40 protein-coding genes are annotated in these 44,158 nt (G+C 49.9%); 9 read left to right on the top strand and 31 right to left on the bottom strand.

All coding sequences use genetic code 11. The features are described 5' to 3' along the window. Window positions 1–190: 190 nt before the first annotated feature. Window positions 191–2,068 carry a sigma 54-interacting transcriptional regulator gene (locus AB7C91_RS10925; RefSeq protein ID WP_332446151.1) on the bottom strand — a complete coding sequence of 626 codons (1,878 nt, stop codon included), beginning with the start codon at window positions 2,066–2,068 and terminating at the stop codon, window positions 191–193. Window positions 2,069–2,326: 258 nt separating this feature from the next. Here AB7C91_RS10925 and AB7C91_RS10920 point away from each other — a divergent pair, with 258 nt between their 5' ends. The 7 genes from AB7C91_RS10920 (at window position 2,327) to AB7C91_RS10890 (ending at window position 10,009) form a co-directional block, all read left to right on the top strand. Then, the gene (locus AB7C91_RS10920) at window positions 2,327–3,724 is read left to right on the top strand and encodes an NAD(P)H-dependent oxidoreductase (RefSeq protein ID WP_428591358.1); all 1,398 of its coding nucleotides are present in this window, start codon (window positions 2,327–2,329) and stop codon (window positions 3,722–3,724) included. Window positions 3,725–3,732: 8 nt separating this feature from the next. Further along, complete coding sequence (gene otnK / locus AB7C91_RS10915) at window positions 3,733–4,995, top strand: 3-oxo-tetronate kinase (protein WP_428591355.1); 1,263 nt, start codon at window positions 3,733–3,735, stop codon at window positions 4,993–4,995. Beyond that, window positions 4,992–5,618 carry an aldolase gene (locus AB7C91_RS10910; RefSeq protein ID WP_332446154.1) on the top strand — a complete coding sequence of 209 codons (627 nt, stop codon included), beginning with the start codon at window positions 4,992–4,994 and terminating at the stop codon, window positions 5,616–5,618. Before otnK ends, AB7C91_RS10910 begins: the two co-directional genes overlap by 4 nt. Before the next feature lie 19 nt (window positions 5,619–5,637). Next, window positions 5,638–6,624, top strand: a complete 987-nt coding sequence (locus tag AB7C91_RS10905) for a zinc-dependent alcohol dehydrogenase (protein WP_428591352.1) — start codon at window positions 5,638–5,640, stop codon at window positions 6,622–6,624. A 365-nt stretch (window positions 6,625–6,989) separates the two neighbouring features. Continuing rightward, window positions 6,990–7,967 carry a tripartite tricarboxylate transporter substrate binding protein gene (locus AB7C91_RS10900; RefSeq protein ID WP_428591349.1) on the top strand — a complete coding sequence of 326 codons (978 nt, stop codon included), beginning with the start codon at window positions 6,990–6,992 and terminating at the stop codon, window positions 7,965–7,967. Between the two features lie 83 nt (window positions 7,968–8,050). Next, window positions 8,051–8,491 (top strand): tripartite tricarboxylate transporter TctB family protein, encoded by a 441-nt coding sequence (locus AB7C91_RS10895; protein ID WP_332446157.1) that lies wholly within the window; start codon window positions 8,051–8,053, stop codon window positions 8,489–8,491. A 12-nt stretch (window positions 8,492–8,503) separates the two neighbouring features. After that, window positions 8,504–10,009: a tripartite tricarboxylate transporter permease gene (locus AB7C91_RS10890; protein WP_332446158.1), complete on the top strand. Its 1,506-nt coding sequence runs from the start codon at window positions 8,504–8,506 to the stop codon at window positions 10,007–10,009. A gap of 109 nt (window positions 10,010–10,118) precedes the next feature. Here the strand turns inward: AB7C91_RS10890 and AB7C91_RS10885 are convergent, their stop codons facing one another. The 10 genes from AB7C91_RS10885 to AB7C91_RS10840 all read right to left on the bottom strand — a co-directional run bounded on the left by AB7C91_RS10885 (window position 10,119) and on the right by AB7C91_RS10840 (window position 20,932). After that, window positions 10,119–11,477: a sedoheptulokinase gene (locus tag AB7C91_RS10885; protein WP_332446159.1), complete on the bottom strand. Its 1,359-nt coding sequence runs from the start codon at window positions 11,475–11,477 to the stop codon at window positions 10,119–10,121. A gap of 184 nt (window positions 11,478–11,661) precedes the next feature. Continuing rightward, complete coding sequence (locus tag AB7C91_RS10880; RefSeq protein ID WP_332446160.1) at window positions 11,662–12,771, bottom strand: ABC transporter permease; 1,110 nt, start codon at window positions 12,769–12,771, stop codon at window positions 11,662–11,664. 2 nt (window positions 12,772–12,773) lie between these two features. Beyond that, on the bottom strand, window positions 12,774–13,880 hold the full coding sequence (locus AB7C91_RS10875; protein ID WP_332446161.1) for an ABC transporter permease: 1,107 nt from the start codon (window positions 13,878–13,880) through the stop codon (window positions 12,774–12,776). Then, window positions 13,880–14,617: an ABC transporter ATP-binding protein gene (locus tag AB7C91_RS10870; RefSeq protein ID WP_428591343.1), complete on the bottom strand. Its 738-nt coding sequence runs from the start codon at window positions 14,615–14,617 to the stop codon at window positions 13,880–13,882. The genes AB7C91_RS10875 and AB7C91_RS10870 overlap by 1 nt, the downstream gene beginning before the upstream one ends. Continuing rightward, window positions 14,614–15,540, bottom strand: coding sequence for an ABC transporter ATP-binding protein (locus tag AB7C91_RS10865; RefSeq protein WP_428591340.1), 927 nt, complete (start codon window positions 15,538–15,540; stop codon window positions 14,614–14,616). Before AB7C91_RS10865 ends, AB7C91_RS10870 begins: the two co-directional genes overlap by 4 nt. 2 nt (window positions 15,541–15,542) lie before the next feature. Then, window positions 15,543–16,439: an HlyD family secretion protein gene (locus AB7C91_RS10860; RefSeq protein WP_428591337.1), complete on the bottom strand. Its 897-nt coding sequence runs from the start codon at window positions 16,437–16,439 to the stop codon at window positions 15,543–15,545. Next, window positions 16,436–17,725 (bottom strand): TolC family protein, encoded by a 1,290-nt coding sequence (locus tag AB7C91_RS10855; RefSeq protein ID WP_428591333.1) that lies wholly within the window; start codon window positions 17,723–17,725, stop codon window positions 16,436–16,438. Before AB7C91_RS10855 ends, AB7C91_RS10860 begins: the two co-directional genes overlap by 4 nt. A gap of 10 nt (window positions 17,726–17,735) precedes the next feature. Beyond that, window positions 17,736–18,347, bottom strand: a complete 612-nt coding sequence (locus AB7C91_RS10850; RefSeq protein ID WP_332446410.1) for a TetR/AcrR family transcriptional regulator — start codon at window positions 18,345–18,347, stop codon at window positions 17,736–17,738. A gap of 134 nt (window positions 18,348–18,481) precedes the next feature. Beyond that, a complete protein-coding gene (locus tag AB7C91_RS10845) occupies window positions 18,482–20,431 on the bottom strand; it encodes a DNA/RNA helicase domain-containing protein (protein WP_428591329.1) in 1,950 nt (649 codons plus the stop codon). Between the two features lie 15 nt (window positions 20,432–20,446). Continuing rightward, on the bottom strand, window positions 20,447–20,932 hold the full coding sequence (locus AB7C91_RS10840) for a nucleotide pyrophosphohydrolase (protein ID WP_428591326.1): 486 nt from the start codon (window positions 20,930–20,932) through the stop codon (window positions 20,447–20,449). Window positions 20,933–21,487: 555 nt separating this feature from the next. Between AB7C91_RS10840 and AB7C91_RS10835 the strand changes: the two genes are divergently transcribed. Further along, the gene (locus AB7C91_RS10835) at window positions 21,488–22,090 is read left to right on the top strand and encodes an HAD family hydrolase (protein ID WP_428591323.1); all 603 of its coding nucleotides are present in this window, start codon (window positions 21,488–21,490) and stop codon (window positions 22,088–22,090) included. 1 nt (window position 22,091) lies between these two features. Here AB7C91_RS10835 and AB7C91_RS10830 read toward each other — a convergent pair whose 3' ends face one another. From AB7C91_RS10830 to AB7C91_RS10735, 20 genes are all read right to left on the bottom strand, one after another. Next, window positions 22,092–22,721 carry a CatA-like O-acetyltransferase gene (locus AB7C91_RS10830; protein ID WP_428591320.1) on the bottom strand — a complete coding sequence of 210 codons (630 nt, stop codon included), beginning with the start codon at window positions 22,719–22,721 and terminating at the stop codon, window positions 22,092–22,094. Window positions 22,722–22,779: 58 nt separating this feature from the next. After that, window positions 22,780–23,976, bottom strand: coding sequence for an ROK family protein (locus tag AB7C91_RS10825; protein ID WP_428591317.1), 1,197 nt, complete (start codon window positions 23,974–23,976; stop codon window positions 22,780–22,782). Window positions 23,977–24,025: 49 nt separating this feature from the next. Continuing rightward, window positions 24,026–24,943, bottom strand: a complete 918-nt coding sequence (locus tag AB7C91_RS10820; protein ID WP_332446404.1) for an amidohydrolase family protein — start codon at window positions 24,941–24,943, stop codon at window positions 24,026–24,028. A 12-nt stretch (window positions 24,944–24,955) separates the two neighbouring features. Next, window positions 24,956–25,780, bottom strand: coding sequence for a carbohydrate ABC transporter permease (locus AB7C91_RS10815; protein ID WP_332446403.1), 825 nt, complete (start codon window positions 25,778–25,780; stop codon window positions 24,956–24,958). Further along, window positions 25,770–26,660, bottom strand: coding sequence for a sugar ABC transporter permease (locus AB7C91_RS10810; RefSeq protein ID WP_332446402.1), 891 nt, complete (start codon window positions 26,658–26,660; stop codon window positions 25,770–25,772). The genes AB7C91_RS10815 and AB7C91_RS10810 overlap by 11 nt, the downstream gene beginning before the upstream one ends. An 89-nt stretch (window positions 26,661–26,749) precedes the next feature. Then, window positions 26,750–28,045: an extracellular solute-binding protein gene (locus tag AB7C91_RS10805; RefSeq protein WP_428591312.1), complete on the bottom strand. Its 1,296-nt coding sequence runs from the start codon at window positions 28,043–28,045 to the stop codon at window positions 26,750–26,752. Window positions 28,046–28,081: 36 nt separating this feature from the next. Beyond that, window positions 28,082–29,851 (bottom strand): hypothetical protein, encoded by a 1,770-nt coding sequence (locus AB7C91_RS10800; RefSeq protein WP_428591309.1) that lies wholly within the window; start codon window positions 29,849–29,851, stop codon window positions 28,082–28,084. Between the two features lie 11 nt (window positions 29,852–29,862). Then, window positions 29,863–30,984 carry a polysaccharide deacetylase family protein gene (locus AB7C91_RS10795; RefSeq protein ID WP_332446398.1) on the bottom strand — a complete coding sequence of 374 codons (1,122 nt, stop codon included), beginning with the start codon at window positions 30,982–30,984 and terminating at the stop codon, window positions 29,863–29,865. 253 nt (window positions 30,985–31,237) lie between these two features. Continuing rightward, complete coding sequence (locus AB7C91_RS10790) at window positions 31,238–32,743, bottom strand: FGGY-family carbohydrate kinase (protein ID WP_428591364.1); 1,506 nt, start codon at window positions 32,741–32,743, stop codon at window positions 31,238–31,240. 20 nt (window positions 32,744–32,763) lie between these two features. Continuing rightward, window positions 32,764–33,600 (bottom strand): class II fructose-bisphosphate aldolase, encoded by an 837-nt coding sequence (locus AB7C91_RS10785; protein ID WP_428591306.1) that lies wholly within the window; start codon window positions 33,598–33,600, stop codon window positions 32,764–32,766. Further along, window positions 33,597–34,694: a 2-hydroxyacid dehydrogenase gene (locus tag AB7C91_RS10780; RefSeq protein ID WP_332446396.1), complete on the bottom strand. Its 1,098-nt coding sequence runs from the start codon at window positions 34,692–34,694 to the stop codon at window positions 33,597–33,599. The genes AB7C91_RS10785 and AB7C91_RS10780 overlap by 4 nt, the downstream gene beginning before the upstream one ends. A 32-nt stretch (window positions 34,695–34,726) precedes the next feature. After that, window positions 34,727–35,992: a lactate racemase domain-containing protein gene (locus AB7C91_RS10775; protein WP_428591303.1), complete on the bottom strand. Its 1,266-nt coding sequence runs from the start codon at window positions 35,990–35,992 to the stop codon at window positions 34,727–34,729. 18 nt (window positions 35,993–36,010) lie between these two features. Next, window positions 36,011–37,279: a TRAP transporter large permease gene (locus AB7C91_RS10770; protein WP_332448287.1), complete on the bottom strand. Its 1,269-nt coding sequence runs from the start codon at window positions 37,277–37,279 to the stop codon at window positions 36,011–36,013. After that, on the bottom strand, window positions 37,279–37,686 hold the full coding sequence (locus tag AB7C91_RS10765; RefSeq protein WP_428591361.1) for a TRAP transporter small permease: 408 nt from the start codon (window positions 37,684–37,686) through the stop codon (window positions 37,279–37,281). The genes AB7C91_RS10770 and AB7C91_RS10765 overlap by 1 nt, the downstream gene beginning before the upstream one ends. A 161-nt stretch (window positions 37,687–37,847) precedes the next feature. Continuing rightward, window positions 37,848–38,843, bottom strand: coding sequence for a TRAP transporter substrate-binding protein (locus tag AB7C91_RS10760; protein ID WP_332448289.1), 996 nt, complete (start codon window positions 38,841–38,843; stop codon window positions 37,848–37,850). Window positions 38,844–38,996: 153 nt separating this feature from the next. Then, a complete protein-coding gene (locus tag AB7C91_RS10755) occupies window positions 38,997–39,878 on the bottom strand; it encodes a MurR/RpiR family transcriptional regulator (RefSeq protein ID WP_332448290.1) in 882 nt (293 codons plus the stop codon). Window positions 39,879–40,052: 174 nt separating this feature from the next. After that, entirely contained in the window at window positions 40,053–41,357 is a 1,305-nt protein-coding gene (locus AB7C91_RS10750) for an amidohydrolase family protein (RefSeq protein ID WP_428591299.1), read from the bottom strand. 16 nt (window positions 41,358–41,373) lie between these two features. Continuing rightward, the gene (locus AB7C91_RS10745) at window positions 41,374–42,138 is read right to left on the bottom strand and encodes a sulfite exporter TauE/SafE family protein (RefSeq protein WP_332448292.1); all 765 of its coding nucleotides are present in this window, start codon (window positions 42,136–42,138) and stop codon (window positions 41,374–41,376) included. Then, window positions 42,138–42,584, bottom strand: coding sequence for a hypothetical protein (locus AB7C91_RS10740; protein WP_428591296.1), 447 nt, complete (start codon window positions 42,582–42,584; stop codon window positions 42,138–42,140). Before AB7C91_RS10740 ends, AB7C91_RS10745 begins: the two co-directional genes overlap by 1 nt. After that, the gene (locus AB7C91_RS10735; protein WP_332448294.1) at window positions 42,585–43,436 is read right to left on the bottom strand and encodes a DUF3100 domain-containing protein; all 852 of its coding nucleotides are present in this window, start codon (window positions 43,434–43,436) and stop codon (window positions 42,585–42,587) included. A gap of 127 nt (window positions 43,437–43,563) precedes the next feature. On the opposite strand from AB7C91_RS10735, the gene AB7C91_RS10730 reads away from it, so the two are divergent. Continuing rightward, window positions 43,564–44,158 (top strand): Crp/Fnr family transcriptional regulator (locus AB7C91_RS10730; RefSeq protein WP_428591293.1); only part of this gene is annotated, 595 nt, incomplete at its 3' end.

Here is a 44,158-nt window from a genome sequence, read left to right as displayed (position 1 = left end):
CTTCTATCATAGGTTCAAAGAACACTATCGAATGACCCCGGCAGACTTCAGAAAAGACAAGAAAAACCCGAATGCAAAGATCTATCTCATGGGCGATCTCTCAGTCAAAGCTGAGATACCGACGGCGATCCCGATCAATGCAAAGAAGAAGTCAACACCTCAATAGCGCAAGGAAGCTTCATCACAGCCCCTACTCCAACCCATGCTTCTTCATCTTCCTCCAAAGGGTGGAGGGATCTATGCCCAGTTTCTGCGCCGCCTCTCGCTTGTTTCTGCTTGCCTCAAGGGTCTGGATGAGAATTTCCTTTTCGCTGACGAAAGCCGCCGAACTCAGGTTGTTCGGAACCACCGGCCCTTCATCAAGCCGTACCGATTCCTCCAAACACAACCGGACATCCTGTACGTCTGCAATCCCATCATCAAGCAGGACGCACAGCCGCTCGCAAAAATTCTCAAGTTCCCGCACATTGCCGGGCCAAGGATAGCTCTTGATCAGCGCCTTGGATTCCTCGGTAAGCGAAATCGATTCGGTTCCGAACTTCTTCCGGTTCACCTTGATGAAAAATTCGGCAAGTTCGACGATATCATTCGGACGTTCGCGCAGGGGAGGAAGCTTGAGTTTCAGCACATTCAGCCGATAAAACAGGTCCTCCCTGAATTCCCCTCGGTCAACCAGGTCGCGCAGGTTCTTGTTGGATGCACTGATGATCTTGATATCGATCGGAATCACCTGGTCATGGCCAAGGCGCATGATCTCCCGTTCCTGCAGAACGCGCAGCAGTTTGCTCTGCAACGACGGCGAGATGTCGCCGATCTCATCAAGAAAGACCGTACCCCGATGGGCAAGCTCGAACAACCCCGGCTTGCCGCCTTTGGAGGCGCCGGTGAACGCCCCGTCGACATACCCGAACAGCTCACTCTCCAGAAGGTTGTCCGCCAAAGCGGCGCAGTTGATGGCGACAAACGGCTGTTCACGTCGAACACTCGCATTATGGATACTCTGGGCAAACAGTTCCTTCCCAGTCCCTGTCTCACCATAGATGAAGATGTTCGACTCAACCCGGCTGAATTTCTTCGCCATCTTGACCGTCTCAACCAGCCGACTCTCGCCTCCGATGATATCCTTGAACTGATACTTCGCCACCAAGCCTTTCTTGTGCAACTTGGTCCTGATCTGTCCTTCCAGTTCCTGGATCTTGGAAATATTGGTGAAGGTCACCACCGCCCCGGTGTCGCCGGCACACACACAGTTGAATGTGTACAGGTTCTTCTGGATCTGCACCAATTCGCCCAGGATTTTACTCCTGCCCTCGAGCACCGACTGGATGTCAAGCTGGGGAAGCACATCCTTCAGCCGAACCTCCTCTGGTTCATCCTCCAAGCCGTCGAGTACCTTTCTTGCATAATTGTTCGCCGTCGTGATGACGCCTTGGGTATTCACTGAAAGGATCCCCTCGAACGAATAGTCCATGATTCCCTTGAACCGATCGGTCCGTTCCCGCTCCTGACGCATCAGGCGCACCGTACGGATTGCCTCATCGATCGACTGCAACACCGTCTTGCGACCGCTGAGAATCATGGTGGAGTCGATACCCAGACGAGAAGCGATTGAGGTCCCGCTCTTGCCGGCAATGATCGCCGTCGAGCCCTCGCGCTGTGCCTTGAGAATGGTCTCTTCAAGGTCCAGCGGATCGGAAACCTGATAGCTTTGGATCTCGCAGGGGAACACACTCTCGATTTCCTCGATGCCATAGACCGTATTCAGTGGCCCGATGACTGCGATCTTCTTGGGATTGAACTTCTGGATGCACGCATTCAATGCCACCGTGATATCGAAACCCGTCACGGAAATAGGCAATACCGGAACATTGGTCGCCCTCACCCGGTTGGCCGAGTATCCTCGTGCAATCACAATATCGGCATTCTCCAGATCTTCCTTCTTGATCTCCTCGACCGTCTTGGTAAGGATGTTCGCCTGGATTTCCGCCCGATCGGGGTGTTCCCTGAAAATGTCCTCGACAACGTATTTCATCGATTCATAGGGGACGATGAACGAAATGTCAATCATACGGATCCTTCTTTTTCAGCTTGCATAATCGCAATATAGTTTGCATGCGTACAATTGGATTTGCAAGCGAAAAGATGCAGAATCCCCGCCCCCGAGCCAACCAAGCTCGACCACCCTGCTTGGAAAAGGAAACGTACATTCAACCACGCGAAAGAATTAGAAAAAAAATCCGATTGAAGGTGAACCAGCCTGTACCTTGGCACTCTTTTTGCATTGAGGTGAAGGTATCACCAGCATTGCACGTAAGGAGCATCGTCCATGAATTATGACCTGCTGTTTCCCAAATCCGAACAACCCCTGGAACTGGCTATCATCGGAGTGGGAGGATTCAATCATTCCTTGTTCACCTACGGGGTGAGAAACAAGAAGCTCTCCATCCGGGTTTTGTGTGGAAGGAACATCCAACGCTGTATCGATGCCTATCGCTCGGTAGGAGTTGACAGCCGGGACATCATCCACTGTACGGACAAACAGACCGGACTCGAGGCATTCGCAGCAGGAAAATCACTCATATTCGACGACATAGACCTTGCCATGGAAATGCCGTTCGACGTAGTCGTCGAAGGTACGGGAAACCCCGAAGCCTCGGCTTCCTATGCCCTATGCGCCATCCAACACCGCAAACATGTCATTGCCGTAACCAAGGAGTCTGATTCCGTAGTCGGGCCGCTCTTGTCCAAAAAAGCCAGGGAAAACGGGGTCATCTACTCGCTTGCCGAAGGGGACCAGCCTTCGCTACTCATCGGATTGGTTACCTGGGTGCGGAATGCAGGGCTTACCATCCTGGGCATCGGCAAGGCAAGCGAGTATGACTTCATCTACGACAGTGCGGAATCGAGTATCGAGGTACTGGGCAGGAAAGAACACATCCCGCATTTTGCCGAGGTGTGGGACCTCGGGGACGACTATGAGAAAACCGTACAAAAACGCAGCGAGATGCTGGATATGTTCGGCCAACGGGCGATTCCCGACCTTGCGGAAATGTCGATCGTCTGCAATCACCTTCCTGAGTTCGACCCCGACATCGAAGCATTCCACTACCCGATCGCCCGGACCTTGGAAGTAGCGGACCTCATGTGTCCAAAAGACAGGGGAGGGTTGTTCAGCGGGAAATGCAAAATCGATGTCTTCAACTGCCTGCGCCGTACCGACGAACAGAGCATGGAAGGCGGTGAATTTGTCGTCGTCGCCTGTGATGACGAACAAACCTGGCAGGTACTCAAGGGGAAAGGGGTGCCGGTAAGCAGGAACGGCAAGACTGCGATGATCTATTACCCGGCACACTACCTTGGCTTCGAGGCACTGTACAGCGTCTTCTCCGTCGGAATGCTCGGCCTGCCCACAGGAGCGGAGGCCCCGACTCCCCGATACGATCTGGTTGCAAGAGCGAACAGAGACATGCAGCGGGGAACCCAGCTCAAGGCGGTCGGCCATCATCATGTGATCGAAGGATTCGATGGAATCCTCCGCCCGGCAGCGCGAATCGATGCACAGGGGCAACTCCCCTACTACCTGGCTGACGGCATGACGTTGAAAAAGGATGTGAAGGCAGGAGAACTGCTTACTGCGGACATGCTTGAAAAACCGGTGAAGGATTCAATCCTCTGGTCCCTCCGGAGAGAGCAGGATACCGCGTTCCTTTCACCGAAGCCATAGGATGCACCATGAGAAAACTCGGCATACTAGCAGATGATTTTACCGGAGCCACCGATATTGCGGGATTTCTGGCATCCAACGGGATGATGACGATTCAGACCAATGGGGTCCCTTCCCCTGATTTCCACGCAGAAGCCGATTCGTACGTGGTCAGCCTCAAATCGCGTTCGTCGTTGAAAACCGAGGCGGTCAGGGATTCGCTTGCAGCCCTGCAATGGTTGCAGGACCAAGGGTGCAACCAGTTCTACTTCAAATACTGCTCGACCTTCGATTCCACCGAGCAGGGCAACATCGGCCCGGTCACCGATGCCCTGATGCAAGCCCTCGGCACCGACTTGACCGTCATCTGCCCTGCTCTTCCCGTGAATGGAAGGACGGTCTATCGCGGATACCTGTTCGTGTACAACCAACTCTTGCATGAATCGGGTATGCGCAACCACCCGGTCACCCCGATGAAGGACTCAAAACTCTCCCGACTCATGGAAAGCCAATCGAGTGGAAAAGCAGAAACACTGAGCATCGACATCCTGCACCAAGGGGTGGATTCGGTACGCCGATTCCTCACCCAGGCGAAGGAATCGGGGTACCGGTACGTCGTCCTTGATGCAATCCAACAGGATGATCTGGACATCGCAGCACAAGCCTTGCTTGAAATGCCCCTGCTCACCGGTGCATCAGGCCTTGCCGTTTCCCTGGCAAAACACTTTCAAGCTTCTCCCAAACGAAAAACCAAGACGGTTGGAATCGGACGGCCGAAGGTCGCCAAGACGATCGTATTCGCCGGTTCCTGCTCGGAGGCGACCAACAGGCAAGTCAGCGTCTACCTCAACAGTGCCGATGCATTCAAGATCGAGGTGGAGACCCTGCTCAAAGACCGGTCGCATTACCTCGCTAGAGTGGTTGCGTACCTGATTCCCCGCCTTGACGATCCATTCGCACCACTTGTCTATGCCACGGTTCCTCCCGAACAACTGGCACGTACCAAGGAAACATATCCTTCCGGTTTGGTTGAACATGCCATCGAGGAATTCTTCGGAAACCTTGCCGTCGAACTGAAACAGCTGGGAGTGAGGAATTTCATCATTGCAGGAGGAGAAACCTCCGGCAACGTGGTACAGCGGTTGGGTATCAGTGCATTCTCCATCGGACCGCAGATTGATCCTGGGATTCCTTGGGTGAAGGCGGTCGACCAGGAAGTGTATCTGGCCCTCAAGTCAGGAAACTTCGGAGCGGACGATTTCTTCCTCAAGGCACAAAAGGAGATGGTATGAGCGAATCGGAACTGCGAACGAACATGGTCGATCTTTGCCGCTCCCTCTACGACCGGGGATTTACCGTCGGTGGGGCCGGCAACGTCTCGGCCAGAGTGGACGAGCAAACCTTCCTGGCCACCCCAACCGGTGCATGCCTGGGAAGGCTCAAAGCCGAGGAACTGTCCCTGATCGATTCCCAAGGCTGCCTGCTGAGCGGGAAGAAACCCTCCAAGGAGGTGAAGTTCCACCTTGCCCTCTACCAGGATCCGAAGGTGCAGGCGGTGGTCCATCTCCATTCCACTTGGACGACCCGTCTTTCCTGCATCAAGGATTTGGACGAAGAGAACAGTATTCGACCCTTCACCCCCTACTTCGTCATGAAGATCGGCAAGGTTGCCTTGATCCCCTACTGCAAGCCGGGAGATGAGAACCTTGCTCGGGAACTAGGCAAATGGGCTGGCAAACGGAATGCATTCCTGCTGCAGAATCACGGCCCGGTGACCACCGGCGATTCCTTGGAATCGGCAATGGACCTGATGGAGGAATTCGAGGAGACGGCTAAATTGGTCTATCTTCTGAAAGGAGAAACGGTGAAGTACCTGAGCGAACACGAGATCGCTCAATTGATGAACCAATCATAACGAACAAGGAGTATGCACTATGGCAGTCACCACCCGGGCAGCCCTGCTGAAGGGACCCTATGACATTGATCTGATCGAACGAAAATTGGTATGCGGCGAGGATGAAGTAATCGTCAAGAACCACCGCATGGGCATCTGCGGATCGGACAAGCTGTTCTACCGGGGAAAGCTTCCCCCGAAGACGGCGGAATTTCGGCATGCACCGACATTTCCGTTCCCGCTCGGACACGAGAGTGGAGGAACCATCGTCGAGGTCGGTGCGAGGGTATCGGAGTACCAAGTTGGGGACGAGGTGATCGCCTTCGGTTGGAACAACAACTATGCCGATTACTTCCTGTCCAAAACCTGGCAGCTGCAACCGGTCCCCAAGGGTTTGGGCATGGATCTGGCAAGCCTGGGAGAACCGATTTCCTGTGCCATGTATTCAGGCCTCAATTCCCAGGTACAACTCGGGGATACGGTGGTGATCATGGGAGGAGGGTTCGCAGGTCAGATCATCGCCCAGTGCTCCAAGGCCAAAGGAGCCCATAAGGTGATAGTCGTCGACACCCTTGAAGGAAAACTGAGGATTGCCAAAAAGCTGGGAACCGATGTGACGATCAATATCACCAAGGAGGACCCGGTTCAGATCGTCAAGGATTTGACCGGAGGAATCGGCGCCGATGTCGTGGTCGAAGCCGCAGGAAGCGCCGACTCGTTCAATGCAGCCAGCGAGTTGATCAGACACAACGGCAAGTTCGTTTTCTACAGCTGGGTGACCGAACCCATCACGCTGAATATCAGCCGATGGCATGATGACGGGTTGCAATTCATCAACACCTGTCTCGTCCATCATACTTGGCAGGAGCGGTATGTCTGGACGCCCGAGACGTTACGGCCGGTCATTACCGGGCAAATCGACATCAATTCCCTGATAACCCATGAGTTCAAGCTTGAAGAGATCAAGCAGGCCTTCGAACTTGCGGACAAGGATGATACGGCGATCAAGATAACACTCCGCCCCTGAGCTATGCGTTTTCAGCCTTGGAGAACGGCCATTGCATGCATATTTACCTGCAATGGCCGTTTTGTATACAAAATTAGCTACCCCTTTTCGCTGCGCCCAGCAAGAGGGATGCACCAACACCTTCAATGCTTTTGATGCAACGCATGCAACGCAAGATATGCGAAACTGCAATCTTTTTCCAGCTATGCAATACACTCAAGAGATACCGAAAATGTTTGATGCAAGAGTAATTGATTGATAGACTATGAATTATGAAGAAAAATTGTATACATTCCAGTAATTGGCACGCCTTCTGCATTTTGCTTTATGACTGAAAGCATGCGCATGCGCGCTTGTATCAGTCAGACAACAAAAAGGAGAAAGGAATGAAGAAATCTTTGATCATGGTACTTTTGGTACTGATCACGATGAGCATGCTGAACGCTCAGGGAACCACGGAAGCCAAAGGCGCCTATCCCGATCGTCCGGTTGAGTTCGTCGCGCCAGCCAGCGCCGGCGGCGGTACCGATACGTTCTGTCGTCTGATCGTTGATATCATCAACAAGAACAAACTCGTCGACGGCAATGTCGTAGTCGTCAACAAACCCGGTGGTGGCGGTACGGTCGGAGCAGCGTATGCAGCGGACCCCAACCGTGACGGGAACTACACACTGGTTGCCCTCAATGGAGCACAGGTTCTCGGGCTCAGGGCAAGCACGGAAGTCAATGCTGCGGACCTCGTCCCCATTGCAGCACTAGCAATGGACAACGTCCTCTTTGTAGCTGCAACCGATTCTCCCTACAAGAGTTTCGCCGACGTCATTGCCGCTGCAAAGAAGAACCCCGGAGGGATCTCTGTTGGTGTTGCCGACAACCTCGATCGTCTTTGTGTTGAAATGATCAACCAGGAAGCAGGGATCCAGCTCAACGGCGTGTATTTCGATAGCGCCGGAGAAATCTCGAGTGCCATGCTCGGTGGCCATGTCGCGTTCGGTATCATGAATCCCAACGAATGCATCGGTCAGATCCAGGCGAATATGATGGCTGCGTTGGCTTCCTTCTCCGAAACGAGACTTGACGGCGTGTTCGCTTCCGCTCCCACGTTTGCAGAACTGGGGTATCCGAATGTGAAATTCCAGATGTTCCGCGGCATCATGGGCGGTAAGGGCATGACCGAAGAGACGGTGGCCTATTGGTCGAAGGTCTTCGAACAGGTTGCTGCAACCGAACAATGGAAGACGAACTATATCAAGAAGAGTGCGCTTGACGGTACGTACATGGGTGCTGACAAATTCGGACCCTATGCTACCCAAAATTCCGAGCAGCTCTTCCAGATGGGAAAGAAGATCGGGCTGTTCGAGTAAAAGACTGAACAGATACAACGTAATACATGAAGAGGAGAGGCATTTCTCCTCTTCATGAGTGTACCAACAGGACGGCTGTGCTCATGGATATTGTACTCGTAGTCATTGAAATCATCGTTGCGATCGTGTGGATACAGCAAGGTATCGTTCGTTACGATTTTTGGGAAAAAGGAAGGCCCGGCGGAGGATTCGTCCCGGTGGTCTTCGCAATCATTGTTCTGGTAGCCGCTCTGGCAATTCTCATCAAAACGGTGTTCGGCAAGAAGAAAGAAAAGACCGCCGCATTCCAGAGCAGTGCATTCATACCGGTAGCTGCTGCCGTTCTCGGGGGATTCATGCTCCAGGTTGTCGGCATCGCCCTTTCGGTGTTCCTTTTCACCACCATCTGGATGCGGTTCCTCAGTAAATACTCTTGGGTGAAGACACTGTTGACCAGTGCAATATTCACCGCTTTCATCTACGGCATCTTCGGAATGTGGCTTCGTGTCCCGTTCCCCAGAGGCTTTTTGTTTCAGATGTTCTAAAGGAGGGACGGTATGGGTAATTTCAATCTTCTCATGCAAGGATTCGGGACCTCCTTCTCGGTAACGAATGTATTGCTTGCCATTGCAGGTGGATTCATGGGACTGTTCGTCGGGGCAATGCCCGGTATCGGGGCGGTCACGGGCGTGGCCTTGCTGCTTCCCCTTACCTTCAAGATGGATCCTACTTCAGCAATCATCATGCTGGCTGCAATTTACTATGGAAACATGTATGGTGGTGCCTACAGTGCCATCTTGCTCAATATTCCCGGCGATTCGCCTGCAGTCATGACCGCACTGGATGGGTATCCGATGAGCCGGCAGGGAAAAGGCGGTAAAGCGCTGTTTGCCGCGAACATTTCCTCATTCATCGGGGGAACGATCGGAATCGTCACGCTGACATTGTTCGGTCCCTGGCTGGCAAAAGTCGGCTTAAAATTCGGTCCTGCGGAGATTGCAGCATTGATACTCCTCGCCCTGACTTCGATCGGTTGGCTGCTGGGAGAAGATCCGCTCAAAGGGATCGTCGCATCCGCTCTGGGCATCCTCCTTTCAACAGTCGGTATGGACACGATGGCAGGAGGGGTCGGCCGGTATACATTCGGCTCGGTGAACCTCTTGAGCGGTTTCGCCTTTATTCCCTTGGTCATCGGAATGTTCGGGCTTCCCCAAGTCATGGAACTAATGAGCAAACAGGATGAAGGGGATTCGCTGATCACGGGCAAACGGCTTACATTAAAGGAAAGTCTCCTGGATTGGGGCGAATTCAAACGGATTCTTCCCACCATGCTTAAGAGTGCAATCCTCGGCAATTTCGTCGGATTCCTTCCCGGCGCAGGGGGAACCACTGCATCCTTCCTTTCCTATGTCCTGGAAAAGAAGACCGGAAAGAATTCCCTGGAGATGGGCAGTGGTGCCATCGAGGGAGTGGCCGCATCGGAAGCTGCCAACAATGCCGCAGCCGTCGGAGCTTTTGCTCCTCTCCTGACCCTCGGCATTCCCGGTTCGGGTACCACGGCAGTCCTTCTGGGAGGTCTGATGATGTGGGGCCTGCAACCCGGTCCGCTGTTGTTCATCCAGCAGACAGATTTTGTTTGGGGACTCATCAGTTCGATGTACATCGGTAATCTCGCCTGTATCGCCGCCGGTCTGGTGATCATTCCCTTTTTGATGTCGATTTTGAAAATTCCCCGAGGTATCATTGCGCCGATCATCGTCTTCGTATGTATCGTAGGAGCCTATTCGGTGAACAACAATATGTTTGACGTATGGTTCATGATCGGAGCCGGGGTGGTTGCTTATATTATGCAAAAACACCAATACCCGGTTGCCCCGATCCTGCTCGCCTTCGTACTTGCCCCACGGTTTGAACAGGCGATCAGGCGGGCATTCTCGATTTCCAATGGTTCTGCGAAAATCTTCATTGAGAAACCGATCTCCGCAGTGCTGCTGATCGCTACTGCGCTCTTCATATTTGCCCCGATGGTTATGAAGTTGATCAAGAAGAAGCGGGTACATTGATCCAAGCATACTGCTGGATCTGAGAAATAGAGCCTAATCCAAGAAACAGCCGGACTCCAAAAAGTCCGGCTGTTCTGTGTACCAAGAGGAAGGTAATCGTGTCGGTTCCTCACGTTCCAAGCAGTTTTCCGACCAATGAGCGGGACTCGTTCCGGCCCAAGGCCCGCGTTGCCACCGCTGCAATAAGGGCAGCTCCGAACCCCGCCCCATCGTCAACCTCTGCTATGGTGGTGGGCAGTCTGAACGCCCGTCCCAATGCATCCTTGAACAATGGATTCTTCCGGACCGAGCTTCCGGTGGCGATGATGCGTTGCATCTTTGCAAAACGTTCGCCCGATTCGGTGCTGAATTGGTGGAGTTCATCCACGATGCCATCGATGGTCCCGATCACCAGGTTTCCCAAGGTCAGGTTGTCGAGATCAATCCCTCTGATCGAACCCCGTACCGCCGGATCCTTTCTGGACCCATTCAGACGCGTATCGATCTGCAAGGCACCCGGTTTTCCTTCTGTCTGTCCTGTCTGTTTCATCAAGGTAAATACCGCTTCATCACTGATGTCCATGCCTGCACTCCGAATGGTGGAGGCGATGAAACGCTGGACGGTCTCATAGGCTTTGCCTGCCGTCAACGTGGCTCCGACATGCAGGAACCCTTCGCCGAGGAACGGTCTGAGTTCCATGGAAGAAGGGCAATTGGAATCAGTGCTGAACAAGGACAGTTGACCGCTGGTACCCATGCTCACCAAGACCGAATGCTGCCAATCAGAGACCATGCCGAAGAAGCCGGCTTGGTTGTCGCCTACCGGATAGGCGACCGGTATTCCTTCAGGTGTATACCCTGCCAACGCAAATGGTGTGCAAGAATCGAGGAACCGGGGTTCTGTACTCCCGAACACTTCCTGAAGAACGTTGGAATTGAAATGCGAGGCAACAGGATCGAATGCCCCGAATGGGCCGAGACAGCTTGGATCGGACCGGTCGAGGACCGAACCGATCAAACGGCCGGTCACATATTCCAGAATACCGCAGAAACCTGTGGATTCCTCTGGGACTTTCCCCAACCGTCGATTGGCATAATGGGCTAAAAGACCATAGCCTGAGGGAAGCAGCACTCCGGTCTTTTCGTACAGCAAATGTTGGGAATCCACCCCATCGATCGCTTCCATCGCCCTGCGGTCGAGCCAGGTATAGAGAGGAGAAACAGCCTTGCCTGCAGCATCATGATAGACGATGCCGTGCACTTGGCCGGTGACACAAAGAGACCCAATGGGCTGTTTTACCTGCGCGAGCAAACTCCGTACCGCCTGTTCGATCGCCACGGGATCCTGAGCATAGGCATACGATTCCCCTGTTTGGTAACGGACATTGGGAATCGAACGTGAGGAAGGCACGCTTTGTTGCTCGAGGTCCAAGACCACCATCGTGATATTCGTCGTCCCGATATCAAGCCCAATATGTACTGCACCCATCCATCGTTCCTCCGGCTCAGAGTAATCAATAGGAAAAGTATAAAGGACGTATCAGGACAAGGAAAGAGCAGTGAATACTGTATACGCCTGAAAAATCATGCTTTGGAAGTACTTCGATCAGAGACAATCACTCCGAGAAAAAAGCCCTACCGTTCACGCAGCATCCCCGTTCAGAAACACTGCATTAACTCTTCTTCCGGTAGCTGATGATCGCCCAGCTGTTGAAAAGAATCATCAGTACGCCCAAAGGCAGGTATTGTCCCACCAAGTCCGGTATCGTACAGCCTTTGAGATACACCCCCCGAAGCACCTCGATCATATAGCGGAGCGGACTGGCATAACTGATGAGCTTCGCCCATTCGGGCATGCTTGCGATCGGGGTGAACAACCCACTGAGAAAATCAAAGATCATGACAAAAAAGAACATCATGAACATCGCCTGTTGGTAGGTGTTCGCATAGTTGGAAATGATCAAGCCGAAACCGGAAATCGTAAACACGAACAAGAGTGCAGCCAGATAGAGCGCCAAAAGACTGCCGGTTATGGAGAGACCCCAGACGAAAAAGGCAAGAGCCAACATGAATGAGAATACCAGAAACCCGATGACCCAATACGGGATCAACTTTGAAAGGATGAGCGTCAACTTCCTTACTGGGGTCACATTCATACTCTCGATGGTTCCCGACTCCTTCTCCCCGACGATATTGAGTGCGGGCAGGAACCCGGTGATCAAGAGCAGCCCGATGACCATCAGTGCAGGAATCATAAAATCAGGATACAGCAGATACGGATTATACCGATACTGAGGCTCAATGGTAACCAAAGATTTCTGGTTCCCGGGAATCGGTTGGGTTTCCTGAATAAGATCGGCACTGAAATCCTGGATGACCGTCGTCAAATAGGCACTACCCAATCCCCCTTTCGTCCCATTGACCGTGTCAGCGGAAATCAGGACCTCGGGAACGCTACCCTTGCCCAAGTCCTTGGCAAAGCCATAGGGAATCTCCAGAATTGTATCCGCCTTACCAAGCTCCACCATGCCAAGGGCCTCGGAATCGTTGTAGCAATATCCTGCCAATCTGAAATAACCCGAGCTTTCAATCTTTTTCACCAATCGCTCGGAGAGCATACTCTCATCATGATCAACCACCACCAGATTGATGTTCTTGATATCAAAATTGGCGGCAAACGGCAACACCAGCAGGATCATCAACGGAAACATGAGGACCATCCTGGGAAGAAATGGATTACGCCTGATTTGCAGGAACTCTTTCTGGACAAGGTATCGCAACATAACTACTCCAATCTGGGCTTGAACTTCTTGAGACTGATCACCAGCAACACCGCCGCCATGCAAGCCAGTACCGAAAGCTCGGTGATGATCGAGCCGAACCCAAGCCCCTTGATCATAATCTTCCGCATCGCCGACACATACCACCGGGCCGGGATGATATGTGAAACCAACCTGAGCAGAAGCGGCATGGATTCAATGGGAAACATCATCCCCGAAAGCAACATGACCGGCAGCATCAACCCCATGCCGGAAACCAGCAAGGCGACAAGCTGTGAATTGGCAATGGTGGAAATCATGACACCAAGCAACAATCCCACGAAAATATAGAGAAGCGAAACAGCTATAAGTGCGATCCAACTTCCCCGCACAGGAACGCCCAACACCGCCATGGACATGGCCAAACTGGTCAGCAAATTCAAGCAGGACAGGACAAAATACGGAATCGTTTTTGCCAGGATGATGGCCACCGGCTGCATGGGAGAGGAGAGCAGGATCTCCATGGTACCCGACTCTTTTTCCCGGGCGATGGAAATGGAAGTCATCATAGCACAGATCAAAAGCAGAATCATACCGAGTACACCCGGGACGAAATTGTAGGCACCCTTCATCGCAGGGTTGTACAACAATCGGGTCTCCACACCGATGGACGGTGTATGTTGGATCGTCAGGTTCCGCTGCTGAGCCCATTCCAACATGATCGCACTCGCATAGTTGGTCAGGGTTTTGGCCGTATTGGGATCACTGCCGTCGGTGATGACGGCGACCGAAGCGGCCCCTGTTCTCATGCGGTCGGATGCAAAATGAGAAGGAAACACCACCACCAAACCCGCCCTACCTTGCCGGAGTGCCGTATCGATCGACTGTTCGTCGGGAAGGTATCCTCCAAAGGTAAAATAGACACTTTGGGAAAGGGTCTGAACCAACTCGGTCGTGGAGGCATCACGTTCGGGGGCTACCACCATGAATGTCGTTCCCTTGACCTCCGTCGTCATGGCAAATCCGATGAGAATCAGCATGATGATCGGGGTGACCAACAAAATGATCAGCGTCCATCGGTCACGCAGGATATGGTGGAACTCCTTCTGTACGAAGGCGGAAAGTGCATGCATCAGTCAGCCGTCCTTGTCGCTCTGCGGGCGATCATCTGAAACACCTCATCCATGGAAGAAACTCCATACTGCGCCTTCAAGGCATGGGGGGAATCGAGTGCTTCGATCCGACCATCAACCATGATGGAAACTCGGTTGCAGTATTCAGCCTCATCCATATAGTGCGTAGTCACAAACACTGTTATCCCCTGTTCAGAGGCCGCGTAAATCATCTCCCAGAATCGTCGACGTGCAGCAGGGTCCACCCCGCCGGTCGGTTCATCGAGGAATACAATTTTCGGATTGTGAAAAATGGACACGGAGAACGCGAGTTTCTGCTTCCATCCCAAAGGGAGGCGGGAGACCAAGCTGTCCTTCTCCTCTTCCAGGTGCAGCTCTTCCAGCAGGCGGTCCCGCTTTTCTTTGATTACCTTTGCATCCATCCCATAGATACCTCCGAACAACCGGATATTTTCGGAAACAGTCAAATCACCATACAACGCAAAACGCTGACTCATGTACCCGATATTGGCTTTGACCTTTTCACTTTGTTTCTTGATATCGAACCCGGCAACCAAGGCCCTTCCGTCGGTGGGTTTCAACAATCCGGTGAGCATCCGCATCGCCGTTGTCTTCCCTGCCCCGTTCGCCCCGAGAAAGCCGAAAATCTCCCCTTCGGCCACCTCGAAATCGATATGGTCGACCGCGGTGAATGATCCGAATTTCTTGGTCAGATCGCTGGCGGTGATGGCATTCATCGATGCGCTCCTTTTGTAGAAAGCGAGAGAAACCGGTCCTCGATGGTCGGCTTGATCGGTTTTACCGATACGCCTGTCTGGTCATGGCTTTCCAACCAACGGGCCAGTACATCCTTGTTGATCGCACCGGATGCGGTGCTGAAATGGATGGAACTTCCAAAGGAAAAACAGGAATGCATGCTCGGATGCGACTTCAACAGGACGAGCAACGAATGCAGAGAGTCCCCTGTAACCGACCACAGATCATCAAGGTAATTAGCTGAAAGCTGGCTCGGAGTACCGGTCTCCAGAATGGTTCCGTCATCTATCAAAGCGATGCGGTTGCACAAAGCGGCTTCATCCATATAAGGGGTGGAAACCAGGATGGAAATACCTTCCCGATTGAAACGGCTCACCATGGTCCAGAATTCCTTGCGGGAAACCGGATCAACCCCGGTTGTCGGCTCATCCAGGAACAGAATGTCAGGACGGTGAACCAATGCACAGCAGAGTGCCAGCTTCTGCTTCATTCCGCCAGACAGGGCACCCGCCCTTCGGCTGCCAAACGGCTCCAGCTGAACCCAGATTTCCTTGATCAAATCATAGTTTTCCTCGACGGTGGTATTGAAGACCGTCGCGAAGAAATCAAGGTTTTCACGAACACTCAGATCCTGATACAGAGAAAACCGACCGGGCATATAGCCGATGATCTTCCGTATCTTCCGATACTCGGAGACAACGTCGAATCCCCCGACGGTTGCCGATCCTCCATCGGGGAGAACCAAGGTGGTCAGGATCCGAAACAACGAAGTTTTTCCGCTTCCATCGGAACCGATCAAGCCGAAGATTTCACCTTGCTCCACCATTAGGTCCACCCCTTTGAGGGCATGAACCTTGCCATAGTGTTTCTCAATCCCCTCAGTTTTTACTGCAAACCGGGTCATACTCACTTGCCCTCTACGATTGCGCCATACATGCCCAGTTTCAGGTATCCGTCATTGACCAACGACACCTTGATTGCATACACCAAGGTAGCGCGTTCATCCCGCGTCTGGACCGTCTTCGGGGTAAATTCCGCTTTCTCGGAGATCCAGGAGAGAGTTCCTGTATAGAATTTCTTTTCTGATGCACCGTAATCAACGGCAACCGTAACGGTATCTCCGAGCTTGAAGGTAGTCAGTTGGTCGGCGCTTATATACGCTCGTAGATACACATGCTCCAAGTCGGCGACCGTGAACAGGGCCCGTCCGATCGAAGTAAACTCTCCTGCTAGTGCATAGGAGGTGAGCAATACCCCGTCGATCGGGCTGGTGATGGTGCATTTTGCAATCTGATCATCCAATTGTGCAATCTGGAACGACAGGGATGCGAGCTCACTTTCAATGCTTTGCACGCTTTGTTCGAGCGACAGGCGCTGGGCTGCCAGTTGCGAACTCATCGTCCGAACCTGGGCATTGATGTCATCCAGTTGTTTTTGGCTGGCAGCATCAGCTTTGAACAGCCGGGTAATACGTTCCTGTTCGGTTTTAGCTGTAGCCAGCTGGTCTTGCAACGGTGCAAGCTGAACCTGCACATCCGGTTTCTGACTTTCCACCCGCTTCTGGGAAGCAAGCAGTTGCTTGCGCTGCAGCAACAACTGCTGATGATCGATTTCCCCGAGAACCTGACCTTTGGCGACAAGGCTTCCTTCCACCGCTTCGAAGGAAACGATCCGGCCATTGCCTTCAGCACTGACGATGACTTGGTTCGCCTCCAGACTCCCCTCGGCTATCGTCGTCTCCTCATTGTTCGTACACGAGACCAACGTCAGTGCCATCATCAGCACAATTGCTAGTTGCTTCATTTTTGGATATCTCCCTTGCCTATGATGAGGTTGAGCTCGCTTTGGGCCAGCAGCAACTGCACCTCATGGTGCGCTTTTGTAATTTCTGCCAAGGCAACTTCCTGCAGCTCCTGTATCAAATCCGATACTGAGCGTGCCCCATTTGCAATCTTTGCCTCATCTGCATCCTTGATCGAACGTTTGAGCGCAATGATCTGGTCATCAATCGCCAGTTGTTGCTGCAGTGCCTCGATCTCATTGCGCTTCTGCTTGAGTTTGATTCCCTCGTCAAGATTGAATTGCTCTTGTTGCACCAAAACCTGTTGCTTGGAAGCATCCAATTTTTCCTTGTTGGCGGCATAGGTGTAGTAAGGATCCAACGAAAACGACCCCTTGACCCCTGCGATCCACCAAAAAGAAGGATCGGTATTGAGCATATTCAGTCCAGGTTGGCTGTACCCAACTTGTGCGAAAACGCTGAGTTTGGGATACAGGCTGGAATCCAAAGCCTGTTTCTGTGCATCCACCGCATCCAGCTGCGCTTGATAGAGGGCATACTCCTTTCTCCCAGCTGACAGGTTCTCTTCGGAGAGGATTGGGATCTGCGGAGTAACAAGGTGGGTGTCATTACCAAGCTTGAGACCGGTCATCTGGGAAAGCGCATAGAGAGCACTCGCCCGCTTCATCTGCAGGTCCTGCAATTGCGATTGCACAGTAAGCTTCTCTATGGTGATGGCATCGACATCCGATTGCGTAACCAGGCCATTTTCCCGATAGGCTTCAAGTTTGGCATGCGTGTCGCTCAGTTCCTGCTGCATGAGGGTGACTTGCTCCTGTTGGCTTTCCAGAAACAGAACGGTGAAATAGGTTTCCCGCACTGCTCGCTTCACCGCCTCCAGGCTTACTGCAAGTTTGCTTTGTGCGACCGCGGATGCAGCAAGTGCTCCTTTCTTTTGCGCAGATACCGCCCCTCCATCGAACACGAGCTGGTTCACTTCCCCCACCACTTGGTATTGGTTCAGATTTCCATTCAGGGTGAGTCCTCCTGGAATACTGACCGAGGTGGCGTCCGATTGCCTGCTCGCCTTTGCCGCCACATTCACATGAGGCAGGTATTGCGCTTGCGCATTCGCCGCATCGGCTGCTTCCATGATGCTGATAAGCTGTGCTTGCTTGGCCAACGGGTAATGAATTGCTGTCTGGTCTTCGCACTGTTGCAGGGTAATATCCTCTCCTGCCAGCGGCAGGGCCAACGTGACGGTAAAGAATAGAAGCAGCAGTACTTGTGTATTGATTCGGTTTTTCATCGTAGGTTCCTCAAGGCAGTAGGCTTGTCACGAGTATGCGAGCATGTTCCTTTCCTCGTTGTTGCAACAGGGAACGCACATCGGCATCACCCAGATCCATGATGTTCTCCAAGATCGGGGGAAACAGGAAAACACCGAGGTTCAGGGAAGCCATACTCAACAAGATGTCAAAGAGCGTTGTATTTCTGACGCGGCCTTCTGCAATTTCAACAGCAAGTTCATGTTCCAGTACGGGTATGATGGCATGCAGGCTCTGTTTTGCGATGCTCTTGATCGCTTCCATTTGTTTCGGATTAGTCCCAATTTCGTTCAAAATGAAGAAGGGTACTTTCGCATGCTGCAGCAGTATCTGGAAATGACTTTCGGCCAGTATCCTGATTTTTTCCAGAAATGGAATATTCTTCTCAAGTGGTTCCTTCACCAAGGAGAAGAAGATTATCGCATTTTTCTCAAAGATCGCCTGAAAGAGTTTTTCCTTGCTGCGAAAGTAATAATTGATGAGGGATTGGTTGCATCCCACTTCCCGGGCTATATCGGTTGTCGAGGTAAGGGCGTACCCTCGTTCCACGAACAACCGTTCCGCCGTCTCTATGATGGTTTGTTCCATCCCAGAATCAGTCATATCGTTGTTCCACCTATTTAATAGACTTATTAAATAATCCATTCAATCTTGTCAAGCGATTTGGGAAAAGAAACACAGAGAAGCAACAAACTAGGGGGAATCCAGGAAGAACAGGACATTGGGGGGGTCTTTGCTCAGGACTCAGCAGCCTCCGAGTCCAAGGATTCCGCTTGATATCCCTTAACTCTTGTTTTCAGGAATTGGGCGAGCGCCTTATCCACACAGTAGACATAACAGCCTTGCAGGCCCCTACTCATCAAGGTTCGGTAGGTATTTCGGATGAGGGTATCCACTGCATCGATTGCCTGTCGGTCACCCTTTTTCGCCTTTCCCACCAAGCCATGCAGAGACTTGTCCGTCTTTGCGCGTCTGTGGTAGTCGGTGACCACCTTTCCCGCTTCAAAGCGAAGATCGGCTCCGATGATCACCCCGACGTAGCTGAACTCCAAGCCTTGGGTGGTATGGATGCATCCTACCTGTTCAATCGAATGTTTGGAAATGGCAAAGACCGGGTCGCTGCTCAGATTCCACCGCATGGCAAAATCACCAATGACGATATCCGCATCGGTGTTTGAAGCCTTCTTTGATTTCCATTCCCAGCAATAGCCGGCAACCAAACGGGCCTTGTTGTCAGGTTGGTTCTTTTCCTCTATGAGGCGCTTGAGTTCCAGAGGATCGTCAATCACCTGGAAGTCATAGGGAATCCCATCCAATGTCGGGTTGGCGGTTTCGCTTTGCATGCCGAGCACCCCGTCCAACCAAGAGAGGTATCCATCCGATCCGTTGCACCGGAATTGGGAGGCGAGTCGGCCCTCCTCTACCTCCGCTCCAAATTGCTTGGCCCAGAACAGAATCCTTTCACGTGTTCCATAATCCTGGGCGGTCACCCGCTGGTCCTCATCAAGGAAAAAGATGCTGCAATTCGCTGCATTGATGATTTCTTTGATCTGATCCTCACCCGCCACCTTCGGCCCCTGTTGGGAACGTCGGTTCAGTCGATGAGCCTCATCAACAATGAGGGTTCCAAAATCGTCGGCCCCGGCATTGATGAAGGAGGAGGAACTTTTGAAAAGACTGGAAATGTTCCTACGTTTGAACGAGCCGGCTTTCAACTTTGCCTCGAACACATTGCGCGGGGCACTGTTCTTGGTTACATAAGCGCACACCTGCCCTTCGGCTATCAAACGCACCAACGTATTGACGGCTACCACGGTCTTACCGGTACCAGGCCCTCCCTGCACGAGAAATACCCGCTTTCCCCCATCGTGAGCTGACTTTCTTGAAAACGCAAGCATCTGTTCATAGACAATCTTCTGTTCGTCGATCAATACGAATTCCTGGTTTCCCTTGAGCATGGATGCCAATGCATCCTGTAAACTCTTTGACGGGCGGATCTTCCCCCCTTCAATGTAGTACAGGGTTTGTTTCGCATCACCGGTGCGTATGTACCGTTTGATGAATGAGCTCAGTTTCTGGGCGTCACTGCGGCAGAACAGTGGAGACTCTTCAAGCAGGTCCTTGAAATACGGCATGAACAGGGGATCATCAGGGTCCTTGCGGTAATAATTGTGCAGGTATGCGCAGCTTTGCAAAGCGATGGGAATTTCCTCCACGTTGCTGTTGTAGTCCGTGATGAACGCTCGGTATGACCATGCCTGATAGGAGGGATGCACAACCTTGTGCTTTCCTCCCCCCAGATACGTCTCTACTTGCCTGATTTCGCTTTCGGGTTCGGCAAGCAACAATTGGTCGACTGAATCCAAGGGAAAGACTTCACTCCATTGTTTCAATTCAACTATAACTGCACTATGCCGACCGCTTCCATCCAAACCGGAGATGATGAAGTCAACCCGTTTGGAGGTATTGGGGATCGCAAACTCGATCGCCACCCCTGCATCGCCGGGGATTTCTGAATCAAGAAGGATGGAATGCATCTGCGTCAGGGAGTTGATCCAGGATTGTTTTTCACTGGTGCCGACCCGCTTATGCAACTTCAAGGCCATCAATTGCTCGATTTTTCGGTCGATGGCATTGGTACGGACATCCTGAAGAAACTGCTGCTTGTCCCCTGCATATACCAGCATCACACGCTCCCAAGGTTATTCTGCATCGGTAAATTCCGTATATTTTTTGGCATTCCCATACGCATGCTCGACGGCATATTTCCTGCCGTTTTTCTCCAGCTTCTCCTTGATGATCGTGGGAATGTCGACACCGATGGCATCGGCGAACAGTACGCTGTAGATGAGGATATCGGCCAGTTCCTCCTCCATTGCCTGTTTCTTTTCCACTACTTCAAGGTCGCGGCCCGACCACTGGAAACATTCAAGCAATTCCGAAGACTCAAGGCTCAAGGAAATCGCCAGATCCTTCGGAGCATGAAACTGCTTCCAGTTCCTGGCATCCCGAAATGCAAGGATATCGGCAACGGGCAGACTCCGCTCCGTGAAAACAGGGCCCTTTCCATACCGAAGATAGCGTTCAGAAACACCAATAGAGGTACAGAGGCGGGTAATGAACGTATCGGAGGGGTTCTCCAGTTCGTTTCGGTAATCTGCTTCACAAAGGCCTGCTTTCTCAGCCATTTCTCTTGAAGAACAATGAAGAAGTGTTTGTATTTCCTGTATACGGGTAACCAATGCGGTCATGCTGCATTCCTTTTTCCGTATCATACCACACCGAAGCATCCATCGATACCTTGTTTTGGAAGGATGAGGCAAGGTAGCATTTGCCATACCACCGTCGACTACCGTCATCATCAATACTAGGATTGGAACAATATACCAAAGCATCGACAGGAAGTTTGGGATATGTTCCCGCTCTGGATGAACCACGACCGGCTGAAACCCAAAAGCTGACGATGGGATAGTAATGTTGAAACAGCCTAAAGAATGTATGCCGATGGCAAGCTCTCAACCGATAAGTACGAAGCAATAGTACTTGATGCATTTCGGAAATCTTGGTCTTTGGGACTGATGAACCTGAGGATACCCAGGTCGACTGAACCAATATCCTTAGGTACGGATTGCTGCTGAACATGGGCACACAGGGAATCTCCTTTTATGCAAAACAATATCCCCCTCTTCCCCATCTTTTGGGAAAATATGCTATATTCTGGTCATCAACAACAGGAATGGCATATGATCAAAGTGTGTATGTTCGATATGGGAGGGGTACTGGTTCGCGACTTCCTGGTTGCCCCCAAATTGCTTCCTTACTTGGGTCGCAGGGAATCAGGGTTCTCCGGCATCTCCCCCCTGATCAAACAAGCACTGATATCACACAGCAAAGGGGAACTGACCGAGCAGGAATTCTGGTCCATCTACGAGCGGATCACCAACTCAGAAGTCCCGCATGACGAGACAAGTCTGCTTGCAAAATTCTTTGCACCGAAACTCGACCTCCCCACCTTGAAGATACTCTCCGAATTGAAAAACAGGGGAGCTCGCATCATCTGCGGAACCAACGTCCATGATGCGCATTATTCCATCCACCAAGCACTCCATCAGTATGATATATTCGACCAGGTGTACGCTTCACACTTGATGCATTGTGCAAAACCAGATGGGGCCTTTTTCCGGACCATTCTCCAGCAGGAACAGGTAAAACCAGATGAGATGTTCTTCACCGATGACATGCAGGAGAACGTGCTCAGTGCACAAACTGAAGGGTTGGCAGCCTATCTGTATACAGGAGCAGACCAGCTACGCAGCCAACTTTGTACGCTGGGCCTCCTGTCCTAGGTTACAACGCATCCAAACGTTGCTGGAGAGCCGTTGCAAACCTACCGATATGGATACCATCAACGAACGAGTGATGGACCTGTACCGAGAAAGGAAGCAGCACGCGTCCACCCCGGGCAACGTATTTCCCCCAGTCAAACAGAGGGGTGGCAACATCCTTGTTTCCTGAGATCGTATGGGAGATGTGTGTATAGGAAACCCAAGGCAAGGGTGAGAATTGGAATACATCAGTACCCAACGGCCCGGTGAAATATTCCTGCTGGGCCTTTGCCTGTTTCTCGGCTACCGACACGTAGGCTTCCAGCGTATCCTGCATCGGAACCGATACCACTTTGAATAGTTCGGATTGTTCGTCCAAATACGTAAAGGCGGTGTTGACCCGCTGGTACAGCACTACCTTCCCGTCAACAAATCGATACCGGAATTCCTCAATCTCATTGGCACAGGATGACACCAGATAGATGAGGCTGAAGGTGAAGGAATACCCGAGTTGCCGTATCCGGGCAAGAAAATGGGTGACATCCAGCTCGAACGTCACACAATAGCAAGGCTCCAGATACGTTCGGAATACCTGACAATGAAGAGCACGTTTCCAATTGGCCATATCAATTACGGTATAGGGAGCATCCATAGGGATCATACCTCCATACTCAGACGATATGGCAGAACAGCCCTACTTGCAAGAAGGCTTAGAAAGAAACCAGAGGCAATTCAGGCACACATGACTCGATAAAATATCGGAAGGCCTTCTCGCCTGCCCCTTTGAAGATCAAATCATTGATCGGTTCGCTGACAAATTGGATCTGAATATCCACCTCCCGGGCAAGATTCGATAATCTTCTGCACGTCTGCCGGATGGTATTTCCCATAAGCGGATACAATTTCCAGTTGTTTCCACCAAGAATAATCTGCTCGGGATTGAGAATATCGAACAGCTCGGCAAGTACCTCCCCAATTTTCTGAGCCGTATAGTCAATGCGTTGGACAACCTCAGGTTCCTGATTCGCCCTCATCAACAGATGGTCGCAATAGGCAAGACTTCCCGATCGTCTGAGGATATCAATCTCCCCGAGATCACGGGCGATCGAAGTAAGCGGGACCACCGTTCGCATACAACCGACGTTCCCACATTTGGAACAGGTGCGGTCGACACCGGTCAATTTCAGATGCCCAAGCTCGCCGGCAAACCCATGCGAACCCCGATACAGCTGTCCGTCAATGATCAAGCCTAATCCGATGCCTTGGGTGAAGAATACAAACAATTGATCACGCTTGCCCGGCTTGAGAGGATCGAGTTGGCTGAACGCAGCCAAGTTGGCATCATTCTCAATCAAGATGGGAAGATCAGGAAACACCGTATGCAAATGCATTGCAAGATTGACCCGTTCCAACAGAGGATTCGATGCCTGCAGCAAAATCTGCGACTGCTCATTATAGACAGCCGACACCCCTACGGAAACGCAATACAACTTTCCTGTACAATCCGCCACCAACGCAAGATAGCATTGCCTGATACAATCCATCAGGGTTTCCAACGTAAGCTCTTCCGGCACCACAGCCTTTCTCGACTTGACAATGGAATTGGAAAGATCCACCAAGGCCATGGCAATGTAATCGGTATGATGCATATCCAACACCAAGGAATACGCAAACTCCGAAGCGAATGAAACAGCCATTGCCTTCCTTCCGCCGGTGAAAATTGATTCATCAACGTAACGAACCAATCCGAGATCAACCAATTGATTGCAAATACTCGAAACGGAAGCGAACGTGAGTTCCACCTCTTGTGCCAATTGCCGCTTGGTCATCGGGCTTTTGGCACGGAGCGAGGCATACACCTTCAATAGATTAGCCAATCGAACATCGGTAGTGGTAACAACCGTCATCAAACACCTACCCTCATACCGCAAAGCATATCAAACGTATCATGCCTACTCAAGTTCGCAACCCAAGCAGCCGGGCACCGGTATCATGGAAAATGGCTTTCAGATCGTCTTCCCGAACATTCAGGAAGCGAAGGATTCGGTGTTGTTCCTCCAGATACGGCAAAGAAAACCCACGCGGCAACCAAGACGAGTCAGTGGCGAAGATGATGCGTGAAGGCCCCACCGTTTCCAGGAATTTGCGAATTACATCCTCCAATGTCAGTTGGTACGGCATCCAGCGTATCCACTGGTTGCTTCCAGAAGTATCTACATAGACATTCGGCCGTGTCCAGCATAATTGCAGAAGATCCCCCATATGGGTACACCCGAAATGAGGAACCACAAAATTCACATCAGGAAAATCCAGGGCAATCTTCGATAACCGTAATGGACTGATATTCGTAGCCGTTGCAATACCGCCAGCTGCACCCAACAATCCGAAATGAAGCAATACCGGAACATGATAGGCCTGGCAAACCTCCCACAGTGGATAATAACGTTCGTCATCGATCGGGGTCTCGATCTCCGGCGTCAACAACTTATACCCGCTGAGTCCAAGATCGCGAAACGCATGTTCGAGTTGCATCGCTGCATCCTTGGCATCGGGATTGTGATGGGCGAACCCGATGAACCGATCACCTCCCATTGCCAGGATGGAGGCCAATCGTTCATTGCCTCCTCCGGATACCCAAACCACCCGTTCAATGCCCTTGGCATCGAGGTCCTTCAGGTACAAGGCAACCATTTCTTCGTCGGTTCTTGCTTCCTCTGGTTTGGGAAAATTGAATGCTTGACGCCAAATTTCCCCATAGTCTCGACTGGAAGCAGTATCGAAGGAAACCTTCTTACGATCAGGGTAATCGGGAAACCATTCACCTTGTACCGGGAAATGACAATGGAAATCCAATATCGGAAGATCTTGTATCATAGCCAACCATCCTTATTCTTTTACACCGGTCAAGGCTATTCCCTGCACAATCTGACGTTGGAACAGCAGGAACACCACAAAAACCGGTATTGTCGCAACAGAGGCTCCTGTCATGACCATTTCCCACTGTGTCTGGAATTCACCATTGAAGAAGGAAAGGCCGATGGGCAGAGTATACCGCTCTATCTTATTCACCACGATCAAAGGCCAGAGGAATGCATTCCAGTTACCGATGAACGTAAAAATTGCCAAAGCCGAAAGTGCCGGGCGAACCAGAGGCAAGGCGATTTGACTGAAGATCTTGAACTCCGGAAGACCGTCAATCCGCCCGGCATCCAACAAATCATTGGGCACTCCCTCAAAAAACGATTTCATCAGAAAAGTTCCAAATCCACTCATCAGACCGGGAAAGAGAATTCCCCAATAGGTGTCCAGCCAGTTGAGACTGTTGGACATGATGAACCAAGGGATGACCAGCATCTCTGTGGGAATCATCATCGTCGAGAGGATCAACAAGAAGATAAGACGCTTACCCTTGAACTCATATTTGCAGAGGGTAAACCCTACCAATGAATCAAAAAACAGTACCGAAAGCGTTACCAGCATTCCTACATACAGAGAATTGAAAAACCAATAGGGGAAATTCCCAGAGGTCAACAACCGTACATAGTTCTTGAATGAGGGATTTTTGGGAATCAGGGAAAGGCTGTATACTTCAGCACCACTTTTCAAGGAAGTGGCAAGCATCCAGACGAAGGGGAAAAGCATCGCCAGCCCGAACAGGAGCAGCAATGCGTGGCGGAGGATCACCGATGCTCGTATCTTCTTATTTCTCATCTTTAGCCACCACCATTTGCACCAGCGTCACCAAGAGGATCAGCAGGAAGAGTACCACGGTCATCGCTGCAGCATAACCCATCTTGAAACTCTTGAACGCACTGTCATAAATATACAATACCAAGGGTTTTGTGGAATTCAACGGCCCCCCTTCCCCTTGGTAGGTCATGTTCATCACCTGGGTAAAAATCCTGAGGTATCGGATGGTACCGGTGATGCAAAGAAACACAATCGTCGGCTTCATCTGGGGTATAGTGATGCGAAAGAGAATCTGTGACTCATTCGCTCCATCGATTCGCGCCGCTTCAAAAAGGTTGAGGGAAATTGCCTTGATACCTGCTAAGAATATGATCATCTGAAAGCCCAGATCAGCCCAAACCGTTGTGCCAAGAATGGAAGGCAAAGCCTGGCTTTTGCTGGACAGGAACGGCTGTGTCGGTAATCCAATTGCCGAAAACAGATTATTGAAGATGCCGATGGGCACCGGTTGGTACAACCACCTCCATACCCAGGCAACCGCTACCATACTGGTGATGTACGGGATGAAATACATTGCCTTGTACAGACCATCGCCGAATACCACACGATCAATCTGATAGGCAAGGATGAATCCGATGAGCAAGCTGATCGGAAGACCGAATACCACATATTTGAAGGTATTGCCCAAGGTGATCCAGAAAACCGGATCAACAAACAAATTCCGATAATTCTCCAAACCAACGATATTCATCTTGGTAGAGACGATATTCCAATCGGTCAAGGAAAGGAAAAACGCAAAGAGCGTTGGATAGAACCGAATACTGACGTAAAAAATGAGGGGGACAATGAGAAATATATAGGCCCATCTCCGTTTCGTACGTTCCACTGAATGTTTTACCATGGTCGCCATCATGTACCTCTCTGCAGTAAGGATTGAGAACAAGCCGGGCTTCAATCATACACCGACTGAAGCCCGAGGGAAGTACACAATCAACGGGTCTTGGAATAATATGCGTCCAGCACCGCCTGTTCCTTCTGCGCTGCTTGATCTACAGCCTTCTGAACGGACATGCCATTCAGGACGACCTCATCATAGGCATTGATCCACACCATTCTCTGCTCGTTTTCATCAATGAATTTGGTAGCCTGTGCATAGTCCAATCCTCTGATGAAAGGACCATAGGTAGGATCGTTCTTGAATTCATCCTTGAGTGCCAGGGACTTCTTGGCGGGAAGCTCGCCGATTGCCGGCAGCCACATCGCCATGACCTCATCGCTGGTCAAGAATTCCAGGAACTTGATGGATGCATCGAGTTGTTTTCCTTTTGTCGTACTGGTGATGCCATTCGCCCAGAAGGATGCAAAATTGGATTTCACCCCGTTCATTTCCGGCAGTTCTGAAACGCCGTAATGCAGGGTATCCTTAAGCTTGTTGAAGTTGCCGAGTCTGAAGGATCCATCAATGGTCATACCCATCTTGCCTGCGCTGAATGCAGTCACATCATCGGTCATATACTGGGGGACGCCTACTTTCTGTACCGTCTCAAGATCAGTGAACCACTTGAGGGCATCATATCCGGCTTGGCTGTTGTAGGTAACCTTTGTTGAATCGGCATTATACGGAGTGCCGCCGAATTGACGAATCAGGACCTCACGAAGCACATGATGCATCTGTCCACGGAGTTCCAATGTCATACCGGTCTGCAAATAATTGCCGTTCTTGTCCTGCTTGGCGATCTTCTTTGCGTATGCAACCATCTGGTCCATCGTCGTCGGGGGTACTTCAGGATCAAGACCAGCTGCCTTGAACAAGTCCTTGTTCCAGAAAAGGGCCAACGAGCGAACTGCGGTCGGAAGCGCATAGTATTTTCCATCGAATTTAGCGGCTTCCACCAAGGGGAAGAATTCATTTTCTATGCGGGAATTGGGGAATACGCTCTCCGGCAACGGCTGCAGGTATCCACTGTCGATGTAGAGCGGCAACCAACCATAAAACAGATTGATTACGTTCGGCCCCTGACCGGAAGGTACGGAAGAAGCTACCTTTGTGTTGTAGTTTTCATACGGGAATGTCTGCTGGGTGACTTTGATATCAGGGTTCCGTTCCTCGAAAATCTTGATCAACTTGTCCATCAGATCTTTCTTCGTCTCATAGAAATACTGCCAATACACAATCTCGGTCACTTCCGACTGGGAAGCACCCGTCGGTGCTTCCTGCTTTCCTGCTGCAAATGCGAAGGGGAGAACCATCGCCAACAACAGCACCACCAATAAACCTTTTTTCATCTTTTCCTCCTTTTGGATCGATGCGGGACCATGTCCCTATTTCTCTATTCGATACGGTGCACAGGCTTGAGAGAATTCCTGCGCCAACCTTTCAAACCGTTCATCCGAACTGTCTGGAAATACAAGTTGCATATTCGGCTCGGTTCCACTTGACCGCATGTACAACAGCTGCCCGTCCCCGATGGTGTACGCCAGCATATCGTGATCCTCAGGAAACACGACTCGTTCCGTATCCGAGCAAGGAAACAATCGCTCTATCATTGCCTTGCTCTGTTGGTGCAACAGCGAACCTTCAAACCAATACCGACGATCAACCGATCGTACCACAATTTTGCGTATGCCTCTGCGGACAAATAAGTTCAATGGGTTTGCCTGGTACGCCAATATTGCCAATAATCCGGTGAGAAGGCCGTTGCCACTATACAACACCCGGTTTCCCAACCGGATGGGAAATACCACATGTCCGCTGTCCTCCGCGCCTAAAACCAAGGTGTGCTCCAGATCACGCGTGAGGTACCGATCGCCGACACCTCGAATATGTACCACTGCATCTGGATATCGCTTTTCCAGCTGGACCTTTGTATTCGGATCACTCTCGATGGTAAGCGCGAGATCTCGGATGTGGGGAAAGCGTTGTTTCAGCAGCGTGAGCAATTCATCTCCGTGCAATACACGGATGCTCTGATCACCAGGTTCCAGAACCAGCAAGACACAACGATCTCCGTCTCCGTCAACTGCTATGCCGTATTGCATGCGATGTTCCGCTGAACACCGTTCAACCATACTCTGGGCAAGAAGGGAAGGAAATGGGCCGGTACATCTGATTTGGTGTATCCCTTCCAGCACGGCGGCGCCGCATCCGGCGTTGATCGTATTCTGCCCCATCGTGGTATGCAGCACGAATGGATGCAGGCCCATACGGGTGCACAGCTCATCATACCAAGCCGATACCGCCCCGTTGGCACAATCGATGGTGACCGCACAGTTGCGCAATAGTACCAGATCCTGTTCAGAACATTGGTCCACAACCAAATTGGTCAACATACTGCGGGCCTGAGTATCCACCGAGGGGATGAACGCAGTTTGACAACTGAAACCTTCCTGTACAGACCAGGCGAACCTGATGATCCGCTCAGTAAGTGCGTACTCACCAAGTACTCCTTGGGGATACAGCTTGCATCCATCAACGAAACACTTAAGCCCGTTGTTTGAAGAAGGGTTATGACTGGCGGTAATCATGAGCACCGGTTGCTGCCTGCTCATGCTATAGATGGCGGCTCCCGGCGTTGGTAGTACTCCAAGATAGTTTGCAGACCATCCTGCATCATCAATTGCAGCAATCGTTGCCCGTAGCAGTGGATGACTGGAACCTATTTCCCTCCCATCCTCGGCGACTGCACACTGTGTTGATTCTACCGAAGTCTGTTCTTCAAGAAGATCAAGAAACGCCCTGACCACAAGATAATAGAATACAGGAGTGATCAAGCCATTCTCTTGATAGGCGAGCAGGCTGCCTGTGGGAGAGAGTGGTTGTATAGACACTTTCCCCCGCATGCCATCGGTACCCGGAAACTTAAGTTTGGATACCCGCTGAATTGCCTCCAATCGCACTGATGGACTCTCATCATTACACGTTGCAAGCAGCTTGATCGCCTTCTCGATACCAATTCCATACGCTGTCCGATCTGAAACAAGAATCTGGAGGAATCGTTGGAATAACGGCTGAGCCACTCCCTTGCGCACAGCACGCTGCTCGAATTGTTCCAACGAGATTTCCTGCATGACTGATTCATCAACGAACAGCATCATCCTCTCCCTTAATCCAACAACGCCTTGGCTCTTGCCAGATTATCCTCAACAAACGCTCTTCTCGAAGGTGCGACGACATGTTCACCGGGATTCCACTCACTGAACCAATACCCAATACGTCCATCCGAATTATGGCTGAGCATAAGGTGTTCCCATGCCTGTTCTATAGTCTGGTTGCTTTTGTGTTTCTGATCATAGGCAATCAAGGTATCTCGAACCTCAACTGTTGCGTCCCAGATGGTTTTTGCGGCCCCTTCGGTAAACGTTTCAATCTTGGTATTACCCAAGTAATCAGGAAGTGTGATAACAAGATTCTCGTCACAGGTTGTGAGTGCCTCACTGATGAAGGCTGGCTGTATGCAGTCCAATTTGGAGAGTTTTTCCAAAAATTCATCCATGACTTCATACGTCTTCGTGAATCCGCTGTTGAACATATCAATGAAAATGGTTTCCGCATCCCGCTTGAACAGGAGCAAGCCACCCGGATGTTGCTGAGCAAACAATCGCACTCCCTCAATGACGGTATCCACCGGTACCTGCCCCTTCATCATCAGCTTGAAGAATCGGGCTGGGGTCTGCGGTAACTGATAGACGGCGGGAACTGCAGTAAGGAACCGTCCATTTGCCAGTTTTACCGTATATGGGATATATGGATCACGTACCAAACCAGCTTCTTTCAAACCTTTCTCGATCTGGGAAGCAAGGGCGATGAACCATTTGATCCCTTCTTCTTCCAATACCTCACCCATTTCCTCACTATAGGCAAATTCGGGGGGAAGGAAGCCCTCAGTAGCAGCATCAAGCACCTGCCGATCAATTTCCATACCTTTACGCATTTGCCGAGAGAATTCTTCCTTCTTCAACAGTTGCGGAATCGGATGCGTATAGGTATAGGTGCCCAGTTCAAGATTCACATCCTTCATGGCATGGATGGTATCCAATACTTCCGGAGCATTCTGCTTCAGCAATTCCGTGGTAAACCCGGAGAGAAAGCAATTTGCCTTGAGGTTGTATTTCTTGAACAGTGCCAAAAGGGGTTTATATCCTTGTTCAATGATCTGTGCTTCATCACCCACTTCTATTTCACAACGTTGCACATTGAAATTAAATGCAAATCCCAGCTGTACCATACCGAACTCCTTGTTTATTTTATAACTTATTATAACTCGTTTAATATATATGTCAAACAGTTTTTTCCGCCCTTTCCAAACTCATTGTATGAGAATTGTAATCGGGGATCAGGCATACACCAAGGTGATGTATTGGGAAATGCAAGCATCCCATTGAATAGTGAGAATGATTTTAGAGTCAGTGAAGACCGCTCTGTTGTCCAGTATGTGGTATCTTTCCAATACTCACTGTACGATAGTTCCCTGCTTCTTCCTACATTTCAGAGAATTGCTCATAGATTTCATTGGAGGAAAGCACATCATACAAACCAATACGCTTTCGCTGTATTGCATCATAAAGAGCAGTTGCTTCCTGCCTTGGAGCAAATACCCTTGGGTGCTTTGCTGCAACAATCTCATATGCCTTAGCATGATTTGCATACAACCCGACTGCTACCACAGCGCTCATCCAAGCGCCCAGTGAAGAAGCCTCCGCAGAATCAGCAATCCAAACATCATGTTTGTACACATCCGCTTGTATTTGATTAAATACATCCCTGCGGGTCATCCCGCCTGCAATTGAAATCCTGGTACAAGAACCCATCACCTCTTTGATCAACTCAAAATTCAATGCCATATCCAAGGAAATTCCTTCTAGTACCGCTCTTGCCATATCTGCTCGAGTAGTCGCTAGCGTTACATTGAAAAATACACCTTTTGCCTTGGGATTCCAAAATGGGGCGGCTACCCCTTTGAAATGAGGTAATACAACCACGCCATGAGATCCCACCGGAGCCTGAGCCAGCTCCTCGAACAAACGGTCGAACGCCTCCTCGCGGGGAATATCTTTGAAAAACTGTTCAACAAACCATTGGACCAAAATACCGCTGGTGATCAATCCCGCTTCAACAAAATACGATCCCGGGATTGTCCCCGCACTGCAGAGACTACGCATTCCCTCGTCAAATCGAGGTTCTTTGGCATACCCCAAGGTGAAGGAACCGGTACCGGTGTTTGCAACAACAACACCCGGGTCAACCATCCCCAGCGACATAGCGGCACAACCTTGGTCTCCCCCTGCCAGAACAACGGGAATTCCAGTCGGCAATCCTACACGAACAGCAAAAGAATCCATCAGATACCCGCAAATGGACGAGGGTTCCACAATCCTGGGCAATTGAGTTTGATCGATTCCAACCACCGAAAGCAATTGCGGGTCCCAGCAACGGGAGGATAGATCCATCATCAAGGTTCTGGATGCTTGCGATGTATCGGTCACCAGTTCCCCGGTAAGTCTATATGCAACATAGTCCTGCACACCGAGAAATACAGAAGCTGCATGAAACACTGCCGGTTCATGGTTTTTGAGCCACATGATCTTTGGGGCGGAAAAATACGAATCGACTCGCAACCCCGTTTTTGTATATACCAGACGGGGAGAAAGAATTCGTGCAAAATCTTCACTTTCCGCAATGCTCCGCTTGTCTTGCCACATTATGGCCCGATACAAAGGCTTTCCTTCCTTATCCAAAGGGATCACTGAGGCCCGTTGCGAAGCAATGGAAATGGCATGTACGTTACACGAATGATCGGCTATATAGGAAGATACTCCGCGCAAAGTATGCTCAAGCGCTTCGTCCCAGGAAAAAGGATCCTGTTCCACCTTATTACTGCCCAGAAACAACGGGCTGTAATGGAATTGGCTTGTGTGCAAACACACCCCCTCCTCTGTATACAACGAAGCTCTCAAACTTGATGTGCCTACATCGATGGTGATCACTGTCTGCGCGGGTAACCTATTCACGGTCTGAACATCCTCATATATTTTATGACAACTTGCTTCATTACATCCATTTCACCAAGCATTAGCTGAGAAAGATGTGCCTGCTTTACTGTATCGGAAAGACTCGTCTGCAATGCATCCAGAACAGCAACCGAGATTTCTGTATTTACATTGATCTTTCTGATCCCATGAGCAATGCATTGCTTGATAGTCTGCTCAGGAGTGCCGCTGCCTCCGTGCAAAACCAAAGGAACCGGAACGACTGTGTCGATTGCGCGCAATGTTTCGATACTGATCTTTGGCTCTCCCTTATACAGTCCATGCACTGTTCCGATCGAGACCGCCAATGCATCAATGCCGGTTTCTTCAGCAAAACGCTTCGCCAATTCAGGGTTTGTATAGATTTCCTCCCCCCCTCCTTCATGTGATTTATCCCCACCAGCAATTGAACCGAGTTCAGCCTCCACCGAAACACCGGCAGCATGGGCGACGGCAACCACTTGCGCGGTTCTTGCCAGGTTTTCTTCAAACGGCAAAGCGCTGCCATCATACATAACGGAAGTGAATCCAGCCTTTATTGCTCGGACAATGGCTGCAAAATCCTTACAATGATCCAAATGCAATACCACATCCTGACTTGTTCGAGTGGCGAGCTGGCGGAAAACTGAAGCAACCTCTTCTACCGACATGTTCTTCAAGTATGCTGCCCCAAAAGCGATGATCGCCGGAAATCCCAATTCCCGACTAGCCTCCACCGTGGCGCGAAACGTGAGATAATCATAGCCGTTGAATGAACCAACGGCATATCCACCTGCTTCTGCACCTGCTAGCACTTCTGCAAGATTTCGAATCATGCAGTCACCTCCCTAAGCCAAGCCTGGAAGTTCGGATCATCAAGAACCTGGGGGTTTTTGATGAAACGAGCTTTCTGACCGTTCATCAGGCGGGCAATGTCTTCCATCAACAAGCCGGGAGAATTGTTGAGGGCGTCAGCGGTGGTACCGGCTATATGCGTTGTCAGGGTCACATTGTCCAGCGACAAGAACGGGCTATCCTGATCAATCGGCTCATTGGTAAACACATCCAGCGCAGCTCCCGCAATTTGGTTGTTTTGCAGGACTTGTGCCAAAGCATCCTGGTCAACCAACCCGGCGCGAGCAGTATTGATGAAGTATGCGGTTTTCTTCATCACCGACAGTTCTTTTTTCCCAATATATTTTTTCGTATCCTCGGTCAAACGGGCATGTACGCTGATGAAATCACTCTCCTTGAACAGCTGTTCCTTATCCACAGGAGTAGCACCAAGTGCTTTGATATCTTCAGCCGGAACAAACGGGTCGTGCACCAAAATATTCACATTGAAACCTGATAGCTTTCTGGCAACCAAGCGGCCGATATACCCAAATCCAACCAAACCGATGGTCCGGTCCTTGAATTCAGGAACAAAATCAGAGTTGCTGAAGGTTTTCCGCCATTGTCCGCTCTTTATGGAATAGTGAGCTCGTGCAATATTGCGTGCTTCACAAAGCATCATCCCTACAGCGAAATCTGAAACCGCCTCAGCATTACGCCCTTCCACATTGAAGACCAATATCCCCCGCTTGGTGGCTTCTGCAATATTCACATTTTCCACTCCTGCACGAGAAACACCGACTACATGCAAATTCGGCATTGCATCCATGTATTTTGTCGATACGGGGACAAAGAGACCCATCAACATCTCAGCTTCGGCTCCACGCTGAGCGACCAAAGGATCAAGAGTTTCAATTTCAGGACCTTGCTTTTCAACTTCCAGTCTTCTTCTCTGCAGTTCCGACCAGTTGGATTCCCACTCCCCTTGTATCGTTTCCGAAACAAAAGGGCCCAAATGACGAGCAACCGCCTTTGCGAAACCTTCAACCCGAATCATTGCATCCCCAAGAACCAACGCTTTCACTTTTCTACCCATTCTACGAATCTCCTTACCATTTCGGTATTCGTTTATTCATTCCAAACTACAGAGAGAGCCCCATCGTTCCATACCAGCGGCTCCTTCCCGACAATTTCCATTGTTGGATCCTGAGCTACCTCAGACAATAATGCCTGTGAAACAAGCATCTCATGCATGCATAAGGTATTTTTGATCATCATTACGCGTGCTGAACTTGCTGTCATTACCCTTCCGCATGCAAAGAGCGCCGTATGCAGCGCATCCTTGTCCGTCTCTTGGATGATCGGCAGGAAGCCACGCTCCAAAAAACCGGTGGTGATGATGTTTACATAGGAAATGGAAAGATCAATCTTATCAAATAATCTTCGACTGATCACATCGGCAAATCCTACACCCAACCCGTTGTGGTGGCTTTCTTCAGTCAGATCCAAACATACCAAGCGTTTGATGCCATATGCATTGTCAGGGGAATTCCCCCGGTCCAGAAAATACCGTCCCGTCACATTTGGATCAATACCGGTACCACTGATATTCTTCCCCATTTCCTGTATCAACAAGACATCCAGATCCCGAAATGGCACTGCAGGAATCTTTTGTTTAGCCAATTGCAGCAATTCACATTCGACATGCTCAAAATCCTGGGGAAGGACAAACCGCAAAATGGATGTTTCATCCCGCATATTTTCCACGATTGCCAATCCACAGCGAATCTTCCCGGTCCCCAACACAAATCGTGCGATCGCCGGCATATGCACCGATAATCCCGTAACCCCACGACGATGAATGGTTTCAGCTCCATGACGCTTCCCCAATCCAACGGCAATCTGCTTCATGAGTCCGCTTTCGATCGAACCATGAAAATCAGTATGAGGCTTAATTCGGTTCAACATTACGATTCCATCCATCGACCAAGCATTTGCATCGATATGGACAGGAACCCCGGCATCTGTTGTCCCCAGAACTTTTACATCCATAGAGGAAAGAATCGGTACCCCTAGCGCATCTTCTGTTATGCCATAGGAAGCAAGCATTTCCGCTTGTCCTTCACCAGTCGCCCCAGCATGACTTCCCATTGCGGGAATGATGGATACAGATACCCCGGCTGACTGTAAATGGGTAATTACCTGTTTGACGATTTGTTGGATATTCCTGATTCCCCTACTTCCTACCGCCAAACCTATTCGTTCCCCGGGCTTGAACAAAGAAGCCACTTTGGTAAATTCCGCGCCTATAGCTGAATCAATGTCTTGTATTGCATCGTCGGTAGGAAATTGTCTTCTTACCCGATACATTTCACTCGGTATAATCTGTTCCATTTGTCCATTCCACTCCCATTATTTTGGTATCGCCCAAGTCGTAATGAACGGTACATAGGCAGAGAGCAACATGACCGCATACATAACCAATAAGAATTTTAGAATCGCTTTACTCAACTTTCCGAGAGACACACCGGAAATATTGGACGCCACAAACAGTGCGGTCCCGACAGGAGGGGTCAACAAACCCGTGGTGAGATTGATGACCATCATGACTCCAAATTGCACCAGATTGATACCCATGGCTGAAGCGACGGGGACCAATATGGGAGCGAGCAAAATGATGGCAGGACCGGAATCGATGAACATTCCGACAATAATCAACAGAAGGTTGATCAACAACAGCATGATGTACTTGTTGTCGGTAAGCGAGAGGAACAGACGGGTTATCATCTGGGGAATCTGCTCGGCAGTAAGAATCCAGCTGAACAAGGAAGAAGTTGCAATCAGGAAAGAAATTGAGGCGGTGATGATGACTGCTTCACCAAAGATTCGCATGATTTGAGGAACCTTGATATCCCTATGAATTACTACCCCGACTAGTAATGCATATACTGCTGCTACACAGCCTCCTTCAGTAGGAGTGAATACACCCATTCGAATTCCTACAATAATGATCACCGGCATGAACAATGCCCAGATTGAGCGCTTCAGACGCTTCAGAATTTCTCGCATTCCCACGCGTTGTTCGACCGGATAATTCCGTTTCCTGGCAATGAAGTAACTCATGACCATCAATCCAACACCAATCAAGACACCAGGGATGATTCCTCCCATAAAAAGGTCTCCGATTGAAACCTGTGAAGAAACACCATAGATGATCATGGCAATGCTGGGGGGAATGATCAGACCAATACTCCCCGAGCAAGCTACCAAAGCTGCAGAAAAATGGGCGTCGTACCCACGTTTTTTCATTTCCGGAATCATAATTGAGCCGATCGCAGCGGTATTGGCAACACCGGAACCGGAAATGCCCCCCATGATGACAGCAGTAACGGCAACCACATGAGCCAATGCACCTCGGATATTGCCGACGATTCCCAAGGAAAAATCGATAATCCGTTTCGTAATCCCACCCCTGTCCATCAACAGACCAGCCAACATGAAAAATGGGATAGCCATCAACGGAAAGGAATCAACCGCTGTAAACATGCGTTGTGCAACCACAGCGATGGGATACCCCCCGATGGTAAGCAAGGTAAATATTGAAGAAATTCCAAGTGCAAATGAGATCGGCACTCCAAAGAACACCAAAATAAGGAATATCACAAACATGATGAGTGCCATTATGCGTTCTCCTTCAACTGTGCAGTCTCTACGATTTTCTCAATAATGAAGATCATCATGACAGCCATACCGATGAACATAAGAATATAGATGTATATCATCGGGAGTTGCAGCGCTGCGCTCACTTGTCGCTTCGCCACACCCATGATCGCTTTCAAACCGATAAGAACCGTAATCGTAAGTCCTAACATCAAACTATAAGAAATAAGATTCACCATCTTGGCAACCTTGAATGGGAAAAGGTTTACCAGAGAATCCAACAATGCATGCTGATTACGCTTCACCCCAAGCGCCCCACCATAAAATGTCATCATTACGAATACATAACGACCAACTTCTTCCGACCAGGTAAGAGAGTTGCTGAATACGTATCGAGCTATGACTTGAATAAAAATGGTAAACACCATTGCAGCCATCAATACGGCACTAAACCAAAACACGATTTGGTACAATGCATCAGTAAATCTGCCAAAACGTGATCGTTCTTTTTCGGATTCCATACAAACCTCGCTTCTCGTGCAACATTGATGCCGACCCGGTACTATCGGGTCGGCATCCATCAGGACCATTATTTCGCTGCAACAATTCTCTTGTAGAGATCGGCATCAATCTTTGATGCAAACTCTTCATTTACTTTCTGTGCAACAGCAATAAAGGGGGCACGATCAGGATAGGTTACTTTCATGCCTTTTGCCTGCAAATCCTTGAACAAGCTATCGGTAAGATCGGCAACCAATTTATTCTGATATTCCGCAGATTCAGATGCTGCTTCATAGACAGCTTTCTGCTGTTCGGCGTTCAGTTTCTCATACGTCAGATTGCTCATGGAAATTGTTACATACTCATACTTGTGGGATGTCATGGCAATATATGACTGGACTTCTTCCAAACGAGCCGAATGGATGTACGGAATAGGATTCTCCTGACCATCAATGACCTTCTGCTGCAGAGCAGAGTAGACTTCACCCCAAGCCATGGGAGTCGGATTGGCGCCTGCGGCCTTCCAATAAGCCAGCATAGCGGGAATTTCAGGAAGCCGGAGCTTCAAACCTTTTACATCCGCAATCGTATTGATCGGATAGTTTGAGGTAAGCTGGCGAGGTCCACGTTCCCAATAGGTCAATCCACGAATATTCGAACTCTTCAACAAGCGGTCAAACAATTCCTGCCCGATCGGTCCATAGATTACATTGCGCAGATGTTGTTCATTTTCAATGAGATACGGCAGCTCAAGAATCTGCAGGGAGGGTTCAAAATTACCCAAGACACCAGCAATCAATGCGAAATCAACGGAACCGAGCTGAAGTCCTTCAGCCATGTCACGATCATTTCCGATGGTGGAGTTTGGATATACTTCCACTTTTACCGTGCCGTTCGTTTTCTCTGCTACTTTCTCAGCAAAGAATAAAGCTGCCTTGTGCCATACATCCTGATCTGATTGGATGTGTCCCAATTTCAATACCATCGGCTTTGATGCTGCAGCTTCTTGGCTTCCAGCGGCAAAAACAGGAGCAATCACCAGCAGAGCTACAAGAACAGCAAATGCAAATCGTAGTCTTTTCATTCCAGTCTCCTTTTTGTTAAAAAATCTACGTTTTATATTTTGCTATAGTAGATTTTTTACTATTTTAGCCAATGGTAGGACACCTTCATGAATCTGTCAACAAAAATATCCTGAAAAGAATATTAAGTAATGAATCCGGAAATTAAGCTGTCATCAAGTTTTTTTCTTGGCAACGGCAATACGCGATTTATTCAAGTTTTCAATTCCTTGCTCTCCGAGACGCAATAACATACTGGTTTGCAGAATATCGATGATTACCAGTTGGATGATCCGTGAAATGACTGCATCGGAGTGGAATCTCATCTCGTTCGTGGAACTGAGCAACAGGACATCGGCAAGTTTGGTCACACTGGAATTCGGATAGCTGGTCACTACAATGATCGGTACCTTGTTCTGCTTCGCAAGCTCGGTTGCATCCAAAATTTCCCGACTTTCCCCAGAATGCGTAAAGGCAAGAATGACTTCATCAGGATCTGCATGGGTACAGATGATACTCATCATATGCGGGTCATTACAGCATACCACCTTCAACCCCAATCTAGAGAATTTGTGGTAGGCATCGTTTGCAATGGAAGCTGAAGAGCCGACCCCCAAAGTGATGATCCTTTTGCTTTCCAGCAGCAATTGCAATGCTTGTTCCAACGCCGCATCATCCAGAATAGCCAGACTATCATGGATACTCTGCATGGTAGTATGCACAATCTTCTGTTTTACTTCCAAGAGTGAATCATGCTCGGAAATCTCTTCAAATATATAAGAGGACTGAGCCGTTGTCTTTGAAACTTCCTGAGCCAGGTTTACCTTGAAGACTTGGTACGAAGTATAATCAAGCTTTCTCAGGAAGCGGAGAATCGTCGGTTCGCTGGTTGAACATTTCTCGGCAAGGTTGGTAATGGAAAGCAGAATTACTTCAGAAGGATTATTGAGAATGAAATCAGCGATACATTTCTGAGGTTTTGAAAGAAGGTTGTATCGAGTCCGAATCTCGGTAAATATGCTTTTCATCTGTCGCTGTCCATCCCGTACACTTGCCATGAGAACAAGTATTCCTTGCTTGAAAGATTGATGTCAAGGCTTTTCTTCCCAATACCCTCGTTACGAGCTGTGTTCTGCATTTCTAGCCGGACGGAAAGAGCCACCTCCCTTTTCCAGGAGGTGGCCCAAGCATGTAATTGTCAAGTTTCAAATCAAACAAGAAGGCTCACATTCTCAGACAAGTCCATGCGCTACAGCCCATTGCTTCGCCTCATGGCGAATTTTTTCTTCATCAAGGGTGAGCACCACCCTATCTTTCATGACCAGTCTACCATCAATGATGGAATGCACCACATCACTACCACTGGCACTTTCCACCACCGTATTCACCATATTGTGGGTCGGCCACATATGGACCTGATCCATATTGAGGGCAATCAGATCAGCCGGAGCACCCTCGACCAACGTGCCGAGTCCCGTATGGTTCAACATACCTGCGGCATTGCTGGTGGCCATTTTGAGCAAGGTTGCAGCATCCATAACTGCATAGTCCGCACTCCCCACCCCTTTTACGGCATTCATCACCCCCCTGAACAACCTGATCTCCTTAAACAAATCCAACCCACCATGAGCGCTTCCATCAGTGCCGAAGCCAACAGCCACACCACGAGCAAGCAAGTTCGGTGTATCAGGGACTCCTTTTCCACAATTTGAAAAGGGACAATGTGCAACCATCACACCTCGGTGTTGTATGATTTCCTTTTCCCGTTCACTGAGAAAAATACAATGGGCTGCAACGAATGGACCGGCAAGCAATCCCTCATTTTCCAAATACTCAAAAGGACGCATCTGATAGCGTTCAACGAACTCAAACACTTCACTGGCATATTCATTCATATGCGTCTCGAATGGTATACCGTTTTCTTGGGCTGCGGTTATCATTTGCTTGATCATGTTCTCGCTGGCGGCAGTCAGCGCTGTCACCGAAGCATACCCTTTCACCCTGCCAGTCAGCTGTGTATGCAGGTCAAGCATTCGTCCAACCGCATCCATTGCTGTTACCCGAAGCGAAGCGGGAGCATTTGGGTTGTCATTGGCCATATAACTCAAGCGACCTCGTAATCCCGACTGTTCATACACCTGGGCAAACGAGAGTGCAAACCGGCCACCGACATCGACAAATCCCGTTGTACCCGCCTTCATCATTTCAAGAGCAGCCAAGGAGGCGCTCAATGATGATTCCTGCTCGGTCAAAGTACTTTCAAACGGGACATTGATTCGCTTCCAGATCACCGGACGCTCATCAAGCAATCTGCCTCGAAGAAGTTGTTGACTCGTATGCAAATGTCCATCGACCAATCCAGGCATCCAAAGCAAGGAGGATCCATCTAGTTCTTGTGTCGCAAGCAGGTTCGTCCCATCAACCAGGAAGGATAGCCTGCCCTCTTTGATGGCAATCGTGGCATGCTTGACCACCTGCATATCAGATTTGATATACGAAGTATCCTTGATAAGTATATCATAAGTTTGTGCGTTCATAGCTGTATTGGCTCCCTCATCTCAATAATGCGAGCAACTTCCACCCTGCAAGGAGTGTGGAGAAAAGTCCGACAGCAAGTTTCAATGGTTGCTGTTTTATTTTCTTTGCACTTTTTCCCCCTGCCCAGACCCCTGCAGCATGGGAAACCAGTGAGAGGATGAATAGTAGAGCATACCCATCCAAATCGGCTGAAAGACCATATCCAATCACCGAAGGTACGGCAATGAACACAGAATCCAACAAAGCCAAACCTACGGCAAACTTGGCATCCAAGCCCCAGAGAATGAGGATGGGCATCACCAACACCGGTCCCCCTGCTCCGGAAAAGGTACAGAGCGCACCAGTAGCGACACCGAAGAGAACCAGTACCATAGGTTTCTGTGTAAGATGCATACTCCCTTGCGCATGCTGCAAATTTCTGTCTTCCCGAATTAGGCGAACCAACAAGGAAATACCCGAAACCAGCACTACCGTGTACAAGATGATGATCACAACCGATGTGCTGAGTGAGGCGTGTATTATTACACCTCCGACTCCTCCTCCCAGACTTCCCAGCAACAAGGGCAAACTACCAGACAGGTGCAGCTGCCCTTTTCGATAATAGCTGTATGCCCCCAATGACCCGGAGACCAAGAACAAAGCAAAGCTGAAAGCCAACGCAGAGGTTTGGTCCATTTTCACTACACCGGTATAGAAAATGGGAAGGAGAAACCCGGCGATCCCGGACCAGCCGATCAACAACCCCACTGCGGCACTACAGAGTATGGCAAGCAACAACATCAGATGGCGTGGGTGAGGGACAACACCAATTGGGCGATCAACAATGAACCCACATAGGTACCGGTCATGACCACGACGGTGATGATCACCATCTTCCAACCTTGTTTGGCGAATACCTTCAACTGGTTGCTGATTGACATACCGGCGAAGGCTCCGACCATCGTGAGTGGTGCGGTGAAATTGATCTTTCCCACTGAGGAGATTACAAATTCACGAATGGGCGAGATCGGGCTGGCCACCAGTAATCCTACCAAAGAGCAGTAGGCGATCACCGGCAACTTGATGGCAATCAATTTATCAAGTACGACTGCCACCAATGAAATGACCAACAGGACGCCCATGCCGGGAAGTGATTCAAGAATCCCTACATGGAATCCAATGAAATTCGCCAAAACCAATCCGAATCCGACTACAAGAAACAATGTGATCCATTCACTGATTTTCATTTATTTATCCTCCTTCACTGCGGTTTCCCCTCTCAATCTTGCAAATCTCGGTTCCAAATGCCTGTAGAGGAAGTTGCAGAATGGAAGACCGATGAATAGAGCTACGTAAATACCGGTTACACCGGAAAGGGTCTCACTCGTTGCGGCCAACGCTGAGATTTCCTTGGCAAATTTTGGAAATATCTCTACCAAGGTCGCAGTGGCACTTGCCATCATGATGCCCGCACCAACACCGCTGGCCATTCCCAGTGAATATGGATGAAACAATCCGGTAGAGGCAATGAGAGAAACCATGAAACCAAAATAAATTGTTCCGAGCATTCCCCCGATAATATAGACAGAAAGAGTTCCACGGGCTTCTGCAGAGTCAGGGCCATAGACGTCCTGGATGAGGGCAAGATTGGTTTCCCGATTGATTGAATGCGTCGCTCCGATTGCCTCCCGCTTCAGGCCCAGCAGCAGAGCTATAGGAAGCCCTATGAGGATAGTCCCAAGGTTCCCGATCTCCTGGAGGAACAAAGCCGGACCAGCCTTGATGACCACTTCGATACTTGCACCGGCATTGATGCCGAGCTTCGCTATGAAAGGCAGAATAGCTACGATGACCAACTTGGAAGCGCGGTTCACCGTCTTATTGCTTTTCAGAACGTGCAGCACATCAGGTCCTATGAGCATACCCAGAAACAGGGAATAGAAAATAGGGAAAATGATGAACATCCCCTTGCCAACAGGAATCACCAGTTTCCCTATGGAATCAGCAATTACAATGAACAGAAATCCCAACAGATACAAGCTCCACTCATGTTTCAATCGATCGGCGATGGAAGCATATTCCGACGTACTTGGCTTCATTTCTCGCATTCCCTCCTACACAATGATGTTGCCCCAGCATACGGAACAATCAGTAGGAGGAAAAAGGACAAATGGGGTTTTTCTACAAGTTTCTTGCAGTATATACTTGTCTCCAAGAAGAGAGACCATGAAAACATTCGATGAGCTTAGTGTACAGTACCCGGCCATGTGTCCCTATGTTCAGAACATTCCGACTCGTCTGAAAACCTCATTCACTTTGCAGGTCTATGAACCAGGGGCCATCATCCACTACAAAGACACTCCCATCGAGCGTGTGGGAATCGTGGTGGAGGGCGAACATAACGTGATCAACCTCTTCGAGAACGGCAATGTTTTCCTAATCGAAAAAAACAAAGCCATCTCATTCATCGGGGAAGTGACCATCCTCTCCGATTATCCGCGTACCTCGGTGACCATCCAAGCAGCCAGCCGCTGTGTAGTCCTGTACTGGTCTGTTCCCAACTTCCTCTGGTGGATAGAATCCGACAACCATTTTCTCAGACTCGTATCGCGGGACGTTGCACGCAAACTCTACCGTACCAGCTATCGCAGCGGAGAACGCCTGTTCTACAGTTCGACCTATATAGTCGGACACTATATTTTATCCCGATTTCGCGAAACCCCAAAGGTGGGAGAGGATGTTCCCGTATCAACCACCCGGGACTACATGTGCCAGGAATTGGGTATGAACATCAAGACGTTGAATCGTGCCATAGCAAAAC

The sequence above is a fragment of the Sphaerochaeta sp. genome, assembly GCF_050256055.1.
GTDB lineage: Bacteria > Spirochaetota > Spirochaetia > Sphaerochaetales > Sphaerochaetaceae > Sphaerochaeta.
The sequence above is the reverse complement of the archived record's forward strand: the minus strand, read 5'-3'. Positions and strand labels throughout refer to the sequence as shown.

Bases quoted from the DNA above. Each gene is read 5' to 3' on its own strand.
- AB7C91_RS10925 (WP_332446151.1), bottom strand. From the start codon at position 2,068: ATGATTGACATTTCGTTCATCGTCCCCTATGAATCGATGAAATACGTT.
- AB7C91_RS10920 (WP_428591358.1), top strand. From the start codon at position 2,327: ATGAATTATGACCTGCTGTTTCCCAAATCCGAACAACCCCTGGAACTG.
- otnK (WP_428591355.1), top strand. From the start codon at position 3,733: ATGAGAAAACTCGGCATACTAGCAGATGATTTTACCGGAGCCACCGAT.
- AB7C91_RS10910 (WP_332446154.1), top strand. From the start codon at position 4,992: ATGAGCGAATCGGAACTGCGAACGAACATGGTCGATCTTTGCCGCTCC.
- AB7C91_RS10905 (WP_428591352.1), top strand. From the start codon at position 5,638: ATGGCAGTCACCACCCGGGCAGCCCTGCTGAAGGGACCCTATGACATT.
- AB7C91_RS10900 (WP_428591349.1), top strand. From the start codon at position 6,990: ATGAAGAAATCTTTGATCATGGTACTTTTGGTACTGATCACGATGAGC.
- AB7C91_RS10895 (WP_332446157.1), top strand. From the start codon at position 8,051: ATGGATATTGTACTCGTAGTCATTGAAATCATCGTTGCGATCGTGTGG.
- AB7C91_RS10890 (WP_332446158.1), top strand. From the start codon at position 8,504: ATGGGTAATTTCAATCTTCTCATGCAAGGATTCGGGACCTCCTTCTCG.
- AB7C91_RS10885 (WP_332446159.1), bottom strand. From the start codon at position 11,477: ATGGGTGCAGTACATATTGGGCTTGATATCGGGACGACGAATATCACG.
- AB7C91_RS10880 (WP_332446160.1), bottom strand. From the start codon at position 12,771: ATGTTGCGATACCTTGTCCAGAAAGAGTTCCTGCAAATCAGGCGTAAT.
- AB7C91_RS10875 (WP_332446161.1), bottom strand. From the start codon at position 13,880: ATGCATGCACTTTCCGCCTTCGTACAGAAGGAGTTCCACCATATCCTG.
- AB7C91_RS10870 (WP_428591343.1), bottom strand. From the start codon at position 14,617: ATGAATGCCATCACCGCCAGCGATCTGACCAAGAAATTCGGATCATTC.
- AB7C91_RS10865 (WP_428591340.1), bottom strand. From the start codon at position 15,540: ATGACCCGGTTTGCAGTAAAAACTGAGGGGATTGAGAAACACTATGGC.
- AB7C91_RS10860 (WP_428591337.1), bottom strand. From the start codon at position 16,439: ATGAAGCAACTAGCAATTGTGCTGATGATGGCACTGACGTTGGTCTCG.
- AB7C91_RS10855 (WP_428591333.1), bottom strand. From the start codon at position 17,725: ATGAAAAACCGAATCAATACACAAGTACTGCTGCTTCTATTCTTTACC.
- AB7C91_RS10850 (WP_332446410.1), bottom strand. From the start codon at position 18,347: ATGACTGATTCTGGGATGGAACAAACCATCATAGAGACGGCGGAACGG.
- AB7C91_RS10845 (WP_428591329.1), bottom strand. From the start codon at position 20,431: ATGCTGGTATATGCAGGGGACAAGCAGCAGTTTCTTCAGGATGTCCGT.
- AB7C91_RS10840 (WP_428591326.1), bottom strand. From the start codon at position 20,932: ATGGCTGAGAAAGCAGGCCTTTGTGAAGCAGATTACCGAAACGAACTG.
- AB7C91_RS10835 (WP_428591323.1), top strand. From the start codon at position 21,488: ATGATCAAAGTGTGTATGTTCGATATGGGAGGGGTACTGGTTCGCGAC.
- AB7C91_RS10830 (WP_428591320.1), bottom strand. From the start codon at position 22,721: ATGGATGCTCCCTATACCGTAATTGATATGGCCAATTGGAAACGTGCT.
- AB7C91_RS10825 (WP_428591317.1), bottom strand. From the start codon at position 23,976: ATGACGGTTGTTACCACTACCGATGTTCGATTGGCTAATCTATTGAAG.
- AB7C91_RS10820 (WP_332446404.1), bottom strand. From the start codon at position 24,943: ATGATACAAGATCTTCCGATATTGGATTTCCATTGTCATTTCCCGGTA.
- AB7C91_RS10815 (WP_332446403.1), bottom strand. From the start codon at position 25,780: ATGAGAAATAAGAAGATACGAGCATCGGTGATCCTCCGCCACGCATTG.
- AB7C91_RS10810 (WP_332446402.1), bottom strand. From the start codon at position 26,660: ATGGTAAAACATTCAGTGGAACGTACGAAACGGAGATGGGCCTATATA.
- AB7C91_RS10805 (WP_428591312.1), bottom strand. From the start codon at position 28,045: ATGAAAAAAGGTTTATTGGTGGTGCTGTTGTTGGCGATGGTTCTCCCC.
- AB7C91_RS10800 (WP_428591309.1), bottom strand. From the start codon at position 29,851: ATGCTGTTCGTTGATGAATCAGTCATGCAGGAAATCTCGTTGGAACAA.
- AB7C91_RS10795 (WP_332446398.1), bottom strand. From the start codon at position 30,984: ATGGTACAGCTGGGATTTGCATTTAATTTCAATGTGCAACGTTGTGAA.
- AB7C91_RS10785 (WP_428591306.1), bottom strand. From the start codon at position 33,600: ATGATTCGAAATCTTGCAGAAGTGCTAGCAGGTGCAGAAGCAGGTGGA.
- AB7C91_RS10780 (WP_332446396.1), bottom strand. From the start codon at position 34,694: ATGGGTAGAAAAGTGAAAGCGTTGGTTCTTGGGGATGCAATGATTCGG.
- AB7C91_RS10775 (WP_428591303.1), bottom strand. From the start codon at position 35,992: ATGGAACAGATTATACCGAGTGAAATGTATCGGGTAAGAAGACAATTT.
- AB7C91_RS10770 (WP_332448287.1), bottom strand. From the start codon at position 37,279: ATGGCACTCATCATGTTTGTGATATTCCTTATTTTGGTGTTCTTTGGA.
- AB7C91_RS10765 (WP_428591361.1), bottom strand. From the start codon at position 37,686: ATGGTGTTTACCATTTTTATTCAAGTCATAGCTCGATACGTATTCAGC.
- AB7C91_RS10760 (WP_332448289.1), bottom strand. From the start codon at position 38,843: ATGAAAAGACTACGATTTGCATTTGCTGTTCTTGTAGCTCTGCTGGTG.
- AB7C91_RS10755 (WP_332448290.1), bottom strand. From the start codon at position 39,878: ATGGCAAGTGTACGGGATGGACAGCGACAGATGAAAAGCATATTTACC.
- AB7C91_RS10750 (WP_428591299.1), bottom strand. From the start codon at position 41,357: ATGAACGCACAAACTTATGATATACTTATCAAGGATACTTCGTATATC.
- AB7C91_RS10745 (WP_332448292.1), bottom strand. From the start codon at position 42,138: ATGTTGTTGCTTGCCATACTCTGTAGTGCCGCAGTGGGGTTGTTGATC.
- AB7C91_RS10740 (WP_428591296.1), bottom strand. From the start codon at position 42,584: ATGAAAATCAGTGAATGGATCACATTGTTTCTTGTAGTCGGATTCGGA.
- AB7C91_RS10735 (WP_332448294.1), bottom strand. From the start codon at position 43,436: ATGAAGCCAAGTACGTCGGAATATGCTTCCATCGCCGATCGATTGAAA.